Genomic DNA, 52,352 nt, shown 5'->3' on the forward strand with positions numbered 1-52,352 from the left:
CCGATGAGGTGCGCGCCGAGCAGCTCGCCGTACCTGCCGTCGGAGATGACCTTGACGAAGCCGGCCGTCTCGCCGAGCCCGTGCGCCTTGCCGTTCGCGGTGAAGGGGAACGTGGCGACCTTGACGTCGAAGCCCCGTTCCCGGGCCTGCTCCTCCGTCCAGCCGAAGCTGGCGACCTGCGGCCGGCAGTAGGTGGCGCGGGGGATCATCACGTAGTCGAGTTCCATCGTCTCGGCGTCCGCGAGGGTCTCCGCCGCCACGACGCCCATGGCCTCGGCGGTGTGCGCGAGCATCAGCTTCGCCGTCACGTCGCCGATCGCGTAGATGTGCGGCTGCGAGGTGCGGCAGCGCCCGTCGACCTCGATCGCACCGCGCTCGGTCAGGGCGACCCCGGTGTTCTCCAGCCCGTAGCCGGCGACGTTGGGCGCGAAGCCGATGGCCTGGAGCACCTTGTCGGCGTCCAGGACCTGCTGCGATCCGTCCTTCGCCGTGACGGTGACCCGCACCTGGGGCCCGGACTCGTCGATGGCGTCCACCCGGGTCGACGTCATCACCTCGATGCCGAGGCGGCGGTACTGCTTGGCCAGCTCGGCGGAGACGTCGGCGTCCTCCAGCGGCAGCATCCGGTCGAGGAACTCCACGACGGTGACCTTCACACCGTAGTGGTGCATCACGTACGCGAACTCGACGCCGATCGCCCCGGCGCCCGCGATGACCACGGACGACGGCAGCTCTTCGGTGAGGATCTGCTCCTCGTACGTCACCACGCGCTCGCTGCGGCGGGTGCCGGGCAGCAGTCGCGGCGTCGCGCCGGTGGCGATGACGCAGTGGTCGAACCGGAGCGTGCTGCTGTCACCGCCGGGCCGCTCGACCCGCAGCGTGTGCGCGTCCACGAAGACGCCGCGGCCGTCGAACTCGGTGATGCCGTTCTTCTTCATCAGGAAGTGGACACCCTTGGCACGGCCGTCCGCGACCTTGCGGCTGCGCTGGAACGCCTGCCCGTAGTCCATCGTGATCGGGCCGGACGCCTGAATGCCGTAGGCCTTGGCCTCCTTGGTCACGATGTGGGCCAGCTCGGCGTTGCGCAGGAGCGCCTTGGTGGGGATGCAGCCCACGTTCAGGCAGACGCCGCCCCAGTACTTCTCCTCCACGACGGCTACGCGCTTGCCGAGCTGTGCCGCCCGGATCGCGGCGACGTAGCCGCCGGGCCCTGCGCCGAGCACGACGACGTCGAAGCGCTCTTCCATCGGAAGTCCTCTCTGCGGTGCGGATAGCCGGATACGCCGATCATGCACCCTCGGAGCCCGACCCGGAGCGGCCGCCCCGGTGCCGGTACCGGGAAGGGGACCCTCCGGGCTACGGCGTGGACTTCCTCGCGGCCTTCTTCGCCGCCTGCTTCATCTCCTGCTTGTGGGCGCGCACCCGTTGCAGGGACTCGGGGCCGGTGATGTCGGCCGCCGAGCGGTAGGCGCCCTCCTCGCCGTACGGGCCGGCCGCCTCCCGCCACCCCTCGGGGGTGACGCCGAGCTGCTTGCCGAGCAGGGCCAGGAAGATCTGGGCCTTCTGCTTGCCGAACCCCGGAAGGTCGTTGAGCCGCTTCAGCAGTTCCTTGCCGCTGTCGACGTCCCGCCAGATCCCGGTGACGTCACCGTCGTAGTGCTCGACGAGGTACTGGCACAGCTTCTGCACCCGTCCCGCCATCGAGCCGGGGTAGCGGTGCACGGCGGGTTTGGCGGCGAGCAGGTCGGCGAAGGACTCCGGCTCGTGGGCGGCGATGCGGTGGGGGTCGAGGTCGTCCTCGCCGAGCCGCTGGGCGATCGTCCATGGTCCGCTGAACGCCCACTCCATGGGTACTTGCTGGTCGAGGAGCATGCCGACGAGGGCGGCGAGCGGGCTGCGGCTGAGCAGGGCGTCGGCGTCGGACTGCTGGGCGAGGTGAAGGGACACGTCCATCCCCCGATCATCGCCCGACCCTCCGGCGCCGCGCACGTCAGCGCGGCGCGTGGCGCGGCCCCCGGGGCGGCGTATCCCCGGACGGCGGCTCCCCGGACGTGGTGACGAAGCGGATGGGCTTGCCGACGAGGCTGGTGGAGATCGCCCGGTCGACGCCGGGGAGGGCGGCGGCCCTGACCATCAGCCGACGCAGCCGGAGCCGGGCCGGCGAGGCGGGCAGGAACCAGCGGGCGCTGCCCCTGGCACGCTGCTGCTTCTCGGCGACGACGGGGCGCCACACCTGCTCGTAGCGGGCCAGCGCGGACTCGACGCTCCCCGCTCGGCTCAGCTCCTCGGCGAGGAGGTAGCCCCCGGCGATGCCCAGGGACGCGCCCTGTCCGGCGAGGAGGGAGACGGCGTGGCAGGCGTCGCCGACGAGGACGACACGGCCCTCGGACCAGCGTGCGGTCTCGATCTGCGCGACCTGGTCGTAGTAGATCTCGGCCGACGGCGGGCAGCGGTCCAGGGCGCGCGGGACGGCCCAGCCCAGCGTCCCGTAGGTGTGGCGCAGGGCCGCGCGCGGGTCGTCGGGCAGGGCGGGGTCGGGGGAGCGGTGGACGGCGAAGACGGCGACGCGGCCGTCGCGCAGCCCGTAGAAGGCCATCTGCCGACCGCAGGTGTCGGTGACGGCGATCCGGTCGGCGATCTCGGCGTGCAGTTCCGGGTCGGTGAAGCGGAACGCGGCGGTGTGGAAGCCGAGATAGCGCAGGTGCTCGGGCTCGGGCCCGAAGACGAGGGCACGGACGGTGGAGTGGACGCCGTCGGCGCCGATGAGCAGGTCCGCGTCGAGGGTGCTGCCGTCGGTGAGGGTGAGCCGGACGCCGTCGGCCTGCTGGGCGACGGCCGCCGGCCCGGTGCCGTACCGCAGGCTGACGCCCGGCGAGAGATGCTCGCGCAGGGCGCTCTCCAGGTCGGGGCGCATGATGCTGAGGAGCCGTCCGTCGACGGTGCGGGCGAAGCGCTCGTAGTCGATCCCCGCCCGGCGGCGCCCCCTCGCGTCGAGATAGGCAGCCTCCTGGACGCGGTAGCCGAGTTCGTGGAGGCGGGGCAGGACACCCGTGGCCTCCGCGGCGTCGTAGCCGGGGCCGAAGAAGTCGATCATGTAGCCCTGGGTGCGCGGTGCGGTGGCCTTCTCCAGGACGACGACGTCCCAGCCGTGGGCCTCCAGGCGCCCGGCGAGGGCCAGCCCGGATATGCCCGCTCCGCAGATGACGGCTCTCACTCGGCTCACCGTTCCTTTCGCCCGTGACCGGCGGGTGTCGCGGGTGTGTCGTGGGTCAGGGGCGCAGGAGCCTGCGCAGGACGGGCCCGACGTGTGCGGACGTCAGCCCGGGGTTGAGGGGGCGGTGCAGCATGACGCCGTCGATCGCGGCGGCGAGGACGGCCGCGGTGGCCTCGGGGGTCGGGGCGCCGTTCTCGGCCAGCCAGCGGGCGAAGCGTCCCCGGGCCTCGGCCAGCAGCCCGGCGAGCCGTTCGCACAGCTCCGGGTCCCGGGTGGCGGCGAGGTACGCCTCGCCGCAGAGCAGTGAGGTCGCGTCCCGGCCGCTGTAGCGGTCGAGGGCGACGAGCAGGGCGTCGAGGCCCTCGTCGACGTCGCGGGCCTGGTCGAGCAGCACCCCCAGCCGTTCGACCAGGCCGCGCAGTGCGGACAGGGCCGCTTCCGACAGCAGCGCCTGGAGAGAGGAGAAGTGGTAGTGGACGAGCCCGGGCCCGACGCCCGCCCGCTCGGCGAGCGGACGCGTGCGGACGCCGGTCCACCCGCGCTCGGCGATCAGTTCGGCGGCGGCGGCCAGCAAGCGGGAGCGGACCTCGCGGCCCTGCTCCACCGACCCCGTCGTGCCCATGCGGCGTCTCCCCTTCCCCTCGGTCCCGGACCCGCCCCCCGGCGGCCTGACGGCTTGGGCGGACGCCTTGGGCATTTGCCCAAGATGCTAGGCGGCGACCGTCGCCGCGGCAAGGGAGCGGCGGGCGAACGTCACACGACTTCTCCGTGACGGCCCACTACGCGACGGTGAAGCGCACCCGGCCACGTGGACGACGCGCCGCCTGGACGGCGGGACGTGGGGACGACGCGCCGTGCGGATGACGGGGAGTGGGGCGCGCGGGCGGTTCAGCCGTACCGGGTCGCCCGGTCCGCGTCGTAGGCCGCGAGGGCCGCCTGCACCCGGGCCAGGTCGGCCGGCCGGGCGGCGTCCAGACCCGTCAGCGCGGTGACCCGGCGCAGCCGGTAGTCGAGGGTGTTGGGGTGGATGCTCAGCCGTTCCGCGGTCCCGCGCCGGTCCATCCCGCCGGAGAGGTACGCCCGCAGCGTCGCCAGCAGCTCCGGCTTCCCGGCCAGCGGCGCGAGCAGCGCCGAGAGCTGGGCCAGCGCCGGTCCTGGCCGGGTGAGCTGGTACTCCAGCAGCACGTCCGACAGCCGGTACAGTCCCGGAGGCCTGCCCGCGGCCTGCGCGACCTTCCGCACCTCCGCCGCCAGCCGTGCCCCCTCCCGGACGCCGTCCGGCGGTGTCACCGTGACGCCCGCCGTGATCGCCGCGCCCGAGACCCGGGTCATGTGGGCGAGCACCCCGGCAGCCCACTCCCGCACCCCGTCGGGCACGGCCCCGAGCCTCTCGTCCGCCGTCCCGCCGGGTGACTCCTCGCGCACGGGCAGCAGGGCCGTGCCGCCGTCCACCGAGAGCGCCGACAGCACCACGTCCCGGACATGGCGCTCCAACTCCACCCGCAGCCGCCGGAGTTTGCGCCGCCCGGCGATCAGCGGGTCCACGCCCGGGGTCCGCTCGTCCGCGTGCGCGCCGACGTCCAGGCTCAGCACCAGGAAGCGGGCCGGCAGCCGGATGCCGGCCCGGTCGGCGGCCTCCTGCGCGGGTGCCCCGGCGAGCAGCGCCTCCAGCAGCGCCTGCTGCGCCGCGTGCTCGACCCCGAAGGCCGCCTGACGCTCCTGGAAGTAGCCGCCCACCCCGGCGGCGGTGACCCGCTGCAGATACGCGACCACCATCCGGCCGAGCCGCAGCACGCTCTCGACGTCCTGCGGCCTGGCCCGGGGGGCCACGCTGTCCATGCACACCTGCGCGCCGAGGTGGTAGGCGCTGATCACCGAGTCGAGGCGCAGCCCCTCCTCGGCCCGGCGGGCGGCGGACTCGCGGATCACCGCGAGCTCCCCGGGGCCGGGCAGCTCGCCGCTGCGCAGGACGCCGACGAAGCCGTGGATGGTCTGGTGGGCGATCCGGGTGATCTCGGTGCGCAGTTCCTCGGGCGGCAGCGACGCGTACGCGGGCAGGCGGCCGATGAGCTCGTCCACGACCCGCGAGGCGAGGTCGTGGACGTTCGCCGCGAGATGCCGGTGTACGGGCACCCCGCCCAGGCAGATGTCCGCGGTCTCGGGATCGGTCACGTCAGCACTGTGGCACGCGGTGCCGCCGCGGCGGGAGGGGTCAGGAGCGGGGTCCGGCCCCGTGCCGGACTCCGGGACGCCGCGGGACGCCGTGGAACCACGCGTGAGGGGAGGCCGGTGGCGGCCGGTGGACCCCTCCCCTCCTGCCTGGGGTCCACCGGCCGACGGCGGTCAGCGCAGCCCGTGCACGGCCGCGCGCAGCGTCTCGCGGAAGTCCCGGACGGGGGCGTCGTCCAGCGTCCCCATCTGCCCCCACTGCACGACGGTCACGCGCGTCCCGCTGCGGGCGACGCCGAGAAGGTGGACGTTCACGCTGGACTCGGGCAGCGACATCTGCACGGCGTGCAGGTGTCCCAGCTCGCGCTCGGACGACGCGCCCTCCGGGTACCGCTCGACGAACCGCTCGGCGCAGTTCGCCACCGCGGCGCGCAGTTCGGCCGTGAGCTGCCTGGCCTCACGGACGCTCGCCGCCTCGTGCACGATCTGCACGCCCTCGGTGTCCAGTTCGGTGGAGAAGCCGCGGTGCACCGAGCCGTCGTCGGGGACGAGATCGGCCACGCAGGCGCGCTCGCCCCCGGCGCCGTCCGTGACGGGCCCGGCCTTCCAGGGAGTGGGGGCGGGCGGCATGTCCTCGGCGTCGAGCAGCTCGTAGGGCTCCGACGAGACGGCCTGGTGGGACGGCGGCTCCGTCACGCGGACGCCGGTCGGGTCCGCCTGTGCCGAGCCCACGGTGGTGAGGGCCAGTGCGGCCGCGCCCGCCACGGCCACGGCCCCGGCCACGCGGGTGGAACGAGTCGTGCGGTTCATCCGGATCTCCTCGGTTCTCGCTGGTCATCGGTGGGGCCCCGGCATCAGTCTGGGGCCGTTCCCGTCCCGGCCCGTGCGTTCTTCGCCGCATCCGGGACGGCGGAACGCCGGCCGGTACTCTCATCAGGGGAAACGACAGCGTTCCGGAATGGTCGACGGGGGTGTTCGGTGGCCGGAGGGCAGGGGGAGGCGGCGGAGTTCGCGGCGTTGCTCCGTGAGCTGAAGGAGCGGTCGGGGCACAGCTACGGCTACCTCGCCAAACGGTGCCACCTGGGGACGTCCACCCTGCACCGCTACTGCCACGCCGTCGCCGTGCCCGGGGACTACGCGCCCGTGGAGCGGCTGGCGCGGCTCTGCGGGGCGACGACGGACGAACTGGCCGGGTTGCACCGGCGCTGGCTCGCGGCGGAGGCGGCGAAGACGGCGGCCACGGCCGCGTCCGCCACCCCGCGAGACCAGCCGCCAGCCGGGGAGTCCGCGGCGGAGGCGCGCGCACCGGAGGGGCCGGCGCAGGAGCAGCGCACCCGGCAGCAGTCCACGCGGACCGAGCCCGCGCCCGAGGTGCCGAGGCCGGACGACACCGCGCCCACCCCCGGCCCTGCCCCTCCCGCCGGAACCGGACCCGGCTCCGCACCGCTTGCGAAACCCGCGCCGTCGGACGCCGGGACCGTGCCGTCCGACGACCCGGTGCCCGAGGAGAGCAGCAGGCCGGGCGACGGCGTACCGGCGGGCGCACCCGGCGGGGTGCCCGGGGACGTTGCCGTGGCCGGCCAGCCCGCCACGGCCTCCGTCACCCGTGCCGCGCGGGTGCGCGGTGCCCTGCGGCGCCGTCGCGTACCCGTGGCCGTGGCGGTGGCGCTCGCCGTCCTGGTGGCGGCGGTGCTGGTGGCCGTTGGACGCGGGGCGGGGCCGGGTGAGGCCGAACAGGCGGCACCCGGTGCCGCTGCGGAGCCGGGCTCGGAGCCGCGGCGGAAGGGTGCCGGCGGGCCGTCGGGGGCCGCAGCGCCGGACGGACGGGGAGCCTCCACCGAGCCCTCCGACGGCGGGGCCGCCGGCTCGGGCGCACCCGAGCCCTCCCCCTCGGGCACCGGTGACCGGGGCGGCCGGCAGGACGGCGGCACGGCCCAGGGCCCGGGCTCCCCGGCCCCGCTGACCGTCACCACCCGCTCCCACGTGTGGCAGGCGCACTGCGATCACCGGTACCTCGTGGACCCGGGGGCCACCGCCCCCGAGGACGTGCCGGCGCCGCCCGTCGAGCAGGACGCCCCGGCCTGGGCCACCGAGCTGGACGCGGTGCACGCGGGCCGCACCAACGTGGAGGTCACGGTCCAGGGGGTGGGCGACACGGCCGTCGTCCTGCAGGACCTCCACGTCCGGGTGGTGGAGCGGCGCACCCCGCTGCCGTGGACGTCGTACGCGATGGAGCACGGCTGCGGTGGAGCCCTCACCCCGGCCCGCTTCACCGTGAACCTCGACGCCGGGCGGCCGGTGGCCGTGCCCGAGGACGGCTACCTCACGGACACCGACGGCACCGGGCACGTGCTCACCGCGGAGCGGATGCCCTTCCGGGTCTCGGCCGGTGAGCCGCAGGTGCTGCGGATCGAGGCGTCGGCGGTCAGGTGCGACTGCGACTGGTACCTGGAGTTGGCGTGGTCGGCCGGGGGCCGCTCGGGAACGCTCCGCATCGACGACAACGGGCGCCCCTTCCGCACGAGCGGTGCGGAGGGACGCCCGGAGCTCTTCTACTGGCCGGAGAACGGCTGGGGGCCGTTGGAGGGCTGAGGCCGCCTCCACCTCCACCGATGCGAAACCGGGGGCGGCCACGGAGAGCGGGGGAGTCTCCGGGCCGCCCCCGGCAGGCGTCCCGCCGCGGGGAGGCGGAGCGGGACGGACCAGGGGGAACGGGCTCAGAAGGCGAACACCGAGTGGGCTTCGGCGCCCAGCTGGCAGGTGTTGCCGTAGGTGCGCTCGTAGGAGACGCGCTGGCCGTTCCAGACGCCGACGGCGGTGACGACGACCGGGTCGTGGTACAGGGGGCAGAACCGCCCGGGATCGGCGGCGAGGCTGCCGAAATCCCCGTCCACCCGCGCGAGGTCGGCGCAGGCGGCGGCCGGGTCCGGGTGCGTGCCGGTCGCCGAGGGCGCACAGGAGAGGGTGACGGCCCGTTCGGGCGCCGCGGTGGCGGAGGTGTCGCCCGAGGCGACGGTCAGCGCCAGGGCCGAGGGTGCGTAGAGCGAGGCGGGTGCGGCGTGGGCGGTGCCGCCGAAAGGTACGAGCGCGGCTGCTGTTATCAGCGCGCCCACCGCCAGCTTCGCGGTCTTCCGCATGGTGTGCTTCCTTCCGCAGAAACGGTTCGGTCCGGCCCCGGTCCGGTTCCCGGGCGCCGGGTGACGGATTGCGTTCCGGAGTCTGCCGATGACTCCTCGGAAGCGCACACTGACCCGTCATTTTTGGAAACGTTGCGTACTCAATCAGTGGCTTGTTGTGACGGGATGTGCGAAGGTGCTGGCCAGGTGTGGGGCGGGGGAACGTTCCTGCGGTGTGCGAGAAGGGCGATTTGCGGCTGTCTGACAATCGGCCGGAAAGCGTCGCCGGGGCCGATTCCGCGCTGCCTGCGCGTCACCGCTCGGTCGTCCGGCCGTCGCCGGGCCGACGTCGGGCCCCGACCCCACCTGGAGCTCGGGCCCGGTTCCACCTCGAGGTCGGCCCTGCCTCCACCCCGAGGTCGGTCCGGCGGACGGGCTGTCAGCGAAACCCCACCGAACCGTCACCCCAGCCCCAGCGCACCACCAGCGCACCACCAGCGCGCCGCCAGCCGAGCCACGGCCCCGACTCTCCTCGACACCGTCCCGCCCGCCCCCGGTGGCCGTGACGCACCGGTGGCCGTCGCTGCCTCGCGGGGGGAGCCGTAGGCTCGGAGCCGTGTGTGAGACCCACGAACCGTCGACGGCCCCCGCCGGACGACCGGGTGGCGAGCGCCCCGGCCCCGGCGAGGAGCGTCGCGTCCAGGCGTTCTGGCAGGGGCTCGGGCTGCCCGGGCTCGTCGATGTGCACACGCACTTCATGCCGCAGCGGGTGCTGGACAAGGTGTGGGCGTACTTCGACGCCGTCGGGCCGAAGACCTCCGTCGAGTGGCCGATCACCTACCGCTACGCGGAGGAGGAGCGGCTGGCCGTGCTGCGGGGCTTCGGGGCCCGGGCCTTCACGGCGATGATCTACCCGCACAAGCCGGGGATGGCGGCCTGGCTCAACGACTGGAGCGCGGGGTTCGCCGCCCGGCACCCGGACTGCCTGCACACCGCGACGTTCTTCCCGGAGCCGGAGGCCCCCGCGTACCTCGAGCGTGCGATCTCCGCCGGGGCGCGGGTGTGCAAGGCTCACGTCCAGGTCGGCGACTACGATCCGGCCGATCCGCTGCTCGATCCCGTGTGGGGGCTGCTGGCCGAGTCCGGGGTGCCCACGGTGATCCACTGCGGCTCGGGCCCCGCGCCCGGCACCCACACCGGCCCCGGGCCGATCGCCGCCGTCCTGGCCCGCCACCCCCGGCTGCGGCTGATCGTCGCGCACATGGGCATGCCCGAGTACCGCGAGTTCCTGGACATGGCCGACGTCCACCCCGGGGTCCACCTGGACACCACCATGGCCTTCACCGACTTCTCCGAGTCGCTCCTGCCCTTCCCGGCCGAGCTGCGCCCCCGGCTGGCCGAGCACCGGGACCGCATCCTCTTCGGCAGCGACTTCCCCAACATCCCCTACGGCTACGCGCACGCGCTGGAGGCGCTCGCCCGCCTCGGGCAGGACGACGCCTGGCTGCGCGCCGTCGTCCACGACAACGCCGCGCGGCTCTTCGCCCTGCCCGCCGCCTGACGCCCCTCCGCTCGACGTCCCGGCGCCTGACGTCCCGCCGCCTGACGTCCCGTCGCTCGATGTCCCGTCGCTCGATGTCCCGTCGCTCGACGTCCCGGCGTCCGGCCCGCCTGCCGCGTCAGGGGGCCGTTTTCAGGGGGACCTCGCGCACGCAGACCACCAGCGCCAGCGCGAGCAGGGCGAACGGGGTCGCGTAGAGGTAGATGTCGGCGATGCCGTGGCCGTACGCGCTCTCGATGATCGCGCGCACCGGCCCGGGGAGCGTGTCGAGGTCGGGGATGGCGCTGCCGGAGCCGCCGGTCGGGCCGTCGTGCGTCATGCCCGCCCCTGCCATGCCGTCGCGTACGTAGACCGAGATGCGTTCGGCGAGCACCGCGCCCAGCACGGAGACGCCCACCGCACCGCCGAGCGAGCGGAAGAACGTGATCGTCGAGCTGGCGGACCCGAGATCGGCCAGGGACACCTGGTTCTGCGTCGCCAGCACCAGGTTCTGCATCATCATGCCGACGCCGAGCCCCAGCAGGGCTATGAAGGCGGCCACGTGCCAGTACGGGGTGTCGTGGCGCATGCCGCCGAGCAGCCCGAGCCCGGCGCTCATGAGGACGGCGCCCGCCACGAGCCAGCCCTTCCAGCGCCCGGTGCGGGAGATGACCTGTCCGGAGAGCGTCGAGGACACGAACAGGCCGCCGATCATCGGAATGGTCAGCACTCCCGACATCGTGGGGGACTCGCCCCGGGCCAGCTGGAAGTACTGGCTGAGGAACACCGTCGCCCCGAACATCGCGATGCCGACGAAGAGCGAGGCGAGCGAGGTCAGCGCGATCGTGCGGTTGCGGAACAGCCGCAGCGGGATGACGGGTTCGGCGGCGCGGGACTCGACGACGACGAAGGCCAGGCCCAGCAGGACCGATCCGCCGGTCATGGCCAGGGTCTGCCAGGACATCCACGGGTAGCTCTGGCCCGCGAGCGTCACCCAGACGAGCAGCAGCGAGACGGTGGCGCTGACGAGCACCGCGCCGAGCCAGTCGATGCGCACGCCCTCCCGGCGGACGACCGGCAGCCGCAGCGTCTTCTGGAGCACGGCGAGCGCCAGGACGGCGAAGGGCACGCTGACGTAGAAGCACCACCGCCAGCCGAGCCCGGGTGCGTCGGTGATGACGCCGCCGAGCAGGGGGCCGCCGACGGTGGCGACGGCGAATGTCGCGCCGAAGTACCCGCTGTAGCGGCCGCGTTCGCGCGGCGAGACCATGGCGGCGAGGATCGTCTGGGCCAGGGCGACCAGCCCGCCCATGCCCAGGCCCTGAACCGCCCGGAACGCGATGAGCTGCCCGGTGGACTGCGCGAGCCCGGCCCCGGCGGAGGCGAGCACGAAGACGACGATCGCGCTCTGCACGAGCGCCTTCTTGCTCGCGAGGTCGGCGAGCTTGCCCCACAGCGGGGTGGAGGCCGTCATGGTGAGCAGAGAGGCGGTGACGACCCAGGTGTAGGCGCTCTGGCCACCGCCGAGGTCGGAGACGATCCGCGGCAGGGCGTTGGAGACGACGGTCGAGGAGAGGATGGCGACGAACATGCCGAGCAGGAGCCCGGAGAGGGCCTCCATGACCTGCCGGTGTGTCATGGCCGGCGCGCCGGGGCCGGAGCCTCCGCCGTCGGGGCCCGCGACGGCCGAGCCCGCGACGGCCGAGCTTCCCGCGGCTGAGCTTCCGGCGTCGGTGGCGGTCCCGCGGGCCTCGCCCGCCCCGCCGCCCGGCGCACGGTCCGTCACGGTCGCGGCCGCGGTGCCGACGTCGCCGGCGGTGCCGATCCCGGCCATGCTGCCGGTCGTGGCCGCAGTGCCGGCTGCGGTCGTGCTTCCGGGCGGGTCCGATGGCCCGCCCGGTATGTCTCCCTCGGCTGTCTCCGGCCTCGCCATACCCACCTCCGTACTTCGTTGCTCTAAGCAACTATAGGCACGGAGTCGGATGCGGCCAAACGAAATCCGGGCAGGCTGGGCAAACAATCCTTAAAGCTCCGGCCAACGCCAACGCGGAGCGGGACGCCGGGTGCGCGGCCGACCACGCTTTCGCTAGGGTCCGCCTATGGCTCATCACCCGCAGGTGCCCCACGGACCCGAGGGCAACCAGGATCCGGCCGGCAGCACGCAGATGTTCCGCGCCTTCGTGGACGAGGGCGGCCCCCGCCGGGCCGCCGCAGCCGCACCGGCCCCCGCCGGCCCGCGCGTCGGGCTGATCGTGGGCGTCGTCGTCGCGGTGGCCGTGCTCGCCGCCGTCGTCTGGTTCGCCGTCTCCTGAGCTCTGCCGAGCTCCGCGGGGCGGACGTTCCCGAACGCTCCCGAGGCGTTCCCGGGCCCCGGGCCGCTCCCGCGGCTCAGGGCTCCCGGAGCGTGTTCACGGGTGCGCATTCACCCGGGCGGGTGAGCCCGGGCCGCAGCAGGACCGGCCGCCGCCGCGCATGCCCACCAGCGGGCCGCCCCTCCCTCCGGCTCCTCGGCCTCGCGGCGCCGCGCACCCGCGGCGCCCCGGGGTGATCACTCCTCCGCGATGAGCCCGTCCCTGAGCTGGGCCAGCGTCCTCGTCAGCAGCCGGGAGACGTGCATCTGGGAGATGCCGACCTCCTCGCCGATCTGGGACTGCGTCATGTTGCCGAAGAACCGCAGCATGATGATCTGCCGTTCCCTGGCCGGCAGGCGGGCCAGGAGCGGCTTCAGCGACTCGCGGTACTCCACGCCCTCCAGTGCGGCGTCCTCGTAGCCCAGACGGTCCGCGAGGGAGCCCTCGCCGCCGTCCTCCTCCAGGGCCGGGGAGTCCAGCGAGCTGGCCGTGTAGGCGTTGCCGACCGCCAGCCCGTCGACGACGTCCTCCTCCGACACTCCGAGGCAGGAGGCGAGTTCGGCTACGGTGGGCGACCTGTCGAGCCGCTGGGAGAGTTCGTCGCTCGCCTTCGTCAGCGCCAGGCGCAGCTCCTGGAGCCGCCGCGGCACCCGCACGGACCAGGAGGTGTCGCGGAAGAAGCGCTTGATCTCCCCGACGACCGTCGGCATCGCGAAGGTCGGGAACTCCACGCCCCGTTCGCTGTCGAACCGGTCGATCGCCTTGATCAGGCCGATCGTGCCGACCTGGACGATGTCCTCCATCGGCTCGTTGCGGCTGCGGAACCGGGCCGCGGCGTAGCGCACCAGCGGCAGGTTCAGCTCGATCAGCGTGTCCCGCACGTAGGCGCGCTCCGGGCTGTCCTGAGGGAGTGAGGCCAGCCGCAGGAACAGCGAGCGGGACAGGGTGCGGGTGTCGAGCGCCGCGACGTCGGGCGGCTGAGGCCCGGCCGCGCCGGGCGTATCGGACAGGTCGGCGGGCACACTCTGCACGCTGTGCCCCGCATCGGTGCCGAGCTCTTCGGTGCTCTCGGTGAGCACCTTGGAGCTGCCCAGTTCTACGGACATGCCACCCCCTTGGGTCGCGGACGGGTCGCAGCGGCCCCCTCGCACGCGAGGGTCGCACCTTCAGCTCAATACCGGCGGTGCCGCCACGGCAAACGCGGTTCTTGCAGAATGTCACAAGTCAGCAACACGACGTAGCGCCATGTCGATAAAACAGCACACCGCCATCCCCGCGCAACCCACGCGTGTGTCCCTCGAACTGATTAGGCGTCGATGGTGTTTGCGGCACGCAGACGGGCGAAGCTCCGGGAGAGCAGCCGGGACACGTGCATCTGCGAAACCCCGAGCTCCGCGCTGATCTGTGACTGCGTCAGGTTGCTGTAGTAGCGCAGTAGCAGGATGCGTTGCTCCCGCTCGGGCAACTGCACGAGCAGGTGACGGACGAGGTCGCGGTGCTCGACGCCCGCCAGCGCCGGATCCTCGTACCCGAGCCGGTCGATCAGCCCGGGCAGCCCGTCGTCCCGCTCCTGGGCGGCCTCCAGTGACGTCGCCCGGTAGGCGCGGCCCGCCTCCATACAGGCGAGCACCTCCTCCTCGGTGACGCCGAGCCGCTCGGCGATCTCGGCGGTCGTCGGGTTGCGGCCGTGAAGGACCGTCAGGTCCTCGCCGACCGCGCTCACCTGTGCCCACATCTCGTGCAGCCGGCGCGGGACGTGGACGGTGCGCACGTTGTCCCGGAAGTACCGCCGGATCTCGCCGATGATCGTCGGCATCGCGAAGGTCGGGAACTGCACGCCGCGCTCCGGGTCGAACCGGTCGATCGCGTTGATCAGGCCGATCGTGCCGACCTGGACGACGTCCTCCATCGGCTCGTTGCGGTGCCGGAACCGGGCGGCGACGTAGCGGACGAGGGGGATGTTGGTCTCGATCAGCGCCGCCCGCACCCGGTCGTGCTCGGGCGTGCCCGGCTCCTGTGCGGCCAGCCGCTCGAAGAGCACCTGGGTCAGCGCTCGGGTCCGAGCGCTGCGGCTCTCGCCGGCCTGAGTCGCCGTCACCTTTCGACCACACCCCTTCACGGTCTCTCACGCGGCAAAAGCGGTCATAGCATCACAATCAGAGTCATCTCTGTGCAAGCACCACCAAAAACCGTGTTGGTGACCGTGCAACCGAACGGACCGCGCCGTCCGGTTCACCACAGGGCCGTTCGGCCGAGCGTCAGTTGACAAGCTCCGTCATGAACTCGCCGATCCCCTTGGCGGCGTTCGATATGCCCTCGAACCCGACCCCCACCAGTTCCGCCGAGCGGTCGGGCGACGTGATGATCGTGTAGGCCACGAAAATGGAGAGGGAAACCAGGACGACCTTCTTGATATCCACGCGTCTCGCCCCTCCCAGGCCCCAGGACCGCACCGCCGCGAGTCGTCCGCGTCCCCTGAGCGCAGTCGCGAGAGTCTAACCGTCCGTCCGTTCGAGGGCCTCCCCCTGTCCACCCCTACCCCGGACCGGCAGGCGAGGCCCCGGGCCGCGTCGACTCCCGCGCGGCGGGTACGGGCCTTCGCCGACCGGGCCCGGGCACGACGAAGGGCCGGACCCAGTGGTCCGGCCCTTCGCGGAGAGCGGTAGCGGTGGGATTTGAACCCACGGAGGAGTTGCCCCCTCACTCGCTTTCGAGGCGAGCTCCTTCGGCCGCTCGGACACGCTACCGAGAGAGAGCTTAGCCCACGCCCGGGCCGGGGTCGAAATCGGTCCCCGGCCGCTCGCGGAAGAACGCCGTCAGCAGCGCGCCGCACTCGGACGCGAGGACCCCGGCGACGACCTCGGGGCGGTGGTTGAGCCGCCGGTCGCGGACGACGTCCCACAGGGAGCCGGCCGCGCCCGCCTTGGCGTCCCGCGCCCCGTAGACGACGCGGTCCACCCGGGCCAGGACGAGGGCGCCGGCGCACATGGTGCAGGGCTCCAGCGTCACGACCAGGGTGCAGTCCGTCAGCCGCCAGGCACCGAGCTCCCGGGCCGCGGCCCGCAGGGCGAGGATCTCCGCGTGGGCGGTCGGGTCGCCCGTCGCCTCCCGCTCGTTGTGCCCGCGCCCCAGCACCGTCGTCCCGTCCGGGCCGAGAACGACGGCGCCCACGGGGACGTCGCCGACGGCCGGGGCGCGGCCCGCCTCGGCCAGGGCGAGCCGCATCGCGGGGAGCCAGGGGTCACGGACGGGGTCTGCGGCGGGGACGGACATGCCCTCAGTGTCCCCGCCCCCGTGGCCGCCGCGGCACCGGTGCGGCACGTGCGGCCTCCGGCGCCGCATGTCCCCGGTCCGGGCCTGGCCCCGGTCACGGCCCGCCCCGGCGCCGCATGGCCAGGTCACCGCGTGGCCCGCCCCGGCACCGCGTGCGTGGCCCCGGACATCGAGGGGGAACGCGCGCGGAACGTCCCCGCCCGGTGGACGGCCTCCGCTATCGCACGGCCTCCAGGACGTCCGCGCAGCCCAGCGTCTCGGCGATCTGGGCCATCGCCTCGTCGGCGGAGAGCAGGACGACGTCCTCGGCGCTCATACCCAGGTCCGCCAGCAGCTCCGCGTCGCCGACGGGACCCTCCGGGAGGGCGTCGTCCGCTGCCTCGGGTCCGGCGCCGTCGTCCTCCGGTTCGCCGTCCTCTGTGCCGTCGAGGTCGGTGAGGCGGTCGAGGTCCTCGGCGGCGCGCGGCTCCCGCCCGAGCAGTTCGTCGGTGAGCAGGATCTCCCCGTAGGCGCTGCGTGCGGCGGCGGCGGCGCTGGAGACGAAGATCCGCGGATCGTCCTCGTCGTCCACCCGGACGACGCCGAACCAGACGCCTTCCTGCTCGATGCAGATCAGGACCGTGTCGTCGTCGACGGACGCCTCGCGGGCGACGTCGGCGAGGTCGGCCAGGGTTTCCACATTGTCGAGTTCCGTGTCGCTCGCGTCCCAACCCTCTTCGGTACGAGCGAGCAGTGCGGCGAAGTACACCGTGACTCTCCCACTGGTTTCAGCGTTCCCGAGTGCTCAAGTGGGGCGACGCCCCGCTCACTCGGAATCGTGACAGAAACCGGGCCCCTGGGAGGAGTCCTGTGCCGTGCGTCGGACCACGCGTTCGTCGATCGCCCGAGTGCCCGACGCCCGTGTGGGGCGGCGACACTCGTCCGGCGCCGTACCGCCCGCTCCGGGGTCACCAGCGGAACGTGCGCATCCGCATCTGCTCGCGCATCCGGGCCGCCCGGGCGCGCCGCGGCTGGACGCGGTCCCGCAGGGCCTTGGCCTCGCTCAGCTCACGGAGGAAGAGGGCACGCTTGCGCAGCCGCTCCGGGTCGGCCGAGAGCTCCCGGAGGCCGCCGTCCCCGGCCTGGGGCCGCTGTCCGCCGGGCCGCCGGGCACGGGACCGGGCGCTGGCACGCTGCGTGTCGGATGAGTCGGACATCGGGCCTCACCTCCGGCGTATGCGTCCACTTTCCCCGGAACACCTGTTTCATGCCACCGGTAAGGTCGGGGGCATGCGGACCCACGTCGTCGACCACCCCCTCGTCGCACACAAGCTCACCACCCTGCGTGACCAGCGCACGGACTCCCCGACCTTCCGTCGCCTCGCCGACGAGCTGGTCACGCTGCTGGCCTACGAGGCCACCCGTGACGTGCGCACCGAGCAGGTGGACATCACCACCCCCGTCACCGTCACCACGGGCGTGCGGCTCTCCCGCCCGCGGCCGCTGGTCGTGCCGATCCTGCGCGCCGGGCTGGGCATGCTCGAAGGCATGGTCCGGCTGCTCCCGACCGCCGAGGTGGGCTTCCTCGGCATGATCCGGGACGAGGAGACCCTGCAGGCCTCCACCTACGCGACGCGGATGCCGGACGAGCTCTCCGGGCGCCAGGTCTACGTGCTCGACCCGATGCTCGCGACCGGCGGAACGCTCGTCGCGGCCATCAAGGAGCTGATCTCGCGCGGAGCGGACGACGTCACCGCCCTCTGCCTGCTCGCCGCTCCGGAGGGCGTGGAGCTGATGGAGCGCGAGCTGGCCGGTACGCCGGTGACGGTGGTGACGGCCGCCGTCGACGAGCGGCTCAACGAGAACGGCTACATCGTGCCCGGGCTCGGTGACGCGGGCGACCGCATGTACGGCTCGGCGGACTGACGGCGCCGGGGGGCTGACCCCGGGCCCCCGGCGCCGGGGTCGGCAGCCCCGGGGCAACCCGGAAGACCGGGCAAACCCGGAGATCGGCAGCTCCCGGGGGCAACCCCCGGAGATCGGCAACCCCCGGAGATCGGCGGCCTCCGGGCCTGGCGGCCTCCGGAGTCAGCAGCCGGTCTGCGAGGGCTCCGGGGCCGGCTCGGTGAGCGCGGTGAGGGCCTTGGCGGCCGCCTTCGGCTCGGCCAGCCCGTTGAAGGCGTCGCCGAGGACTAGGTCGACGCTGGTCGCCGCGTCGCCGGCGCGGACGGCGTCCGTCCGGGTGTCGGCCTTCGCCACGTGAGCGCTCAGCAGCGCGAACGCACCGTCCTTCTCGGCCTGCTCGGTGCCGATGAGCAGCCCCGTCGCCTTCACCTTGCCGTCCAGCTCCGGGGGCGCGTTGTCGACGGCACCGATCGTGAAGCCACGCTTCTTCAGCACGTCCGCGGTGTCCTGGGCCAGCCCGGTGCGCGTGGTGGCGTTGAGGACGTTGACCGTGACGGCCTTCGGCTCCGCCACCTTCGCGACGGCGACCGGCTCGGCGTCCCGCGCTCCGGCGGAGGCCGTCGGGGTCGGGGCGCAGCCGGCCGCGTGCGCCGCGGCGAGCGGGGTCGAGTTCCCGGAGAAGACGGAGATGAGCTCCAGCGTGCCCCAGGACGCCAACCCGAGTGCGGTGACGGCGGCGAGGCTGCCCAGCACGATCCGGTGCCGGCCGCGACGGCGCCGCATGCGCGGGTAGCGGTCACCCGTGATGCGGTACTCCCCGCCCAGTTCAGGGGGCGTCAGCATGCTCATGGCCGAAGGGTATCGCCGCCGGGCCGATGTGAGTACAGGATGACTTACGCATCGTTCACGGGACACCCCGAAAGGGGCACCGCACTACGGGAAAAGGGTCAGTGCTCGTCCAACTCGAGCACCCGGGCGTGCAGCACCTGGCGCTGCTGGAGCGCCGCGCGTACCGCGCGGTGCAGCCCGTCCTCCAGGTAGAGGTCACCCCGCCACTTCACGACGTGGGCGAACAGGTCACCGTAGAACGTCGAGTCCTCCGCGAGGAGCGTCTCCAGATCGAGCTGGCCCTTGGTGGTGACGAGCTGATCCAGGCGCACCGGGCGCGGGGCCACGTCCGCCCACTGCCGGGTGCTGTCCCGGCCATGATCGGGATACGGCCGACCGTTTCCGATTCGCTTGAAGATCACACGGAAAGCCTACCGGGCGGGCGGCGCGCGGCGCAGCCTCGCGCCACCCGGGAAATCCGGCGCCCGGGCGTGTGTTCCGCCACCGGCGCGGCCGCGTGCGCGGGTGACGTGACGTCACCCGCGAGCCCCGGCGGGTCGCGCGGGGCGCCCACACGGGGCGACGCGCACGGCGTGGGCACCGGAAGCGAGGAATCGTTCCAGCGCCCACGCCGTGGGAGAGGCGAGCGTGATCAGCTCAGCACCTCGTGGTCGTGGTCGTGCAGGCCGCCGCCCTCGTCGGAGCCGTCACCGGTCGGGACGGACGGCACCGGCTCGCTGAGCGAGGAGGTGTCCCAGGCGTACCGGCCGACCGCGTCCGCGATCACTCCAACGTTGACGCTGAACGCGTGCGTGTTGACGTTCTCGATCGTGTCGCAGGCCGCGTGGTAGCACTCGTCGTAGGCCTTGCCGGCCTCGCCGCCCCACAGGGCCGCCTGCTCCTCGGTCTTCACGCCCTCGGCACCGGTGAAGGTACCGCCGGAGGGGATGCCCTCCGCGATGAACGGGCCGTAGTCCGAGCGGCCGGAGAAGTCGGTCCCGCGCGGCTCCTCACCCTGGGACCTGATGAACTCGTTGATCCCGTGCTCGATCTGCGCCGACCCCTCGGGGCCCGCCGGGGCGCCGATGCCGTCCGAGTCGTCACCGTCGTAGACGAACAGGCCGTAGTTCGGCGAGGCGATCATGTCGAAGTTGAGGTAGAGGGCGATGTCCTCGCGCTCTTCCCCGGACAGGTCCGCGACGTAGTGCTCGGAGCCCAGCAGGCCCAGCTCCTCCGCGCCCCACAGCGCGAAGCGCACCTTGTTCCTCGGCTGCTTGGGGTGGTCCGTGCGGTGGTGCCACTGCTTGGTCACCTTGGCGTACTGGAGGGCCGCCTCCAGCACACCGGCCGAGCCGGAACCGTTGTCGTTGATGCCCGGGCCACCGGCGACGGAGTCCAGGTGCGCGCCCACCATGACGACGTTGTCCGCGTCGCCGCCGCGGGTCTCGGCGATGACGTTGGTGGTGCTCCGCTCGTCCTGGTACTCGATGATCTCCAGGTTGACGGTCACCTCGCCCGCCGCGACCGCGTCGGACAGGGCATCGCCGTCCGCCTTGGTGATACCGCCGGTCGGGACGACGCCGACGTTCGGGTCCCCGAGGGTGCCGTTCAGCGCGCCGTCGGAGTGGTTGTAGATGATCGCGCCGATCGCACCGGCCTCCGCGGCGTACTTCTGCTTGTCGGCGAAGGTGCAGCCACCGCGCTGGATGAGGGCGATCTTGCCGGTGAAGTCGCCGGCCGCGTAGTCGTCGAGCGTGCAGCCGGTGGTGCCGTCCTCGTCGACCGGCACCTCAGCGACGGACCCCTCGATGCCCCCCTCGGGCGTGCTGCGGGTGTACGTCATCAGGCTGATCGGGATGTCACGCTGCTCGGGCGAGAGCATCGTGAGCTTCTCCGCGACCGTCTCGCGGTAGGTGAAGTCGAACTCCTGGTAAGTGACGTCGTAGCCGGCCGCCTTGAGCAGCGTTCCCGCGTACTTGGCCGACTGGTCGTAGCCCTCGCTGCCGGCCGCGCGGTTGTCCCCGTTCCGGTCGGCGATGGCCTGGAAGACCTCCATGTGCCGGAAGGCGTTCTCGCCCGTGGTCTTCTCCACCAGCTTGCGGGCGAGCCGGGTGCCCTCGTCGGACATGTCCGTCTTCGCCGAGGCGGAGGTGGCGGTGGTGGTGAGCAGCAGCGGGGTGGCCACGGTGGCCGCGGCGATCGCCGCGATGGTGCGTCGTCTGATCTTGGGCGAAGCGGGCACAGACAGGTCCTTCCGACGGGTACGGCGGGTGGCTGTTCGACGGCGGGGGATTGTTGTCCGCGTTACGGACGCGCGCTGCGAGGCAACGTAGCCGCCGAACGCGCGGAGGGGAACGGTTGTCACACAATTCCCCCACGCGAGTCCCGCCCATCACGGACAGCCGGTCCGAATCCCCGGAAAGCGGCAGCGCGGGTGGGGGACGAGACCGTCACGGCTTGGGCCCGGCGGCCGCACGATCAGGGCGGGAGCCCCGGTCGGCGGGTACCGTGAAAGAAGGCGCGGCCCCGGACCGCCCCTGACCCGGACGCCGGGCGCGTAGGGTTGCGGACGCCGAGATTCCGGCGCCTGGTGACTCGGCGCGTATTCTCGGTGCCCTCCCCCGCCCCCGCGCGCGCAGCGCTCTGACCGAGGACCTGCCCCGTGACCTCACTCGCGCTCGGACCGAGCTGGCTCGACCCGGACTACCTGATCGCCACCTTCGGTCTCATCGGCATCCTCGTCATCGTCTTCGCCGAGTCCGGGCTGCTGATCGGCTTCTTCCTCCCCGGGGACTCGCTGCTCTTCACCACCGGGCTGCTGGTGGCCACCGACCAGTACCTGCACTACCCGCTGTGGCTGGTGTGCACGTTGATCGTCATCGCCGCCGTGGCGGGCGACCAGGTGGGCTACCTCTTCGGACGCAAGGTGGGGCCCGCGCTCTTCCGCCGCCCGGACTCGCGGCTGTTCAAGCAGGAGAACGTGACCAAGGCGCACGCGTTCTTCGAGAAGCACGGCCCCAAGTCGATCGTCCTGGCCCGCTTCGTGCCCATCGTGCGGACGTTCACGCCGATCATCGCCGGGGTCAGCCGGATGAACTACCGCACCTTCGTCACCTTCAACGTCGTGGGCGGCGTGCTGTGGGGCGCCGGGGTGACGGTGCTCGGAGCGATGCTCGGCCAGATCGCGTTCGTGCGCGACAACATCGAGCCCATCCTGCTCGGCATCGTCTTCCTGTCGGTGATCCCGATCATCGTCGAGCTCTGGCGGGCACGCCGCGAGAACAGCCGTGCCGCGGCCACCCAGGCGGCCGGTTCGGCCATCGGAGACGCTGGTCCGGCCGCCGCCGGTGGGGCCGTCGTCGCGGAGGCCACTCCGGCGGAAGCCCCGTCGGCTACCGCCGCACAGCCCGCGCCCGGTACGCGCGGGCGGCGCGCGCAGCCCTGACCCCGCTGCCGCCCCGGCACCGCACCCGCCGCCTCGTCGGACCGCCCCGGGCGCCCGCCGCCGGACCCCGGGCTCGACGCCTCGCGGGGTGCCCCCTCCTCAGGCCCGGGCCCGGTAGGCGCGCATGGCGAGCGGGATGAACAGCGCGGCGATCCCCGCGGCCCAGACGAGGGACCACATCACCGGGGCCGCCACGTCCCCGCCGACGAGGAGCCCGCGGAAGGCGTCGGACAGGTGCGTGACCGGGTTGATGTCCACCCAGGCCTGCAGCCAGCCCGGCATCGTCTCGACGCGGACGAACGCGCTGCTGGTGAAGGTGATCGGGAAGATCAGGGTGAAGGCGAAGACCTGCACCTTCTCCGGATCGCCCGCGAGCATGCCGATGAGGACCGCGGCCCAGGAGACGGCCAGAGCGAAGACCAGGAGCAGCAGGGCCGCGCCGAGGAAGCCCCCGATGCCGTTCGTGATGCGGAAGCCCAGCACCGCGCCGAGCCCGAGCATGAGCAGCATCGCCCAGAGCTGCTTGGCCATGTCCGCCGAGATCCGCCCGAACAGCGGGGCGGAGCGGGCTATCGGCAGACTCCGCAGCCGGTCGAAGACGCCCTTCGTCAGGTCGCTGTTGAGGGACATCGCCGTGTACATGGTCATGAACAGGGTGTTCTGCACGATGATGCCCGGCAGCGCGTACTGCAGGTACGCCTCCGGGCTGCCGGCCATCTGGCCGCCGAAGACGTAGGTGAAGAGGAACACGAACATGATCGGCGTGATGCTGTAGTCGACCAGTTCGAGCGGGTTGTGCTTGACGGACACCAGACTCCGCCAGGCCATCGTGCCCGTCTGCCGCAGGCCCGCTCCGGGGCGCACCCGCCCGCTCTTGGAGAGCGGCGCGGTGATCGTCGTCGCCGTCATGACGCACCTCCCGCACTGCCCACGCGCTCGAACGCGCCCTCGTCCGGCTGCGCGGCCTCGTCCTCGGGCCGCTGCTCCGGCTCCGCGCGGTGACCGGTGAGGGCGAGGAACACCTCGTCCAGCGAGGAGCGGCGGAGGGCCAGCTCGCCGATCGCGATGCCGGCGCCGTCCAGGCGTCGCACGACGGCCGGCATCAGCTCCGGCTCCTTCACCGGCGCGATGACGAGGTCGCCCTCGATGTGCGTCTGATCGCCCGCGGCCTCGGTGACGAGCGCGTGCACGGCCGGGAGGTCCTCGGCGTGGACGGGACGCAGCTGCAGCACCTGCCCGCCGACCTCCGACTTCAGCCCGTCCGGCGTGCCCTCGGCGATGACGTGCCCCTTGTCGATGACCACGATCTCGTCGGCCAGCTTGTCGGCCTCCTCCAGGTACTGCGTCGTCAGCAGGGCCGTCATCCCCTCGGCGACCAGGCCGCGCAGCATGTCCCACACCTCGCCCCGGCTGCGGGGGTCGAGGCCCGTCGTCGGTTCGTCGAGAAAGAGGATGCTGGGGCGGCCGACCAGGCTCGCCGCCAGGTCCAGCCGGCGGCGCATGCCGCCGGAGAACGTCTTGACGGCCCGCCCCGCCGCCTCCGCGAGCTGGAAGTGCTCCAGCAGCTCGGCGGCGCGGGCCCGCGCCTCCTTCCGGCGGATGCCCAGCAGCCGGCCGATCAGCAGCAGGTTCTCCGTTCCCGTCAGGTTCTCGTCCACCGCCGCGTACTGGCCCGTCAGGCCGACGGCCGCCCGAACGTGGCCGGGCTCCCGCACGACGTCGTGGCCGGCGACGAGGGCCCGCCCGGCGTCCGGCCGGATCAGCGTCGCGAAGATCCGCACCGCCGTCGTCTTCCCGGCGCCGTTGGGCCCGAGCAACCCCAGGACCGTGCCCGTACGGGCGGCGAGATCCACCCCGGCGAGGGCCTGGGTCTCCTTGAAACGTTTGGCCAGGCCTTCTGCCTGGATCGCGTAGGTCATGGCAAAGGTCCCTCCATCCCTTTCGACAACTGTGACCCACGGCACTGACATTCCGCCCGAGATGCCGGAAACCGGGTTTCTCCTTAGATTTGACGAAAGGATGACGAATCGTTGAGGGGCCTCCGGATGCCGCCAGACGACCGGCAGCGCGCGCTCGGAGCAGATCCCGGCGGTCACGACGACCTCACCGGCAGGCGTCGCCGAGAGGCGGACGCGACCGAGGGCCAGCGGGGGCCGACGGCCGGTGCTCATCTGCCCCCCGATCCGCTGCGCGAGCTGATCGGGCCGCGCCCGAACGCCTTCCTCCGGCGGGCCGCGCTCCTGCTCCCACCGCTCCTCATCGTCATCGGCGTCATCGCCCAGAGCCTCACGCCGCCGGACATCGTCTTCTCGTCCGTCTTCGCCGCCGCCCCGCTCGTGGCCGCCCCGCTCTACTCCCCCCGCGCCACCGCCGCCACCGGGTTCGTCGCCGTCGTCACCCTGATCTGGCTCATGCACGTCATGAACGGGGTGACCCTGTTCGAAGGTGCCCTGAAGGCCGCGACCGTCACCACCGTCTCCCTGCTCGCCCTGGTGCTCAACCGAGTGGTGCGCCTCGGCGCCCAGCGGCTGGCCACAGCCCGGGACGTCGCCGAGGCCGCCCAGCTCGCCCTGCTGCCGCCACCGGAGCACTGGCTGAACCACCTGGAGATCGCCGCCCGCTACCAGGCCGCCCAGCGGGAGGCCAGCATCGGCGGCGACCTCTACGCCGTGCAGGACACCCCGCACGGCGTGCGGCTGCTCGTCGGCGACGTCCGGGGCAAGGGGCTGGAAGCCGTGGGCGCCGTCGTCATCGTGCTCGGCGCCTTCCGGGAAGCGGCGGAGGAGGAGGCGGACCTGGCGGTGGTCGCCCTCCGGCTGGACCGGGCCCTGCGCCGGGAGGGCAGGCGCCGCACCGACACCGTGGACTCCTTCGAGGGCTTCACCACGGCCGTCCTGGCCGAGATCACCCCGGCCGGGCGGCTGCGCGTCGTCAACTGCGGCCACCCCCCGCCGTGGCTCCTGCTCCCCGGCGGGCGGCTGGAGAGCCTGGAGCCCGCCGGGTACGCGCTCCCCCTCGGGCTCGCCGCGCTCCCGGGCGAGGACGCCGAGAAGCCGCCGGTGGGCGAGGTGGCGTTCCCGGTCGGTGCCACCCTGCTGATGAACACCGACGGCCTGACCGAGGCCCGGGGCCGGGACGGCGTCTTCTACGAGCCGTCCCGGCGGATCAAGGAGGAGTGGGCGCGGTACGGGCCGGAGGCGCTGCTCGACGAGATCGTCGCCGACGTCGCCGAGTACACCGGCGGTCCGCCGGCCGACGACCTGGCCCTCCTCGCCGTGACCCACCGTGACCGGTCGGACCGTCTCTGATGACGACTTGGCCACGATCCCCGGATGGAGGGCAACCCCGGACGTGGTGAATATGCCCGGTTCCGTCCGGTCGTGGGGTGAACGTCCAGGCGAGAGCCGTCTCTTGTTACCGAGAAGGCTTGGAATATGAGCCGCGGGTCTATTAACGTTCGATAACGCAGCGCGGTCGTCACCGCCGCCACAAGAGGCGGCACCGTGCGCCTTGGCCGAATCCTGACAGTGCATCGACTGGCAGCACCACCGCACCACCGCACCACCACCGCACCACCAGATGCACCCAGGGAACCGGGGAACCACTTCATGGGGTGAATCGGGCGCCCATGCCCGTAGGAGACCTTCCTGCTCCGAACCCGTCAGCTAACCCGGTAGGCGAGAAGGAAGGAAAGGAGAACGCCTCCGTGGCGTCGAGCAGGCAGGCCGCCGAAACCGCGTACGCGGGCGAGGAGTCGGACTCCTACCCGGTGTACGGCCCGTCCGTCGAGGACGGCGCGACGTTCGCCGAGTGGAACCCGACCGCGGACACCGTCCGCCCCGTCCGCGGCCGCCACCGCGTCGCCAAGCAGCGCTCCGGCATGGCCCGCAGCAGCGCGGTCCTGGGCGTCGGCATGGTCGCGGCCATCGGCGCCGGCGGCATGGCCACCGCCAGCCCCAAGGCCAGCGTCCCGCTGAGCATGCCCGACATGGACCTGCCGGGCCTGGACGGACTCGCCGACGGCATATCCATCGGCGGTGCGGACGACGAGGCGGCCCCGCTCGCCGCCCCCCTCACCCAGGCCGGTCTCACCGACTCCGAGCTCGCCGACGGCACCACCGACGCCGGCGAGGCCCTGCGCAACCGCATCCTCGCCCAGGCAGACCAGCAGCGCGCCGCGGCCGACGCCGACTCCCGCCGCCAGGCCGCCGCCGAGGCCGCCACGTCGGCGGCCGGGGAGGCCGAGAAGAAGGCCGAGGCCGAAGCCGCCGCCGAGGCCGCGGCGGAAGCCGAGCGCAAGCGCAAGGCCGAGGAGGAGCGCCGGCGCAAGGCGGAGGAGGAGCGGCTGCGCAAGCTCGCCGCCAGCTACACCCTCCCGCTGGCCAACTTCCAACTCACCTCCGGCTACGGCGAGTCCGGCAACATGTGGTCCAGCGACCACACCGGTCAGGACTTCGCCGCGCCCACCGGCACCCCGGTCAAGGCCGTGCACTCCGGCACCATCAAGGAGGCCGGCTGGGCCGGAGCCTACGGTTACCGCATTGTCCTGGAGCTGGAGGACGGCACCGAGATCTGGTACTGCCACCTCTCCTCGATGACCCGCACCAGCGGCACCGTCACCACCGGCGACACCATCGGCCGCGTCGGCTCCACCGGCAACTCCACCGGCCCCCACCTCCACCTGGAGGTCCGGCCGGGCGGCACCGACACCGTCGACCCGCTCGCCTGGCTGCGCGCCAAGGGCCTCGGCATCTGAGTCCGCCCGCGCCCCACAAGCCCCCGGCGGCCCCGACGTCCATCCCCCCGACGCCGGGGCCGCCGGTGCGTCGTCCCCCTCCCGCCGGCCCGGGGCGCCCCGGGCCAGGGCCGCGCCACACGATCACGCCCGCCTGCGCGTCGGAGACGTCCAAGGAGGACCGTGCGCAAGCTCGTCTACTACATCGGCATGTCACTCGACGGCTACATCGCCGGCCCCGACGACGAGGTGGACTTCTACCCCGTCACCGACGACCACGTCGCGCACATGAACACCGCGTACCCCGAGGTCCTGCCCACGCACATCCGTCGCCAGCTCGGTGGCGCCGACGAACCGAACCGCGTCTTCGACACCATCGTGATGGGCCGCGCCACCTACGGCCCCGCCCTGCGTGTGGGCATGACCAACCCCTACGCCCACCTGCGCACCTACGTCCTGAGCCGCAGCCTCACCGTGTCCCCCGACCCGGCCGTCACCGTCACCGACGAGGACCCGCGCACCCTGGTGCGCCAGCTCAAGGCCGAGGACGGGCCCCTGGACGTCTACCTCGCCGGCGGCGGCAAGCTCGCCGGACCCCTGCTCCCCGAGATCGACCGGCTCATCATCAAGAAGTACCCCGTCGTGGCCGGGGCCGGTCTCCCCGCCTTCGACACGGCCTTCCAGCCCACGCAGTTCACCCTGACCGACAGCCGCACCTTCGGAGGCGGCTGCGTCGTCCTCACCCTCGACCGCGCCTGACCGCACGCCGGTTCGGTGGACGGGGTGTCCGCGCCCGCCGAACCGGCGCGCCGCCCGTCACACCCGGGCCAGCTCCGCCGCCCCGAACGAGACGTCGAACCGGTCACACCAGATGCTCACGCTGCTGTAGAGGTCCAGCTCGGCGTCCCCGGGGAGCGTGTAGTTCTGGTTCCCCTTGTTCCCCTTCAGCTTGCCCAGGTTCAGGTACTCGCCGTCGTCGAAGACCTTCCAGCCGTCCTTGCCCGGCAGCACCTCGGCGTCCGAGAGCCACACCTTCAGGTCCGGACCGTTACTCGTGTCCAGCCCCTCGATCCGCAGGATCCGCTCGCCGTCGGCCAGCTCCACGATCCGCACCGTCCCGCTCGTGGCGTGCTCGTGAGTGACGAAATCCCCCTGCGCCAACGTCAACGGCCCGGCCGGAGCCTCCCGCTCGGGCTCCCCCTCCGCCTCCGGGCTCCCGTCCGCGTCCGGGCTCCCGTCCGCGGACGCCTCCGGCTGCGGACTCGCCGAGGGCAGCGCCTCGTTCACCGTCTCGTCCGTCCACAGCTTCCATGGCTGGAACAGATACAGCACCACGCCCGCCGCGACCAGCCCCAAGGCCAGTGCTCCCGCGACGATCGGTCTCGTCAACCGCCCCATCGTCAACCTCCCGGCACACACACCATCCAGTGCCCCGACAACGCCGCCGCGCCCCGCCGAGTTCCCTCACCCTGAGCGCGCCAGCGGGTTGGGCAGCGTGAGCCCCTCGTCCGCCAGCACCCGTGAGGCCTCACCACACAGCCGGTGGTCGGCGGCCACCCGCCGCACCCACTCGTCCGGCGACGTCCCCAGCACCGCCCGCAGCCGCGCCGACCCCCGCAGCAGCTCACCCATCACCTCGCGCTGCCCGCCGGCCGGCCGCACCCCGCCCCCGCGCCCCGCCAGCAGGCCCCGCTCGGACACGTAGACGTCGGCGTCCCCGGGCCCGCCGTCCACCGGGAACCGCTCCCCGGCCAACCGCCTCCGCCGGTAGTTGGCCCGCTCCGAGGCGTCGACGACCCGGAGCTGCTCGCCGTCCAGCCACAGCAGCACCAGCTCCGTCCACCGCCCCGGAGCCGCGTACGGCGTGTACGCCACGTACCCGGCGACGCTGACATGGCCCGAGTGCCCCACCGCGAGCCCGCCCACCCGCACCGGCACCATCGGCACCGTTCCCGACACCCCGCCCACCGCGAACTTGTGCCGCAGCTGCGCCGGTGCCGCGTTCGACCCCACCGCCAGCACCGGTATCCGCCCCTCGGCGCGCAGCTCCGCCACCGTCATCCGCGCGGGCGGCCGCAACTCGTCGTCCACCAGCAGCCCCGGCTCCGCCACCGCCCGCCCCGGGTACAGCAGCGGATCCAGCAACGGCACACCCCCGAACCCCAACTCCTCCAACGACCCCCCGCCCCTCACCGCCGCGGCTGCCCGTACACCCGGCCCACCCGCACGCGGAGGCGTGCTACGGCGTCCGTGATCACGCAAGCCCTCCTGCCCGGAGAGCGGCCACAAACGAGCCCCAGGGCGCCTCCCCGAACTCCAGCGACCTGCCCGCAGGTACCTTGCTGTCCCGCACCCCGGTCACGGTGTGAGGAAAGAAAGCCACCTCGACACACTCGGTGCCGCTGCCGCCACTGTAGGACGACTTGAACCAGCTGGCTTCACTGTCACCTTGCTGCCGCGACTGCCCCATCAAAGCTCCTCCATAGCCACACGGATCAGGGCCTCGGTCTTCTCGATGTCGAGTGCCTGGGCCCTGAGATACTCGAACGCCAACCTATAGCGCTCAAGTTCCTTGGGCTTCTCCATGAACAGGCTGCCGCCCAGGACGTCGACGTAGACGACGTCAAGAGACGGCGAAGGCCCGCCCAGGATCACGAAGCTGCCCAGTGCAGCCGCGTGGGCGCCAGACGAGAACGGCAGTATCTGCACCGTGACGTGTGGAGAAGCCGCACACTCGAGTAGATGGCCGAGCTGTTCCCGCATGGTGTCCGGACCACCGACGAGGCGGCGGATCACCGCTTCGTCCATGACGGCCCAGACGTGCGGAGGCTCTGCCCGCCGCAGCAACTCCTGCCTCTTCATGCGGATGTCCACCATGTGCCGGACCTCCTGATCCGTGCACCGCATCTCCGATGCCCGGTGCACGGCCTCCGCGTATGCCCGCGTCTGGAGCAGCCCCGGAACGTAGACGGCCGCGTAGTGGTCCTCACGGACCACCTCGTTCTCCAGCGTCAGCAGGAGATTCATGGACTCGGGGATCGGATCCGCCAGCGAATGCCACCAGCCTTGGATCTTCGCGCCCTTCGCCAGTTCCACGAGCGCGGAGCGTTCCTCGTCGCTGGCCCCGTACTCACGGCAGAGGGCATCTACTGAAGGCCACTTGACGGTGCCTTCCTTCGTCTCGTACCGGCTGAGCGTCGCCTTGGAGATGCCGACTCGGGCACCAGCCTCCTCAAGCGTGAGGCCGCTCCGTTCACGCAGACGCCGCAGGTCTGCCCCCAGTTGGCGGCGCCGGGTCGTGGGTCCAACAGCCATGGTTACGGGCCTCCCTGTCGATCTTCCTGAGCCTGCCTTGGAGTTCGGCAGGGGACAAGCCAGCGCGCGCGGGGGCGCGTGCGGTTCGTGTTCACTCCTGCCTGGCATTCGTGAGAGTTCCATTTTGAAACCGAGAGTGTCATTCTGAGAATCCATCCGCCACTCGGCGGAATGATCTTCCGAGAGAGGCCGATCGGCATGGTTGATTGCTACGACTCGAACTCAACGGCCCTCACCGTCTCGTTCCTCGCACTGCCGACAGCAGTCCCCGAACTCCGCTGGACGACCCGCTCGCACCTCGCCCGGTGGGGACACTCCGATTTGGCGGACGCTGCGGAGCTGTGCGTGAGCGAACTGGTCACCAATGTCATCCGGCACGTTGGAGAGGGCACACCGGCCACGTTGACGGCGGCGGTGTCGGCAGCTCGGCTCCGGGTGGAACTCTCCGACCCTGACACAGAGGCGCTGCCCAGGCCTTCCGCCCCGAGCGCCAACGACGAGTGCGGCCGAGGCCTCGCCCTGATGGAGGCCATCTGCTCGCGATGGGGCGTCGTTGTCGGTCGTGGCGGCAAGACGGTCTGGTGCGAGATCCAGGCGAACCAAACGGCCGACGGCGGGGCGTGCCAGCTGGACGAGACAAGGAGAACCCACGCGGTCCTTACCCTTTACGGTGCGCGAGGCACCGCCACCTCACCCCTCGCTCAGCGTGAGGCCTCGGAAGCCGCCGTCACCGTGATCGCGGACATCCTGTCCTGGCTGTGCGCCCGTGGACATGACCCGGACACTCTCCTGGACAACGCTCAGGCCCGGTTCGAGGCGCGACGCAGTGGTGGGAGTGTGCCGCGAGAGAGGGCGGTTTGGTGATATCCAGAGGGCGGAGCGAGTCCCGTGAAGCTGTGCCGCACACTAGTGGGGTCGCGATGTCAGTGGGGAGTGTCACTCTCTGTGATGGCGGGCATGCGCAAGGTCCGTCGCTGCGAGAAAGGGAGGGTGCATGACCAGCACTGAGCGAGGGTTCACCTCGGTGGAGATCTGCGCGGGAGCCGGTGGCCAAGCCTTGGGCCTGCACCAAGCGGGCTTTGAGCATCTCGCGCTGATCGAGATCGATCGTCATGCGTGCGAGACCCTGAAACTGAACGTGACGGAGGAGGCTGGCTGGGGCCAGTGCGAGGTTCTCGAGAGGGACCTCACTGAATTCAACCCAGAAGAACTTGGGCTATTTGAGGGGCAGCTTGATCTGTTGGCCGGGGGAGTTCCCTGCCCGCCGTTTTCTGCCGCTGGCCACCAGCTGGGCCGGGACGACGAGCGTGACCTTTTCCCGCGCATGCTTGACCTCGTTGATTTCCTGAAGCCCAGAGCCGTCCTGATCGAGAACGTCCGGGGCCTCCTGGACGAGAAGTTCGCGGACTACAGGGAGAACGAAATCCTGCCGCGACTGCAGGAATCAGGGTATGAGATCTGCGGCTGGGACCTCATGGAAGCGCGTGACTACGGAGTGCCTCAGCTGCGCCCGCGCGCGATCCTTGTGGCGATGCAGCCACAGTTCGCCGGACATTTCGCATGGCCAGATCCCCGTGAAGTGAGGATCAGGACACTCGCTGAAGCGCTGGCCCCTTCCATGGCGGCTCGTTTCGGGGAGACAGAGCGCGGCAAGGCCGCTTACCAGCGGTGGCTGGGTAAGGCGGAAGGCGGTATCGCCCCCACACTCGTCGGTGGGTCGAAGAAGCACGGGGGGGCCGACCTCGGGCCGACCAGGGCCAAGAAGGCGTGGCGGAAGCTTGGGGTGGATGCCATGGGCGTTGCGAATGAGCCCGACAAGATGGTGGACCCCGAGCGGGATCTGTACCCCAGGGACAAGGAGGGCCAGGAGATCGGCCCCAAGCTCACCGTCACTCAGGCCGCCATCATCCAGGGCTTTCCTGAGCACTGGAGGTTCTCCGGCGGCAAGACGGCTGCTTATCGGCAGGTCGGCAATGCCTTCCCTCCACCGGTCGCGCGAGTGATTGGTGAGCACATTATTGCCGCACTGGAGAAGGGCATGGTGAACCCGAGTCCGGGTATGCCACAAGCCCGTTGCCCGGAGAGCGCCGCACTTTTCGAACTGCCGGATGACTCAGGACTTCCGGGGGCGGAGCTCGGTCACGGTGTCGAAGACCTTGAGAGCGCATGCGTCCGGTGACTCGTGCTCCCAGAATCGCAGGACGGTCCAGCCCGCTTCGGTGAGCAACATGTCTGTTTCGCGGTCCCGGGCTACGTTCCTGGCCACTTTCTCGGACCAGTACCCCGAGTTCGTCCTTGGGGGAACGTAGTGCTTCGGGCAGCCGTGCCAGTAGCAGCCGTCCACGAACACGGCCACCCTGGCGGGCCGGAAGACCATGTCCGCAGTGCGTCGCAGCCCCGGCAGCGGCCGGGCTGCGACGCGATACCGCAGGCCATGGGCATGTACCAACTGCCGGATCGCCCGCTCAGGCTTCGTATCGCGGCTGCGGATCGCCTGCATGTTGCGTCGCCGGGTCGCCGAGGAGGCCCATGATCCTTCCGGCGGCTTCCATGCCTGGGGGCTGGCCTCGTCCCAAGTTCCGTTCATTCCCACTACCCGATCAGGTCAGGTCATGCGGCCCAGTGGCCGCCGCCTTTGCGGCACAGGCGCCACCGCGCTGAACGTGCCTGCAGCCCCAGCCTAGCCAGGGTCCCGGTGCAGGGGTCACTTCTTGTGGGACGGCAAGGTGGGAGCGGGGACGACGGGGTCCTGCGGTCTCGCCTGCACCCACCGCTGCCCTTCCAGAATGACGCCTGGGCGCTCATCGTGATCAGCCGTTGCCGGAGCCACGCGAACACTGACGAATTCGCCTTCGTCGGGCACGCAGACACCAAGCGAACGTGCGATGTGCCGGTGGGTTGCGTAGTCGCCCATGATCACGATGCCCTGCGTCTTCACGGCGGTGCGAGCCCCGCCGTTGCCTCTCACCCGCTTCATGTAGTCCTTCTGCTGGGCAACGGTGCGCACGACGTTGCGGCCGATGGGACGGTTCTGTGCCCTGCGGAACAGCTCGTTCACCCGGTGCTGACCGGAAGGCTGTGACAGCACCGCCTCACGGTCTGCAGGGTTCATGTGAAGAAGCACGTTCTCCGGGAGCGCGGCGTCGCTCCACAGCCAGTGGATCTGGTTCCGGCACGCGGCCCTGATGGTCAGCTTCCGGTCACGGTTGTTGCCGTCGTTTAGTGCGTCGCGCTGGATTCGCATCAACCCGGCACTCCACCGGCTCGCATGGTCGTCTGCCCAGAGCAGCAGGCAGATGTGCCCCGTGGCCTCCGGCGGGATCATCCACCCGCCGAACTGCTGAGAGTACTTGCAGTCCACGTCGATACCGCAGATCGAGTAGTCCATGTGTCGGCCGTCCGCAAGCTGGAACTCCCGCTGGATGTTGATCTCCACGAGGGTGCCGGCATGCGTCTTCTCTGTCTTGAAGAGGGTGTTCCAGTCGTAACGCCCCGTGGCCTCACCGTTGAGCAGCTGGTCGATCGTGTCGCGTAGGACGGCAGCAAACCTCTTCCCAGAGGGGTCAAGCGCCTTCAAGTGAGCGGCGACTGTCACCAGCTCTGCGTCGTCGTTGGCAACAGCCGCGATGTTGGCGGCTGCTGAGAGGTCTGCGAATTGCCGCGGGAAGAGCGAGTCTGTCTCTGTCATCGATCGCCTCCTGGGGCGGTTGACTGTGTAGGTGTGTGCAAGGGCCGGGATGCCCTCAGATCAATGTGCCAGGCGTGGCTCCATGTGTGCCGGTCGTGTGCCGGACGCACGCCAGGCGACATTAGATCAGCGCCTGGCTACTCATACAATATGAGCCTGGCGTCGAGTGCCCACACGAAGGAGCGGAGATGGCCGAGAACGGCACGCCCCGTCGACCGTCGATCAGGAAGGTGGCCGAGTTCATCGCGCGCGTCGGCCCAGGAGGTACGTTCACGAAGCTGGAGCTGTTCGATGCCGTTCCCGATGTCGCCCAGGCCGACCGGAGGATGCGGGACCTCCGGGAGATGGGCTGGCGGATCGACAACTACAAGGTCAACCCGAACCTCCGGCCGAACCAGTACCTAGTTGTTCAGCTGGGTGTGCGCATCGACTTGGGTGAGCCAGTGCCCAAGGGGGCGCGCAAGGCCATCACGGGGCCCAAGCGTCGTCGGATCTTCGAGCGTGACGGCCATACGTGCCAGGTCTGTGGCATCCATGCTGGTGCGGCCTTTCCGGACGACCCGGAGCGCCACGCCAATCTGACAGTAGGGCACGTCATACCGGTTAGCCGTGGCGGCTCGAACGACGATGACAACCTGCGGGCAGAGTGTCAGCGGTGCGGTGACGAGGCACGCGACATCACCCGCAATCCGCCGACCAAGGAAGAGGTTCTGGCGCACTTGTCCCACCTCGGTGGTCTGAAGGAGAAGCGCCGCCTGTACGGGTGGATGCAGGCAGGGACGAGGACTCTGGACGACACCGAGCGGCTGTTCATCGAATGGGCTCGACTGTCGCCGGTTGATCGGCTGGCTGTCACCGCAGCTCTCGCTGATCAGGTCATCAAGGATCTCGCCCGTGAGTAGCGGATGCCGTCGGCCTGTCTGTGGCGACACCTACTCTAAGGCCGTAGCGCTCACGGGTGTCGAGAGGAGCTGTGATGCCAACTCGCCTAGAAGATGTGCTTGCTCGGTTCTGTTCGTCGCCCACCACGAGGCAGATGTATGACTCTTGGCGCACAGACCGGCGTCGCGAGGCAGTGGCACCCGTAGTAGAAGCACACGAGACACACGTCGTTTACAGACTTTCACCCAGCGACGTCAGGGACGTATGCAGGCGGACCGAGCACGCGCTCGGATCAGTAGCCCGCCGTGATGGGGAGGCGGTGCCAAGGATCGTGGACTGGCACCCTGACTTCGCGTTCACCCATGCCCTGCACATCTGTATGGAGCGGCTGGGCACGCTTCCCACATACGGTGACGTGCGCGACTACGCAATGTCGGACGAATTGGGCTGGGAGATGCTCGGCTCTCCTGCCAGCCGCATGATCGAAGCTGAAGCGTATAAAGGGACTCCGAGGCAGCGCGTGAAGGCAGCCATGCGGTGGCGGGTGGGCAACGCCTACTACAGCTTCCTGCGGGAGGTCTACAGCATCGTTGAGCTTCGCCAGCGGGGCATCCCGCTGCTGGTCCATCCACTTGCTGATGCCCTGTTCCGCGTGGACGCCTGGGTTGGCCGGGTCGCGTTCAGTCTGAGGATCGGCAACAAGAAGTTCCGGCAGGGAGCCAGCGACGGCCGGAAGCTCTCCGCCGAGCGTCTGCTCGCCGGCGTGCGGCCGACCTTGGCTTTCCGTGAGATTGAGTTGCGTGCTGCCCGAGAGTTCGGGTGTGTGCACGTGCCGTCGTCGGAGGAACTTGATGTCGCCGCTGACCGCATCGGTGAGGCATTGCTGTTGACGGGCGAGCGGGGGCAGGGCTGACACAGGTCACCGCCAGCCGGCGAAGGGGCGGGGGGAGGCTTGTTGGGTTGGGGGGCTGGCTTGGGGGCGGAGGGTGAGGAGGTGGTTGAGCAGCTCCTGCTCGCGGGCCGCGAAGTCGGGCGGCGGAGCCGTGCGTTCGGCGCGGGCGCGGAGGAGGGCGAGGGACGTGGCCGCCGCGTGGTACTCGGAGACGGTGCGGGCGGCGATGGGCCCGTGGGCGCGGCGCGCGAGCCGGCGGGCCTGGGCGCGGGCGTACATCGAGCCCAGGGTCCAGGGCTCGGCGGGGGCGAGCCAGCCCTGGGCGGCGTAGGTGTGGAGGGTGTCCCGGACGGTGCGCAGGTCCCGGCCGCGGTACCAGACGGCGAGCCAGATCAGGGTGCCCAGCACGGGGAGCATGAAGAGGGCGTAGACGAGGAGGAAGTGCAGGCCGTCGGTGGAGGCGGAGCCGTTCCACAGGGCGTGGAGCACCATCGAGGTGAGGAGCCCGACGGCCGGGAGCAGCAGGCGCAGGGCGCGGCGGTGGGCGGCGAGGGCCGCGGCGACGCCGAAGCCGATGCCGGTCATGGCGGTGAAGAGCGGGTGGGCGAAGGGGGACATGACGATGCGCACGACGAAGGTCTGGGCGGTGGTCGCGGCGAACTCGTCGGAGGCGTAGAGCTGGTCCCCGGCGTAGGCCGTGCCGAGGTAGAGGATGTTCTCGGTGAAGGCGAAGCCGGTGGCGGTGACGCCGGCGGTGACGATGCCGTCCACGACGCCGCTGAAGAAGCGGCGGCGGTGGAGGAAGAGCAGCAGGACGGCGGCGGCCTTGGCCAGCTCCTCGACGACGGGGGCGACGACGGTGGCGCCGAGGGTGTCGACGTCGCCGTCGGCGATGACGCTGGTGGCCAGCCACTCGGCGGTGAAGGTGTTGGCGATGACGGCGACGAGGGTCGCGGCGCAGGCGCCCCAGGCGAAGGCGAAGGCCACGTTCCGCCAGGGGGCGGGCTCGACGCTGTCGATCCAGCGGAACGCGGCGATGAGCAGCGGCACCGGAAGGGTGGACAGGAGCAGGCCGATGAGGAAGCCCTCGGTGCCGGTCTGCTCGCGGACGATCGCGAGGATGGTGAGGCCGCACAGGGCGAGCAGGATCGCGATGGCCACGGCGCGCAGGACGCGGCTGTGCCACCAGGGGGCTCGGCGCGGGGTGTACTGCCACTGGGCCTGGCCCGCGGGCGTCGCCGGGACTGCGGCGGTGGTGCTCGCGGGTGCCGGGGGCGTGTTCGGGGGTGCCGGGACGTCTCCGGGGGCGTGTGGATGCACTCGCTCGACCTTAGTCGAACGTCCCCGTGCCGCGTGGGGCGTCAGCGGCGGCGGAAGAGGAGGTCCCGGACGGCGTGTCCCTTGCCGAGACCCTGCTCCTCGAAGCGGGTGAGGGGCCGGATCTCGGGGCGGGGGGCGTAGCCGCCGTCGGACTGGGTGTTCTCGAAGGCCGGGTGCGCGGTCAGGACGTCGAGCATCTGTTCGGCGTAGGGTTCCCAGTCCGTTGCGCAGTGCAGCAGGGCACCGGGGGCGAGGGGCACGGCGGCGAGGTCGAGGAAGTGGGGCTGGATGATGCGGCGCTTGTGGTGGCGCTTCTTCGGCCAGGGGTCGGGGAAGTAGACGCGGAGCCCGGAGAGGGAGCCGGGGGCGAGCATCTTCTCCAGCAGGATGACGGCGTCTCCGTTGGCCACCCGGATGTTGGTGAGGACGTCCCGTTCGGCGAGCCGCAGCAGGTTGCCCTGGCCGGGGGTGTGGACGTCGGCGGCGAGGATGCCGGTGCCGGGTTCGGCGGCGGCCATCCGGGCGGTGGCCTCGCCCATGCCGAAGCCGATCTCGAGGACGACCGGTGCCGTCGGGGGCAGGGTGTCGAAGAGGGCCGGCAGGTCGAGGACGCGGCGGCCGTCGATGTCCAGGCCCCAGCGGGGCCAGAGCCTGGTCAGGGCGTCGCGCTGGGCCTGGGTGACGCGGCTGCGGCGGGGCTGGAAGCTGCGGATGCGCCGGTCGTGGTGGGAGCCCGCGGGGTCGGCGGCGGGGCCGGCTCCGGGCTCGAACATCGAGGAGCGGCGGCTTCCGGGGGGTGGCGGAGCGTTCTCGGACACAGTGCTGCCAGTTTATGGGGCGTCCGCGATGTCATGGCACCGGGCGCTGCGGCATCGGGCGCCGTGCCGCCCGGCGCTGTGACGTGGGGCTCACGGGCGCCGGGCGACCAGACGGCGGGGCCGCGGCTCCGGGGCTTGGCTTCACGGGGTGAGGCCCGCCAGGACGCGGTCGGCGATCTCCCGGCCGATGGGGAGTGAGGCGGTGGCGGCGGGGGAGGGGGCGTTGAGCACGTGCACGGTGTGCGGGCCCTCGGTGATGAGGAAGTCGTCGGCGAGCGTGCCGTCGCGCAGGACGGCCTGGGCGCGGACTCCGGCGGGGGCCGGCAGCAGGTCCTCCTCGGTGACGGCGGGCAGCAGGCGCTGGACGGCGGTGGTGAACGCGCGCCGGGACAGGGAGCGGCGCAGCTCGCCGGAGCCGTAGCGCCAGTGGCGGCGGGCGAGCTGCCAGGAGCCGGGCCAGCCGAGGGTGCGGGCGAGCTCGCGGGGGTGGGCGGTGCGCCAGTCGTACCCCTCGCGGGCGAGGGCGGGCACGGCGTTCGGCCCGATGTGGACGCCGCCGTCGATGCCGCGGGTCAGGTGGACGCCGAGGAAGGGGAACGCCGGGTCGGGGACGGGGTAGACGAGCCCGCGGACGAGCCCGGAGCGCTCCGGCGCCAGCTCGTAGTACTCGCCCCGGAACGGGATGATCCGGGCCGGGGGCCGGTCCCCGGCGAGACGGGCGATCTCGTCGCAGTGCAGGCCCGCGCAGTTGACCAGGGCACGGGCGCGCAGGGTCGCACCGGACGCGGTGCGGACGGCGACGCCGAGGCCGGACCGCCGGTCGACGGCGGTCACCCGGGAGTCGTAGCGCACCCGGGCGCCGGCGTCCTCGGCCAGGCGGGCGAGGGCTGCGGCGACGGCGCCGTAGTCGCAGATGCCCGTGGTGGTGACGCGGAGGGCGGCCAGCGCGGAGACGTTCGGCTCCAGCTCGGCGATCTGGGCGGGGCCCAGCTCGTGCAGCGGGATGCCGTTCTCCCGGCCGCGCTGGGCGAGGGCGTGCAGCCGGGGCAGTTCGTCCCGGTCGGTGGCGACGATCAGCTTGCCCGTGACCTGGTGCGGTATGTCGTTCTCCGCGCAGAACTTCACCATCTCGGCGGCGCCCTGGGTGGCGAACCGGGCCTTGAGGGAGCCCGGCCGGTAGTAGACGCCGCTGTGGATCACGCCGCTGTTGCGGCCCGTCTGGTGCCGGGCGGGCCCCGCCTCCTTCTCCAGCACGAGGACGCGGACACCGGGGCGGGCGCGCGTCAGCGCGTAGGCCGTGGACAGGCCGACGATCCCGCCGCCGACGACCAGGACGTCCGCGTCGTACCGGTGCGCACGCGGCCGTGGCGAGGGCGCCGACGGCGAGGGCACGGAGGGTGGAGGCTCGGAAGGCAAGGGCGGGGAAGGCGAGGGCTCGGTCGGCGAGGGCACGGGCTCGTTCCCGGATACGGGCTCGTTCTGGGGCACCACGTCTTCCATCATGCTGGTCGGCACCGACAGTGCACAGCGGCGTCCGTCACGTCGTCCGCTCCGTGGACGGCCGCACGGCGGCGGACGAACGACCGCGCGTGCCCGGGTGCCTCACGCCGGGGCCGCGAGCAGCGGCCGGGCGCGCTCGCGGAACTCGGCGACCCGGGGGTTGTCGCCGTAGGGCTCCATACGGTGCAGCAGATCCCGCACGTACTCGGTGGTGCGCGCCGAGGATATGCGGCCCGCGACCTCCACCGCCCGGGTGCCGGCCGCGCAGGCGGCGTCCAGGTTGCCCGACTCCAGCTCGGCGACGGCGGAGACCAGCAGCCGCAGCCCGTGCGAGCGGACGAACTCCTCGGTCGGTTTGGACAGCGCCTGCTCGGTGAAGCGCCGCACCTGGCGGGGGGCGCGCAGATCGCGGTAGCACTCGGCGGCGTCGGCCGCGAGCCGGTCGGAGGAGTAGAAGTCCAGCCAGGACGGGTCGGGGTCGCCGTCGCGGGCGCGCTCCAGGCGGCTCTCGGCCGCCGCCAGCGCGGCCCCGCACGCGGGCGCGTCGTCGGCCTTGGCGTGGGCGCGGGCCTCGACGAGGTGGAAGAAGCTCATGACGCGGTCCGTCGCGATGGAACGGTTGCGCTCCAGCGCGGCCTGCGCGAGGTCCACCCCCTCGTCAGCGAAGCCGCGGTAGGTGGCCTGCAGCGACATCGACGCCAGGACGTAGCCGCCGAAGGGCACGTCCGCGGCGGCCCTCGCCAGGCGCAGCGCCTGGATGTAGTAGCGCTGCGCGGCCTCCTGCTGCCCGGTGTCGAAGGCCATCCACCCGGCCAGCCTGGTCAGCTCCGCCGTCGCGCCGAAGAGGGCGCGCCCGACCTCGTCGGAGTAGGCGCCCAGCAGCAGCGGCGTGGCGTCCACCCGCAGGCACTCGGGGACCATCGACGAGCGCCAGTCGCCACCGCCGTACTTGGAGTCCCAGCGGCGGGCCTCCTCGGCCGCCTCGCGCAGCTTGGCCACGTCGCTGTGGCCCACGCGCACCGGCTCGGAGCCGGCGCCCGGGCCGGGACCGCCGAAGGGCCGCGGCCCGAGTTCCTCGGCCCGCGCCTCGCGGGCGACCGAGCTGTCGGCCGGGTTGATCAGCCAGCGGGAGGCCGGCGTGGCGTAGGCGCTGACGGCGAACGAACCGGCAAGTGACTGCCAGACGCTGCCGCTGCCCCGCCGCCCGGCGAGATCGAGCCGGTAGAGATCCGTGGCCGACTTCACGGCGGCGCCGACGTCGCGCGGGAAGGCGAGGCCGATCTCGGGGGCCGGGTCGGCGTCGGCGAGCCCGATCTCGTGTAGCGGCACCGGCCGCCCCAGCTTGCTGCCGATCGCCGCGGCGATCAGATGGGGCGCCGCACCCTGCGGCACCATCCCCTTCGACACCCACCTCGCCACCGATGTCTTGTCGTACCTCAGCGACAGGCCGCGCTGCGCACCGAGGTCGTTGACCCGGCGTGCGAGTCCGGCGTTGCTGATTCCCGCGAGCGCGAGAACCGTTCCGAGCTTCTCGTTCGGTCCGCGTGGCTCCCTGGACATGCGCGCACCCCTGACACAACGACGCCCGCCCCACTCCATGTTGGAACATGCTCGGGGCATTCGTGAACCCAGAGTAGTTTGCCGCATCCTCACCGTTAAGGGGTAGGGCCCCTGTTGGCGGGATTCCTCCCCGTACAGGAGTGCGCCGGCGATGCCCCCCGTAGCGGGACGCAGTGGGCGACGGCGGTGGTGCCGGGGCGTCGTGCGCGAGCCCCGGCCGTGTGGCCGTGCGCCCGGTCGTGCGCTCTGTGCGGGGTCAGGCGGTGCCGTTTGGATGGGTTCCGCGTGGGTCGGCTCGCTGGGGACGAAACCAGTGGGCTGGGGGAATGCCGTCACCCTGCTCCCCGCGGGCGGCGGCGCGGTCCGGGAGGAATCCATGCCTCCCGGACCTCCGGCGTTTCCGGGCCCGCGCCCCTTCGGCCCGGGGAACCGCGGTGCGAGCGCTTCCCACCGGTCCATGTACCTGGCATATACGTAGCCGTGAGTGAAGTGCACAACATGCGCCAAGTCTCTTCCGCTGTAGATAAGTTGGCTGAAACTCATGGTTTGAAGCCGCGCCGTCGCGGGATCAACCGAGCTGAACACGCCGACAGCAGACCCTCCTTCACGCCGCTCCCGGACCGGATACGTGGCAGCATGGGGCCAGGCGTCAGCCGAAACGGGAGATGCGTGCGGGCAGTCGCGTGCCCGCGGTAACCCGGACGGGAGCCGGTACGGGGCGGCACGGAATCAGAGTCCGCCCGGGGTACGGCTGCGGCGTGCGCCTCGTGCAGATCAGGCGTGGACCCCGCGGGCGGGTGGCCAGCGGGCGAAAGGCGGCGACGATGCGCTGGTTGGTGGGGTGGTGCGGTACCGCGGCGGGCCGGGCGCGCATGCCGGGCCTCTCCGGGCGCACGCTCTACCCCGTCGGCGGCCACGAACTCTGGGGCGGGGACGACCCGCTGTGGGCCGTCGGCGACTGGCGGCCCGACGAGGTCCGCGTCGTCGACGCCGGACCGGGCACCGCGCTCGCCGTCATCGGCTGCTGCGGGGCGCGTGACGACGAGCTGCGCGCCGGGCTCGTCGCGGCCCGCGGCGGAGCGCTGCGCCACCTCACCGCGTGGCCCGGCTCCTACACCGCCGTCGTCCGCACCGGGCGGCGCGTGGCCGTCACCACCGACCTGGCCGGCGCCCGCCCCGTCTTCCACACCCCTTTCGCGGGCGGCACCGCGTACGCCACCGCCGCCGTCACCCTCGCCGACCTCGTCGAGGCCCAGCTCGACGTCGGGCACCTCGGAGCCCTGCTCGCCGCCCCCGACGCCCCGGAAGCCCTGGGCGACGGCACCCCCTACACCGGCGTCCGCCGCGTCCCGCCCGGGCACGCCCTGATCCTGCGCGAGGGCGGCAGCCGCGAGATCGCCGACTACGAACCCGCCACCCCCACCGTCGTCGCGGCCCCGCCCGCCGACGCGGACGAGGCCGTGAACGGCGTACGGGACGCCCTCGTCGAGGCCGTCCGCGTCCGTCTCGCCGCCCCCCGGCACGTGCCGAACGCCGGGAACGGCGACGCCGGGCACCCCGACGGCACCCTCTTCGTCCCCGGCCAGGACGCGACCGGCGACGGCGCCTTCGCCGGGCCCCGCGAGAACGGGCACCACCGCAACGGGAGCGGGCGGCGGAGCCACGACGGCCGCGACCCCGGCCCCGTACCCGGCATGGGCCCCGGCGAGCGCCGCACCCGCCGCGGCAGCCCCGCACCCGGGCTCGGCGCCGACCTCTCCGGCGGTGCCGCCTCCGCCACGCTCGCGCTGCTGGCCGCCGGGCTCCCCGGCGTCCCCGGCAGCATCGCCGGCGCCCCCGGCACCGCGGCCGGCCAGCGCCTCCTCGCCGTCACGTTCAACGACCTCACCGCCCCCGGCGACACCGCCCGCGCCGCCGAGCTGGAGCGGGCCCGCGCCGTGGCCGACGACCCCCGGCTGCACCACGTCGTCGTCACCGCCGAGGCGGAGGCCCTTCCCTACGCCGGTCTCTACGACGTCTTCGGGCTGCCGCTCCCCGACGAGCCGGGCCCCGCGCTCGTCGGGCTCAACCGGCACCGGACCCGTCTCGCCTCCGGCAGCGCCGACCAACTCACCGGCTACGGCGCCCGGCAGGTCCTCGACGCCCACCCCGCCCGCCTGGCCGACCTCCTCCTCGACCGGCGCCGCCGCCACCTCCTGCGGCCCGCCGCCGCGCTCGCCGTCGCCGAGCGTGCGCCGCGCGGCCGTTCGGTGCTGGTGCCGCTCGCGCTCTACCGGGCCGCCCGCCGGCTCGCCCGCACCCCGCAGCGCGACGGTGTGGCCACGGCCGCCCGGCGGTTGCGCGGGCGGGACTTCTCCGCCTCCGCGACGGCCTACGGCGCGGCGGACGGCCTCGGCCCCGGAGGAGAGGGTTCCGGCGCCCTGGACGCCTCGCTCGCGGCCCTCGCCTGGTGCCGGCCGGGCCCCGCGGCGCGCTGGCTCACGGGGGAGGCGCTGGCTGACGTATCGGTTCGCCTGGAGGCTGCGGCGGTCCGCGCGAGCGGTGCGGTCGGCGCCCGCCCCGGCGTCGTCCGGGCCCGCGACGCCCTCGCCCGGCAGGCCGCCGACTTCCGCGTGCTCGACCAGGTGGCCGCCGCCCCCGGCCAGCGCCTGCACGCCCCTTTCCTCGACAACCAGGTCGTCCGCGCCGCCCGCGCCCTGCCCGAGGCCCTCCGCGTCCGCCCCGGAGCCCGGGCGGCCGTGCTGCGCACCGTGCTCGCGGGCGCCGGGATCGCTGAGCTCCCCGCGGGCTGGGGCGCGACCACGCACGCGGCCCACCTCGGCGCCGTCCGGCTCGGGCTACGCACGTACGTCGACGAGCTGTCGGCCCTGTTCGACGACTCCTACCTCGCCCGCGCCGGGCTGGTGGACGCCCGCGTCGTCCGCGGCGCCCTGCGCTCCGCGGCCCAGGGCGACGCCCTGCCGCTCGACGGCCTCGCCGACCTGGTCTCCACCGAGCTGTGGCTCAAGCGGCTCATGGAGCGCCGCGGCACGACCTGGACGGGCAGCGTCGCGCCCCGCCGCCGCGCCGTCTCCGAGGGCGTGCCCTCCCGCCCCCTCGCGGTGACCGCGGCGGTGCCCGCGCCGGGCGGCGAGGGCACCGCCCGGTCCGCCCCCTGACGGCCGGGGCAGCGAGGCCGAACCCGCGCGGCGCCCGGCGGCCTGCCGGCGGGGACGTGCCGGCGGGGACGTGCCGGCGGGGACGTGCCTGCGGGTGTGTGCCGGGCCGATGACGTGCCGGTCAGCCGCAGCGGATCACCGACTGCGCCCAGTCGGCCTGGGCCACCCAGCCGTAGGGGGAGGCCGGTTCGACGTCGAGGCGCAGCGTCTCCACACCGTCGAGCGGAACCGACACCCGCTCCGGCGGCTCGCCGCCCTCCACGACACCCGAGCGCCACAGCTCGCGCCCGTCGCCGAAGACGGAGAACGTCACCGCGCCGATCCCCATCGTCAGGTCGTCCACGCCGGCCAGCGCCTCGTACGAACCGCACTCGCGGCCGAGGTCGATGAACACCGAGGACGGGCTCTGCACCGTGATGCCGTGGGCGTACTCCTGGCCGGCGATCCGCACTCCGGAGCGCTGCCACACCGGGCTGCTCTCCAGGACGCGGATGGCCGGGCCCTCACCGTCGTCCACGACGTCGAACGGGATGTCCGCCACGGGATAGCCGGCCGGTGGCGGGGGAGGGGGCGGCGGTGCCGGGGTGGGCGTCGGGCTCGGCGGAGGCGGCTCCGGGGCGGGCGGCTTCGGCTGGGGCGAGGGCGAGGGAGACGGCTCCGGCTCCGGCGGGGGCTCCGGCGCGGGCGCCGAGACGGGCGCCGGCGCGGGCGCGGGGGGCGGCTCCGGCTCGGGCTCCGGCTCGGGGGCGGGGGCCGGGGCGCTCGGCACGGCCGAGGGAGCCGCCTGCGGGGGCGGCGGCGCCTCGTGCCGCGGGCTGCCGGACAGGGCGAGGACGAGGGCCGTGGCGGCGGCCGCGGCGGCCAGTGCGCCCGCGACGATGCCCGCCTTCGCCGGGGCACCCAGCCCCTCGGCCGCGGCGCCACCCGCACCGGCCGCACCGGCGCCACCGGCCGCACCGGCGCCCCCCGCCGCGCCGGTGCCTCCCACACCGCCTGTCGCCGCGGCGGCACCGCCGGCGACGGCGACACCGCCCGCGCCGCCGACCGCACCGGCCATGGCCTTCACCGAGTACGTGGCGGCGAACCAGCCGATGACCGCCACCGGCAGCAGCGCCCGCAGCTTCGTGTTGAGGTCGCTGACCTCCATGGCCGCCGTCCGGCAGCGCCCGCAGGTGTCCAGATGCCTGCGCAGCCCGCGCTCGGCACGGGTGCGCAGCCCGCCGCGGGCGAAGGCGCCGAGCTGGTCGGCATAGCGGGAGCAGTCGGCGTCGGTGGTCAGCGCCTGGCTCACATGGGCCTGGAGGTAGGCCTGCTTGAGCCCCTCCCGTGCCCGGTGCGCCAGGACGGCCGTGGCGTTCGCGGTCAGCCCGAGGAGCGGCGCCACCTCACTGGGCGGGGACTCCTCGACCATCGTGTGCCACAGCACGGTCTGCCAGCGCTCGGGAAGCGCCCGGAACGCCGTCACCACCATCGTCTGCTCGGCTTCGTGCATCGCGTGGACCTCGGCTCCGAAGTCCAGCGTCTCGTCGGCCGCCGCGCGTTGACCGCCCGCCGCCGCGACGGCGAACGCGGCGAAGTCCTCGACGAGATGCTCCCGTCGCGACGTGCGGGCCCAGGCTGCCGCCGCGTGCCGCACCGACGTCATCAGGTAGGCACGCACCGCCGTCTGCGGACCCTTGCCCCCGCGCACGGCCTGGAGCGTGCGCACGAACACCTCGTTGGTGAGGTCGTCCGCGGTGTCGGCGTCCCGGCAGCAGGTCCGGGCGTACCGGCGTACGGCGTCCGCGTGGCGGCGGTAGATCTCGTCGTACGCGGCGGGGTCCCCCTCGCGCATGCGGACGACGAGATCCGTGTCCGACACCGCGTCCACCGGCCCCGAACGGACCTCCTCCTCCCCGGAGTCGGCGGGGGCATCCCCGGAGTCGTCCATCGGTGCCCCGGCGGCACCAGGGCCGGCGGGCTCCCGCCCCGGTGTCCGCTCCTGGGCGTGGTCCCTGCGCTGCTGTGGCACCGCCCCCGGGCGCCCCGGCCTCCCGCCCCCGGGCACCTTCCGGTGCCGGGCGTCGGAAGACGTGGGGCGGCTCTGGCCGGGCACCTTGGGGCCGGTCCGCTCAACCGCCTCGGAGCCGGGCCGCCGGCCGTTCCCCTCCTGACCGCCGGAACCCGAACCGGAACCGTCTCGCCCCTGAACGCCCATTGCGGAAGCCCCCGTACCCGTGGTCCCGGCTCGATTCCGGACCATGGTGACACGCTGGACGTCGACACCCCCCTGCTCCGAACGGGGAATCACCCTACGGAGACGTCACGGCACGAACGTGCGAAACCATCCCCCGTCCGGGCGAAGGGGCGTGGGAGAGCGGGGCGGCTCAGGCAGCCGGGCGCGACCGCAGGCCTTCCAGCAGGATCTCCAGGAGCCGGTCCGAGGCCTGCTCCTGCTGCTCGGCGTCCGGCAGGACCGGGGCGGCCGTGGAGATGACGAGCAGCATGTCCGCCACCGTCACATCCGCCCGCAGGTCGCCGGCTTCACGGGCCCGCCGCACCAGCTGCCCGACGACGTCGAGCAGCTCGGTCAGACCCGCCTCGCCCTCGCCGCCCCCGCCGGTGGGCCCGGCCTCCGCCGGGGCCTCGGGAACGCCGGATATGAGCCCCTGCGGGGCGGCACCCCCTGACGCGCCCTCGTCCCCGGCCACGGCGGTCGGCTCGGGCCGCCGCTGCTCCGGCACGCGCCGCTCTCCGACGACGGACTCGGCTCCGACGGGCTCGCCCATCGCCGGCTCGCCCAGGGCGGCCGCTCCTGCGTCGGCCACCGACGGCTCCGTGCGGCCGTGGGCCGGCGCGACGCCGACGCGCAACACCTCCGGGGGCAGCAGCCTGCCCGCCCCCGACGCGGCGGAGGTGCGCAGGAAGCGTGCCAGCGCGGGCCACGGTTCCTCCTCGTGCCGCAGGGCCGCCCTGGCCTGCGCCGTCAGCCGTTCCGTCTCCTCCTGGGCGATCCGCTGGACCAGCACATGCTTGCTCGGGAACCTGCGGTAGACCGTGCCCACCCCGACCCGGGCCCGGCGGGCCACGTCCTCCATGGGAGCGCCGTAGCCCAGCTCGCCGAAGACCTCCCGCGCCGCGCGCAGGACGTGCTCCAGGTTGCGCTGGGCGTCCACCCGCAGGGGCGCGGGCCTCCCGCCCTCCGCAGGACCGCCCTCCCCCGGTTCGCCTCCCGCCGGATCGCTTCCCGCCGGTTCTCTCCGCGCCAGGTCGCGCCTCGCCCACTCCCCGGCGCGGCCTTCGTCGGCCGTGGCCGGGCCCTGCTGCTCGTACCCGTGCTCCGTCGCCACGACGGCACCCGGCCCGCGGACCTCGCGCGCATCCCGGCCCGGGGCCGGGGCGGCCGCGCCCAGCGCGTCGCTCACCCCTGCCTCACCGGCACGGAGGCCGTCCGGAACGTTCCCCTGAACGCTGTCGTGCACGTCGTCAACGTCAATACGCATACGTCTTCCCCCCGGAACATGAATGTCTCCCCCCGGAGACTCCCCTCCTGAACGCCGGAGATCCGCTCACTCCCCGTGTCACCCCGGCCGACTACGAACATAGTTGAGCTGCGGTCACTACAGGAAGGGGGCGCCCCGGCGACGCCCCCGCCCGATCGGAGTATCTCCGCTGGCCACCCCGGAATCCTCTGCGTTCTTCTCCGGGCACGCTCGGTGTGACCTGCGTTTTCCCCCGTTCCCTCACACCCGGGGGCGAACCGGAGCCGATACCTCCACTCGTCGTACAAATTCCGCAGCCCTGTGGACAAACCCGAGTCCCCAGGTGCGTCATGGACGGGTGACGCATGGACAGCGGCCCAAGGTGGCGAAGGAACCGGTGCGGATTCTGGTGGTCGGCGGCGGCTACGTCGGCATGTACACGGCTCTGCGCCTGCAGAAGAAGTTGAAACATGAACTGAAGGCCGCGCGGGACGGCCGCGGCGGCGTGGAGATCGTCGTCGTGAGCCCAGAGCCCTACATGACGTACCAGCCCTTCCTCCCCGAAGCCGGTGCCGGCAACATCTCCCCGCGCCACGTCGTCGTACCGCTGCGCCGCGTCCTGCGGGACTGCCGCATCATCGTCGGCGAGGCCCGGAGCATCGAACACGCCCGGCGCACCGTCACGGTCGACACCCCCGCCACCGAGGAGGAGGGCGGAGGGCCGACGCGGCTGCGCTACGACGAGCTCGTCCTCGCACCCGGTTCCGTATCCCGCGCGCTCCCCGTACCCGGACTCGCGGACTTCGGCATCGGGTTCAAGACCGTCGAAGAGGCCATCGGCCTGCGCAACCACGTCCTCGAACAGCTCGACATCGCCTCCTCCACCCGCGACCCCGAGATCCGCGACGCCGCCCTCACCTTCGTCTTCGTCGGCGGCGGCTACGCCGGAGTGGAGGCCCTTGCCGAGCTGGAGGACATGGCCCGCTACGCCTGCCGCTACTACCACAACCTCCGCCCCGAGGAGCTGAAGTGGATCCTGGTCGAGGCGACCGGCCGCATCCTCCCCGAGGTGGGCGAGGAGATGGGCCGGTACGCGGTCCGCGAGCTGCGGGCGCGCGCCATCGACATCCGCCTGGACACCCGGCTGGAGAGCTGCGAGGACCGCGTCGCCGTCCTCAGTGACGGCTCCCGCTACCCCTGTCGCACCCTCGTGTGGACGGCGGGCGTCAAACCTCACCCGATCGTGTCCGCAGCGGATCTGCCCCGCACCGAACGAGGCCGGCTGAGCTGCTCCGCGACCCTCGAGATCGAGAACACGGAACACGCCTGGGCCGCCGGCGACGCCGCCGCAGTCCCCGACCTCACCGCCGACAAGCCGGGCGTCGAGTGCGCCCCCAACGCCCAGCACGCCCTGCGTCAGGCCCGCGTCCTGGCCGACAACATCGTCGCCGTGCTGAACGGACGCCGGCCGACCGCCTACCGGCACGCCTACGCCGGGTCCGTCGCCTCCCTGGGGCTCCACAAAGGAGTGGCGCGCGTATACGGTCGCAGGCTCAAGGGCTACCCCGCCTGGTTCATGCACCGCGTCTACCATCTCAGCCGCGTGCCGACGTTCAACCGCAAGGCCCGCGTCCTGGCCGAGTGGACGCTCGCCGGCTTCTTCAAGCGGGAGATCGTCTCCCTGGGCTCGCTGGAACACCCGCGCGCCGAGTTCGAGATCGCCGCCGGTGAAGGTCGGCGTCCACCCGAGCGGTGACGGATGTCAGTGCCGTCGGAAACACTGGGGCATGTGACGATGGGTGGGCCCATCACGTCACTCCGTGACTGCTGGACATGTCGCCCCGACGCGGATCATGAACGACACACCATGAACGTCGTATGAACGGGGAACGACTTTCGAACGGCCGGGCCGGGCGGGACGCCTGCCCAACCCGGCACACCGTCAACCTGACCCAGAATCGGACCTGAACCGCAGTGAACTTCACGCGCTGGAGCGCCCGACTGGCCGGCAACCCGCGACGCTCAGGCATCGCACGCGCCGCGCGGTCCGCCGACTCCGTGGCCACCTCCGGCCGTAGCGGCCGCGAGGTGCCGTCCGCACGCGGCGAGCTCACCGAACCCGCCGAAGCGGCGACGCCCGCTCCCCCCACCCCCCACCGTCAGACCCGCGACGCCCTCGACGCCCTCTCCGTCCACGACCTCCTCGGGCAGGTGCCCGCCCTCGTCGCGCTCGTGCAGGGCCCCGAGCACTGCGTGGCCTACGTCAACGCCGCCTACGTCGCGGTCTTCGGCGAGCCTCCCCACGGTGAGCCCGCGAAGCGGGCGCTGCCGGAGCTGGCCGAGCTGGGCCTGCTTCCGCTCATGGACCAGGTCCTGCGCAGCGGAAAGCCCCGCACCGTCAAGTCGCGCCGCGTCACCGCCCGGCACGGGCCGGCCCACGAGCCCGCCCACGACACGGCACCGGGCGGCCGTCAGCACCGGCACAGCTACTACACCTTCACCTGCACCCCCGTGGACGTCGGCGGCGGCACCGCGGGCCGCGGCGGCCGCGGCGTCCTCGTATTCGCCACCGACGTCACCGACCAGGCCGAGTCCGCCGAACGGCTGCGGGCCAGCGAGGCCCGGCAGCGCGAGGCCGCCGTCACCCTCCAGCGCAGCCTCCTGCCGCAGGAGCTGGAGCAGCCGGACGACCTCCGCGTCGCCGCCACCTACCGCCCCGGCGGTACCGAGACGGCCGTCGGGGGCGACTGGTACGACGTCATCACCCTCGGCGCCGACCGCACGGCTCTCGTCATCGGCGACGTCATGGGCCGCGGCGTCCGGGCCGCCGCCGTCATGGGCCAGCTCCGCACCGCCGTCCGCGCCTACGCACGCCTTGACCTTCCGCCCCACGAGGTCCTGCAGCTGCTCGACGGACTGGCCGCCGAGATCGACCCGAGCCAGCTCGCCACCTGCCTCTACGCCGTGCACGACCCCGGCGAGGGCCAGCTCACGTACGCCTCCGCGGGCCACCCGCCCATCCTCGTGCGCACGGCCGACGGCCGCGTGCACCGCACGGACGAGGCGACCGGGCCGCCACTCGGTACCGAGGGCTGGCAGCACACCTCGGCCACCGTCGCCTTTCCCGAGGGCTCCACCGCCGTCCTCTACACGGACGGCCTCGTCGAACGGCGCGACGCGGACATCGACGTCGGCCTCGCCACGCTCGAACGTGCCTTCGCCGGTGCCACCGGCTCGCCAGAGATCACGTGCGACCGGCTGCTGCGGGCCCTCGGTATCACCGCCGCGCACGACGACGACGTCGCCCTCCTCGTCCTCCAGCACCCCAACCGCGACGGCCAGGACGCCGAGCTGTTCCACAACGCCACGCTCGACCTGCTCGGCGGAGTCGAGGCCGCGCCCCGCGCCCGCGCCTTCGCCTCCGGCGTGCTGACCTCCTGGCGCTTCCCCCGCGAGCTGCACGACCTCGGCGTGCTGGCCGCCAGCGAGCTCGTCGCCAACTCGCTGCAGTACGGCGTCCCGCCCATGCGGTTGCGGCTCCGCCGCACCGACCGTCGGCTCATCGTCGAGGTCACGGACGGGGACGACCACCTGCCCCGGCGGCGGCGCGCCGAGCCCGTGGACGAGTCGGGCCGGGGCATCTCCATCGTCGCCACGATCGCCGCGGCGTGGGGCGCCCGACGTACGCCGGGCGGCGGCAAAGCCGTCTGGTGCGAGTTCAACCTGCCGACGTACCAGTCCGCCACGACCGGCTGACGGCTCCGGGCACCCCTTCGGCGCCCGGTTGCCGTCAGCCGGTCGCGGGGCCGGACCCCCGCGTCAGGCCGCGGCGGTCACCGGCTGCCCGGCGCCGTCCGTGCCGGGATCCCGCCGCCCGGAGGCGAGCACCACCTGCGAAGGCCGCAGCGCCGGGTTGTCCTGTACCGGCGTCAACCGCCTGCCCAGCAGCAGCGCCAGCACCGCGATGCCCAGCGAGCACAGCACCAGCAGCACGATGTAGCCGACGAAGGCCCCCTGCGCCGCCAGCAATCCGCCGACCGCCGGACCAACCGCCACCCCGAGCTGCTTGACCAGCGCGAAGGCGGAGTTGTACTGGCCGACCATGTGCCGCGGCGCCAGGTCGGCCACCAGCGGAGCCACGGTCGGCGACAGCATGGCCTCGCCCAGCCCGAACAGGGCGTACGTGCTGATGAACAGGGCGGTCGCCAGGGCCGGTGCCTGCGGCACCAGCCCGGACGCTCCGGCCGCCACCCACGCGACGGCCCACACCACACCGACGAGCGCCACCACACGGCTCCGACGGCGCCCGTGCACCATACGCAGCACCACGAACTGGGCCAGCATGATCACCGCGGTGTTGGCGAACAGCGCCAGACCCAGCGTGGACGTCGAGATACCGGTCACCTCGACGCCGTACGCGGCGAGCCCCGACTCGAACTGGCCGTAGCAGGAGAAGAACAGCACGAAGCCCAGGACACCGAGCACCACCATGGCCCGGTCCGCCAGCAGCACACGCCAGCCCGTGCCCGCTCCGTCGGCTGCCGTGGGCACCGCCTCGTCGAGCGCGGGCGACCGCGGGAGCCGGACCGTCAGCAGCACGCCGCCCAGCACCAGGAACATCACGGCCTGGACGGAGAACAGCAGGGTGAAGCTGGCGGCCGCGTGCTCGTCCACGATGAGCCCGCCCAGCAGCCCGCCGACACCCATGCCGAGGTTGATCAGGAAGAACTGCGTCGCGAAAGCCCGCGAACGGTTCGCCGGGCTGGAGCACCAGACGATCATCGTCGCCAGCGCCGGCTGGAGCACGGCGACCCCGGCACCGAGGACGGCAGCGGCCGTCAGCACCGCGGCGGCGCTCGCCGTCATGCCGAACCCCAGGGCGCCGACGGCCGCGGCCAGCGTCCCGGCCAGGGCGACGGGGACCGGTCCACGCCGGTCCAGGAGCCGGCCGACGAGCGGCAGCACCAGCAGCGCGGCGGCGGCGAAGGCGGCGAGCACGGCACCGGCCGTCGTGGCCCCCAGCCCGCGCACGTCCGCCACGTAGATGAAGAGGTACGGCACGGTGAATCCGCTGCCGAACGCGCTGAGCGCGTTCCCGAGCTGAATCCGGCGCAGGGTCGCGCCCGTCGCGGTGGTCACACTCACCTTCCCAGGTCGTCGTGAGATCGGCTCAGCCCCGGTCGCGGCAGGGCGCGAACCGGAG

The 52,352-nt window shown here is 72.7% G+C and carries 47 protein-coding genes, 1 tRNA gene and 1 riboswitch (1 of these 49 running past the window's edge); of the genes, 15 read left to right on the forward strand and 33 right to left on the reverse strand.

What is annotated here, in order from left to right; all coding sequences use genetic code 11:
* The 6 genes from lpdA to O7609_RS13365 all read right to left on the reverse strand — a co-directional run.
* A protein-coding gene (lpdA, locus tag O7609_RS13340; RefSeq protein ID WP_269736714.1) for a dihydrolipoyl dehydrogenase crosses the window boundary here: on the reverse strand, nucleotides 1–1,247 show its 5' portion. 157 nt of this gene lie to the left of the window's left edge; the window shows 1,247 of its 1,404 coding nt (coding positions 1–1,247); its start codon is at nucleotides 1,245–1,247; its stop codon lies off the left edge, out of view.
* A gap of 109 nt (nucleotides 1,248–1,356) precedes the next feature.
* Nucleotides 1,357–1,953, reverse strand: a complete 597-nt coding sequence (locus tag O7609_RS13345) for an HhH-GPD-type base excision DNA repair protein (protein WP_269736713.1) — start codon at nucleotides 1,951–1,953, stop codon at nucleotides 1,357–1,359.
* Between the two features lie 37 nt (nucleotides 1,954–1,990).
* Nucleotides 1,991–3,223: an FAD-dependent monooxygenase gene (locus tag O7609_RS13350; RefSeq protein ID WP_269736712.1), complete on the reverse strand. Its 1,233-nt coding sequence runs from the start codon at nucleotides 3,221–3,223 to the stop codon at nucleotides 1,991–1,993.
* Between the two features lie 46 nt (nucleotides 3,224–3,269).
* The gene (locus O7609_RS13355) at nucleotides 3,270–3,836 is read right to left on the reverse strand and encodes a TetR/AcrR family transcriptional regulator (RefSeq protein ID WP_269736711.1); all 567 of its coding nucleotides are present in this window, start codon (nucleotides 3,834–3,836) and stop codon (nucleotides 3,270–3,272) included.
* A 266-nt stretch (nucleotides 3,837–4,102) separates the two neighbouring features.
* Nucleotides 4,103–5,386 (reverse strand): PucR family transcriptional regulator, encoded by a 1,284-nt coding sequence (locus O7609_RS13360; RefSeq protein WP_269736710.1) that lies wholly within the window; start codon nucleotides 5,384–5,386, stop codon nucleotides 4,103–4,105.
* Between the two features lie 171 nt (nucleotides 5,387–5,557).
* The gene (locus O7609_RS13365; protein WP_269736709.1) at nucleotides 5,558–6,193 is read right to left on the reverse strand and encodes a hypothetical protein; all 636 of its coding nucleotides are present in this window, start codon (nucleotides 6,191–6,193) and stop codon (nucleotides 5,558–5,560) included.
* A gap of 168 nt (nucleotides 6,194–6,361) precedes the next feature.
* On the opposite strand from O7609_RS13365, the gene O7609_RS13370 reads away from it, so the two are divergent.
* Nucleotides 6,362–7,975, forward strand: coding sequence for a helix-turn-helix domain-containing protein (locus O7609_RS13370; protein WP_269736708.1), 1,614 nt, complete (start codon nucleotides 6,362–6,364; stop codon nucleotides 7,973–7,975).
* Between the two features lie 125 nt (nucleotides 7,976–8,100).
* Here O7609_RS13370 and O7609_RS13375 read toward each other — a convergent pair whose 3' ends face one another.
* A complete protein-coding gene (locus tag O7609_RS13375; RefSeq protein ID WP_269736707.1) occupies nucleotides 8,101–8,520 on the reverse strand; it encodes a subtilase-type protease inhibitor in 420 nt (139 codons plus the stop codon).
* Nucleotides 8,521–9,223: 703 nt separating this feature from the next.
* Here O7609_RS13375 and O7609_RS13380 point away from each other — a divergent pair.
* Nucleotides 9,224–10,060: an amidohydrolase family protein gene (locus O7609_RS13380; protein ID WP_269737276.1), complete on the forward strand. Its 837-nt coding sequence runs from the start codon at nucleotides 9,224–9,226 to the stop codon at nucleotides 10,058–10,060.
* A 118-nt stretch (nucleotides 10,061–10,178) separates the two neighbouring features.
* Here the strand turns inward: O7609_RS13380 and O7609_RS13385 are convergent, their stop codons facing one another.
* The gene (locus O7609_RS13385) at nucleotides 10,179–11,873 is read right to left on the reverse strand and encodes an MDR family MFS transporter (protein WP_443072111.1); all 1,695 of its coding nucleotides are present in this window, start codon (nucleotides 11,871–11,873) and stop codon (nucleotides 10,179–10,181) included.
* 265 nt (nucleotides 11,874–12,138) lie between these two features.
* Here O7609_RS13385 and O7609_RS13390 point away from each other — a divergent pair, with 265 nt between their 5' ends.
* Nucleotides 12,139–12,351, forward strand: coding sequence for a hypothetical protein (locus tag O7609_RS13390; RefSeq protein ID WP_219093403.1), 213 nt, complete (start codon nucleotides 12,139–12,141; stop codon nucleotides 12,349–12,351).
* A 236-nt stretch (nucleotides 12,352–12,587) separates the two neighbouring features.
* Here O7609_RS13390 and O7609_RS13395 read toward each other — a convergent pair whose 3' ends face one another.
* From O7609_RS13395 to O7609_RS13425, 7 genes are all read right to left on the reverse strand, one after another.
* Nucleotides 12,588–13,496, reverse strand: a complete 909-nt coding sequence (locus O7609_RS13395) for an RNA polymerase sigma factor SigF (protein WP_269736706.1) — start codon at nucleotides 13,494–13,496, stop codon at nucleotides 12,588–12,590.
* A 200-nt stretch (nucleotides 13,497–13,696) separates the two neighbouring features.
* Nucleotides 13,697–14,488 carry an RNA polymerase sigma factor SigF gene (locus O7609_RS13400; RefSeq protein WP_269736705.1) on the reverse strand — a complete coding sequence of 264 codons (792 nt, stop codon included), beginning with the start codon at nucleotides 14,486–14,488 and terminating at the stop codon, nucleotides 13,697–13,699.
* Nucleotides 14,489–14,648: 160 nt separating this feature from the next.
* Nucleotides 14,649–14,810, reverse strand: a complete 162-nt coding sequence (locus O7609_RS13405; protein WP_269736704.1) for a hypothetical protein — start codon at nucleotides 14,808–14,810, stop codon at nucleotides 14,649–14,651.
* Between the two features lie 240 nt (nucleotides 14,811–15,050).
* Nucleotides 15,051–15,137, reverse strand: a tRNA-Ser gene (locus O7609_RS13410).
* A gap of 10 nt (nucleotides 15,138–15,147) precedes the next feature.
* Nucleotides 15,148–15,663, reverse strand: a complete 516-nt coding sequence (gene tadA, locus O7609_RS13415) for a tRNA adenosine(34) deaminase TadA (RefSeq protein ID WP_269736703.1) — start codon at nucleotides 15,661–15,663, stop codon at nucleotides 15,148–15,150.
* 217 nt (nucleotides 15,664–15,880) lie between these two features.
* Nucleotides 15,881–16,411, reverse strand: coding sequence for a tRNA adenosine deaminase-associated protein (locus O7609_RS13420; RefSeq protein WP_269736702.1), 531 nt, complete (start codon nucleotides 16,409–16,411; stop codon nucleotides 15,881–15,883).
* A gap of 199 nt (nucleotides 16,412–16,610) precedes the next feature.
* Nucleotides 16,611–16,859, reverse strand: a complete 249-nt coding sequence (locus O7609_RS13425) for a hypothetical protein (RefSeq protein WP_269736701.1) — start codon at nucleotides 16,857–16,859, stop codon at nucleotides 16,611–16,613.
* Between the two features lie 73 nt (nucleotides 16,860–16,932).
* Between O7609_RS13425 and upp the strand changes: the two genes are divergently transcribed.
* The gene (upp, locus tag O7609_RS13430; protein WP_269736700.1) at nucleotides 16,933–17,568 is read left to right on the forward strand and encodes a uracil phosphoribosyltransferase; all 636 of its coding nucleotides are present in this window, start codon (nucleotides 16,933–16,935) and stop codon (nucleotides 17,566–17,568) included.
* Nucleotides 17,569–17,730: 162 nt separating this feature from the next.
* Here the strand turns inward: upp and O7609_RS13435 are convergent, their stop codons facing one another.
* From O7609_RS13435 to O7609_RS13445, 3 genes are all read right to left on the reverse strand, one after another.
* Nucleotides 17,731–18,396, reverse strand: coding sequence for a LytR C-terminal domain-containing protein (locus O7609_RS13435; protein ID WP_269736699.1), 666 nt, complete (start codon nucleotides 18,394–18,396; stop codon nucleotides 17,731–17,733).
* 98 nt (nucleotides 18,397–18,494) lie between these two features.
* Nucleotides 18,495–18,797 (reverse strand): type II toxin-antitoxin system VapB family antitoxin, encoded by a 303-nt coding sequence (locus tag O7609_RS13440; RefSeq protein WP_219093383.1) that lies wholly within the window; start codon nucleotides 18,795–18,797, stop codon nucleotides 18,495–18,497.
* A gap of 230 nt (nucleotides 18,798–19,027) precedes the next feature.
* Entirely contained in the window at nucleotides 19,028–20,623 is a 1,596-nt protein-coding gene (locus tag O7609_RS13445; RefSeq protein WP_443072250.1) for a M28 family metallopeptidase, read from the reverse strand.
* A gap of 414 nt (nucleotides 20,624–21,037) precedes the next feature.
* Between O7609_RS13445 and O7609_RS13450 the strand changes: the two genes are divergently transcribed.
* Nucleotides 21,038–21,820 (forward strand): DedA family protein, encoded by a 783-nt coding sequence (locus tag O7609_RS13450; RefSeq protein ID WP_269736697.1) that lies wholly within the window; start codon nucleotides 21,038–21,040, stop codon nucleotides 21,818–21,820.
* A 99-nt stretch (nucleotides 21,821–21,919) separates the two neighbouring features.
* Here the strand turns inward: O7609_RS13450 and O7609_RS13455 are convergent, their stop codons facing one another.
* Nucleotides 21,920–22,729, reverse strand: coding sequence for an ABC transporter permease (locus O7609_RS13455; RefSeq protein ID WP_269736696.1), 810 nt, complete (start codon nucleotides 22,727–22,729; stop codon nucleotides 21,920–21,922).
* On the reverse strand, nucleotides 22,726–23,739 hold the full coding sequence (locus O7609_RS13460) for an ATP-binding cassette domain-containing protein (RefSeq protein WP_269736695.1): 1,014 nt from the start codon (nucleotides 23,737–23,739) through the stop codon (nucleotides 22,726–22,728). Before O7609_RS13460 ends, O7609_RS13455 begins: the two co-directional genes overlap by 4 nt.
* Before the next feature lie 126 nt (nucleotides 23,740–23,865).
* Between O7609_RS13460 and O7609_RS13465 the strand changes: the two genes are divergently transcribed.
* From O7609_RS13465 to O7609_RS13475, 3 genes are all read left to right on the forward strand, one after another.
* On the forward strand, nucleotides 23,866–25,128 hold the full coding sequence (locus O7609_RS13465) for a PP2C family protein-serine/threonine phosphatase (protein ID WP_269736694.1): 1,263 nt from the start codon (nucleotides 23,866–23,868) through the stop codon (nucleotides 25,126–25,128).
* Between the two features lie 255 nt (nucleotides 25,129–25,383).
* A riboswitch (cyclic di-AMP (ydaO/yuaA leader) is annotated at nucleotides 25,384–25,515 on the forward strand.
* A gap of 11 nt (nucleotides 25,516–25,526) precedes the next feature.
* A complete protein-coding gene (locus O7609_RS13470) occupies nucleotides 25,527–26,576 on the forward strand; it encodes a M23 family metallopeptidase (protein ID WP_443072112.1) in 1,050 nt (349 codons plus the stop codon).
* 162 nt (nucleotides 26,577–26,738) lie between these two features.
* A complete protein-coding gene (locus tag O7609_RS13475; protein WP_269736693.1) occupies nucleotides 26,739–27,314 on the forward strand; it encodes a dihydrofolate reductase family protein in 576 nt (191 codons plus the stop codon).
* A 57-nt stretch (nucleotides 27,315–27,371) separates the two neighbouring features.
* Here the strand turns inward: O7609_RS13475 and O7609_RS13480 are convergent, their stop codons facing one another.
* The 4 genes from O7609_RS13480 to O7609_RS13495 form a co-directional block, all read right to left on the reverse strand.
* Nucleotides 27,372–27,953, reverse strand: coding sequence for a DM13 domain-containing protein (locus tag O7609_RS13480; protein WP_269736692.1), 582 nt, complete (start codon nucleotides 27,951–27,953; stop codon nucleotides 27,372–27,374).
* A 66-nt stretch (nucleotides 27,954–28,019) separates the two neighbouring features.
* Nucleotides 28,020–28,706, reverse strand: a complete 687-nt coding sequence (locus O7609_RS13485; protein WP_269736691.1) for a hypothetical protein — start codon at nucleotides 28,704–28,706, stop codon at nucleotides 28,020–28,022.
* A gap of 103 nt (nucleotides 28,707–28,809) precedes the next feature.
* Nucleotides 28,810–29,025: a DUF397 domain-containing protein gene (locus tag O7609_RS13490; protein ID WP_269736690.1), complete on the reverse strand. Its 216-nt coding sequence runs from the start codon at nucleotides 29,023–29,025 to the stop codon at nucleotides 28,810–28,812.
* Complete coding sequence (locus tag O7609_RS13495; protein ID WP_269736689.1) at nucleotides 29,025–29,870, reverse strand: helix-turn-helix domain-containing protein; 846 nt, start codon at nucleotides 29,868–29,870, stop codon at nucleotides 29,025–29,027. Before O7609_RS13495 ends, O7609_RS13490 begins: the two co-directional genes overlap by 1 nt.
* 198 nt (nucleotides 29,871–30,068) lie before the next feature.
* Between O7609_RS13495 and O7609_RS13500 the strand changes: the two genes are divergently transcribed.
* Both O7609_RS13500 and O7609_RS13505 read left to right on the forward strand, forming a co-directional pair.
* Nucleotides 30,069–30,734 carry an ATP-binding protein gene (locus tag O7609_RS13500; RefSeq protein WP_269737272.1) on the forward strand — a complete coding sequence of 222 codons (666 nt, stop codon included), beginning with the start codon at nucleotides 30,069–30,071 and terminating at the stop codon, nucleotides 30,732–30,734.
* 130 nt (nucleotides 30,735–30,864) lie between these two features.
* Nucleotides 30,865–32,049, forward strand: a complete 1,185-nt coding sequence (locus O7609_RS13505) for a DNA cytosine methyltransferase (protein ID WP_269736688.1) — start codon at nucleotides 30,865–30,867, stop codon at nucleotides 32,047–32,049.
* Here the strand turns inward: O7609_RS13505 and O7609_RS13510 are convergent.
* Together O7609_RS13510 and O7609_RS13515 are read right to left on the reverse strand one after the other, a co-directional pair.
* The gene (locus O7609_RS13510; protein WP_269736687.1) at nucleotides 31,984–32,457 is read right to left on the reverse strand and encodes a very short patch repair endonuclease; all 474 of its coding nucleotides are present in this window, start codon (nucleotides 32,455–32,457) and stop codon (nucleotides 31,984–31,986) included. The two genes, O7609_RS13505 and O7609_RS13510, sit on opposite strands and share 66 nt — an antisense overlap.
* A 117-nt stretch (nucleotides 32,458–32,574) precedes the next feature.
* Nucleotides 32,575–33,558 (reverse strand): NaeI family type II restriction endonuclease, encoded by a 984-nt coding sequence (locus tag O7609_RS13515; RefSeq protein ID WP_269736686.1) that lies wholly within the window; start codon nucleotides 33,556–33,558, stop codon nucleotides 32,575–32,577.
* 188 nt (nucleotides 33,559–33,746) lie between these two features.
* On the opposite strand from O7609_RS13515, the gene O7609_RS13520 reads away from it, so the two are divergent.
* Nucleotides 33,747–34,460: an HNH endonuclease gene (locus tag O7609_RS13520; RefSeq protein WP_269736685.1), complete on the forward strand. Its 714-nt coding sequence runs from the start codon at nucleotides 33,747–33,749 to the stop codon at nucleotides 34,458–34,460.
* A 311-nt stretch (nucleotides 34,461–34,771) separates the two neighbouring features.
* The gene (locus O7609_RS13525) at nucleotides 34,772–35,353 is read left to right on the forward strand and encodes a hypothetical protein (RefSeq protein WP_269736684.1); all 582 of its coding nucleotides are present in this window, start codon (nucleotides 34,772–34,774) and stop codon (nucleotides 35,351–35,353) included.
* Between the two features lie 6 nt (nucleotides 35,354–35,359).
* Here the strand turns inward: O7609_RS13525 and O7609_RS13530 are convergent, their stop codons facing one another.
* The 4 genes from O7609_RS13530 to O7609_RS13545 form a co-directional block, all read right to left on the reverse strand.
* On the reverse strand, nucleotides 35,360–36,652 hold the full coding sequence (locus O7609_RS13530; RefSeq protein WP_269736683.1) for a PrsW family intramembrane metalloprotease: 1,293 nt from the start codon (nucleotides 36,650–36,652) through the stop codon (nucleotides 35,360–35,362).
* Between the two features lie 41 nt (nucleotides 36,653–36,693).
* The gene (trmB, locus tag O7609_RS13535; RefSeq protein WP_269737271.1) at nucleotides 36,694–37,425 is read right to left on the reverse strand and encodes a tRNA (guanosine(46)-N7)-methyltransferase TrmB; all 732 of its coding nucleotides are present in this window, start codon (nucleotides 37,423–37,425) and stop codon (nucleotides 36,694–36,696) included.
* A gap of 186 nt (nucleotides 37,426–37,611) precedes the next feature.
* The gene (gene lhgO / locus O7609_RS13540; RefSeq protein ID WP_269736682.1) at nucleotides 37,612–38,862 is read right to left on the reverse strand and encodes an L-2-hydroxyglutarate oxidase; all 1,251 of its coding nucleotides are present in this window, start codon (nucleotides 38,860–38,862) and stop codon (nucleotides 37,612–37,614) included.
* A 210-nt stretch (nucleotides 38,863–39,072) separates the two neighbouring features.
* Nucleotides 39,073–40,530 carry an MFS transporter gene (locus tag O7609_RS13545; protein WP_269736681.1) on the reverse strand — a complete coding sequence of 486 codons (1,458 nt, stop codon included), beginning with the start codon at nucleotides 40,528–40,530 and terminating at the stop codon, nucleotides 39,073–39,075.
* Between the two features lie 824 nt (nucleotides 40,531–41,354).
* Here O7609_RS13545 and O7609_RS13550 point away from each other — a divergent pair.
* Nucleotides 41,355–43,688 carry an asparagine synthase-related protein gene (locus O7609_RS13550; RefSeq protein WP_269737270.1) on the forward strand — a complete coding sequence of 778 codons (2,334 nt, stop codon included), beginning with the start codon at nucleotides 41,355–41,357 and terminating at the stop codon, nucleotides 43,686–43,688.
* 121 nt (nucleotides 43,689–43,809) lie between these two features.
* Here O7609_RS13550 and O7609_RS13555 read toward each other — a convergent pair whose 3' ends face one another.
* Complete coding sequence (locus O7609_RS13555; protein WP_443072113.1) at nucleotides 43,810–45,885, reverse strand: sigma-70 family RNA polymerase sigma factor; 2,076 nt, start codon at nucleotides 45,883–45,885, stop codon at nucleotides 43,810–43,812.
* Between the two features lie 169 nt (nucleotides 45,886–46,054).
* Nucleotides 46,055–47,170, reverse strand: coding sequence for a TetR/AcrR family transcriptional regulator (locus O7609_RS13560; RefSeq protein WP_269736679.1), 1,116 nt, complete (start codon nucleotides 47,168–47,170; stop codon nucleotides 46,055–46,057).
* Between the two features lie 412 nt (nucleotides 47,171–47,582).
* Between O7609_RS13560 and O7609_RS13565 the strand changes: the two genes are divergently transcribed.
* Both O7609_RS13565 and O7609_RS13570 read left to right on the forward strand, forming a co-directional pair.
* Nucleotides 47,583–48,905, forward strand: a complete 1,323-nt coding sequence (locus O7609_RS13565) for an NAD(P)/FAD-dependent oxidoreductase (protein ID WP_332328094.1) — start codon at nucleotides 47,583–47,585, stop codon at nucleotides 48,903–48,905.
* 218 nt (nucleotides 48,906–49,123) lie between these two features.
* Entirely contained in the window at nucleotides 49,124–50,905 is a 1,782-nt protein-coding gene (locus O7609_RS13570; RefSeq protein ID WP_269736678.1) for an ATP-binding SpoIIE family protein phosphatase, read from the forward strand.
* Nucleotides 50,906–50,968: 63 nt separating this feature from the next.
* Here O7609_RS13570 and O7609_RS13575 read toward each other — a convergent pair whose 3' ends face one another.
* Nucleotides 50,969–52,288: an MFS transporter gene (locus O7609_RS13575; protein ID WP_269736677.1), complete on the reverse strand. Its 1,320-nt coding sequence runs from the start codon at nucleotides 52,286–52,288 to the stop codon at nucleotides 50,969–50,971.
* Between the last annotated feature and the right edge of the window lie 64 nt (nucleotides 52,289–52,352).

It is taken from the genome of Streptomyces sp. WMMC1477, assembly GCF_027460245.1.
Taxonomy (GTDB): domain Bacteria; phylum Actinomycetota; class Actinomycetes; order Streptomycetales; family Streptomycetaceae; genus Streptomyces.

What these genes read in the sequence shown, in the direction of transcription:
- O7609_RS13345 (WP_269736713.1), bottom strand. Translation starts at nt 1,953, where the DNA reads ATGGACGTGTCCCTTCACCTCGCCCAGCAGTCCGACGCCGACGCCCTG.
- O7609_RS13355 (WP_269736711.1), bottom strand. Translation starts at nt 3,836, where the DNA reads ATGGGCACGACGGGGTCGGTGGAGCAGGGCCGCGAGGTCCGCTCCCGC.
- O7609_RS13365 (WP_269736709.1), bottom strand. Translation starts at nt 6,193, where the DNA reads ATGAACCGCACGACTCGTTCCACCCGCGTGGCCGGGGCCGTGGCCGTG.
- O7609_RS13375 (WP_269736707.1), bottom strand. Translation starts at nt 8,520, where the DNA reads ATGCGGAAGACCGCGAAGCTGGCGGTGGGCGCGCTGATAACAGCAGCC.
- O7609_RS13385 (WP_443072111.1), bottom strand. Translation starts at nt 11,873, where the DNA reads ATGGCCGGGATCGGCACCGCCGGCGACGTCGGCACCGCGGCCGCGACC.
- O7609_RS13390 (WP_219093403.1), top strand. Translation starts at nt 12,139, where the DNA reads ATGGCTCATCACCCGCAGGTGCCCCACGGACCCGAGGGCAACCAGGAT.
- O7609_RS13395 (WP_269736706.1), bottom strand. Translation starts at nt 13,496, where the DNA reads ATGTCCGTAGAACTGGGCAGCTCCAAGGTGCTCACCGAGAGCACCGAA.
- tadA (WP_269736703.1), bottom strand. Translation starts at nt 15,663, where the DNA reads ATGTCCGTCCCCGCCGCAGACCCCGTCCGTGACCCCTGGCTCCCCGCG.
- O7609_RS13425 (WP_269736701.1), bottom strand. Translation starts at nt 16,859, where the DNA reads ATGTCCGACTCATCCGACACGCAGCGTGCCAGCGCCCGGTCCCGTGCC.
- upp (WP_269736700.1), top strand. Translation starts at nt 16,933, where the DNA reads ATGCGGACCCACGTCGTCGACCACCCCCTCGTCGCACACAAGCTCACC.
- O7609_RS13435 (WP_269736699.1), bottom strand. Translation starts at nt 18,396, where the DNA reads ATGAGCATGCTGACGCCCCCTGAACTGGGCGGGGAGTACCGCATCACG.
- O7609_RS13455 (WP_269736696.1), bottom strand. Translation starts at nt 22,729, where the DNA reads ATGACGGCGACGACGATCACCGCGCCGCTCTCCAAGAGCGGGCGGGTG.
- O7609_RS13460 (WP_269736695.1), bottom strand. Translation starts at nt 23,739, where the DNA reads ATGACCTACGCGATCCAGGCAGAAGGCCTGGCCAAACGTTTCAAGGAG.
- O7609_RS13465 (WP_269736694.1), top strand. Translation starts at nt 23,866, where the DNA reads ATGCCGCCAGACGACCGGCAGCGCGCGCTCGGAGCAGATCCCGGCGGT.
- O7609_RS13480 (WP_269736692.1), bottom strand. Translation starts at nt 27,953, where the DNA reads ATGGGGCGGTTGACGAGACCGATCGTCGCGGGAGCACTGGCCTTGGGG.
- O7609_RS13490 (WP_269736690.1), bottom strand. Translation starts at nt 29,025, where the DNA reads ATGGGGCAGTCGCGGCAGCAAGGTGACAGTGAAGCCAGCTGGTTCAAG.
- O7609_RS13495 (WP_269736689.1), bottom strand. Translation starts at nt 29,870, where the DNA reads ATGGCTGTTGGACCCACGACCCGGCGCCGCCAACTGGGGGCAGACCTG.
- O7609_RS13500 (WP_269737272.1), top strand. Translation starts at nt 30,069, where the DNA reads ATGGTTGATTGCTACGACTCGAACTCAACGGCCCTCACCGTCTCGTTC.
- O7609_RS13505 (WP_269736688.1), top strand. Translation starts at nt 30,865, where the DNA reads ATGACCAGCACTGAGCGAGGGTTCACCTCGGTGGAGATCTGCGCGGGA.
- O7609_RS13510 (WP_269736687.1), bottom strand. Translation starts at nt 32,457, where the DNA reads ATGAACGGAACTTGGGACGAGGCCAGCCCCCAGGCATGGAAGCCGCCG.
- O7609_RS13515 (WP_269736686.1), bottom strand. Translation starts at nt 33,558, where the DNA reads ATGACAGAGACAGACTCGCTCTTCCCGCGGCAATTCGCAGACCTCTCA.
- O7609_RS13520 (WP_269736685.1), top strand. Translation starts at nt 33,747, where the DNA reads ATGGCCGAGAACGGCACGCCCCGTCGACCGTCGATCAGGAAGGTGGCC.
- trmB (WP_269737271.1), bottom strand. Translation starts at nt 37,425, where the DNA reads ATGTTCGAGCCCGGAGCCGGCCCCGCCGCCGACCCCGCGGGCTCCCAC.
- O7609_RS13545 (WP_269736681.1), bottom strand. Translation starts at nt 40,530, where the DNA reads ATGTCCAGGGAGCCACGCGGACCGAACGAGAAGCTCGGAACGGTTCTC.
- O7609_RS13550 (WP_269737270.1), top strand. Translation starts at nt 41,355, where the DNA reads ATGCGCTGGTTGGTGGGGTGGTGCGGTACCGCGGCGGGCCGGGCGCGC.
- O7609_RS13555 (WP_443072113.1), bottom strand. Translation starts at nt 45,885, where the DNA reads ATGGGCGTTCAGGGGCGAGACGGTTCCGGTTCGGGTTCCGGCGGTCAG.
- O7609_RS13560 (WP_269736679.1), bottom strand. Translation starts at nt 47,170, where the DNA reads ATGCGTATTGACGTTGACGACGTGCACGACAGCGTTCAGGGGAACGTT.
- O7609_RS13565 (WP_332328094.1), top strand. Translation starts at nt 47,583, where the DNA reads ATGTACACGGCTCTGCGCCTGCAGAAGAAGTTGAAACATGAACTGAAG.